The following is a 55073-nucleotide window of genomic DNA, read 5'->3' as shown; positions in this document are numbered from 1 at the left end:
AAGTTTGCTCAAACTCGTGAATCACGTCTGACTTTAACTATATTCTTCAATCCGAAGATTAAAGAACGTAAAGCGAATTGACATGGTCACTTGCTTAAGACTTCAAAGTTTTTGAGAAGTCTCCAGCGAGCGCCCACACAAATTATCTGATTATCTATTTTAAAGAGCGTCTGACTCGTTGTTCGCTTCGTTGTTGTGAAGCGTTGTCCGTGTCATTGGGTGCGTATAATACGCATCAGAATTTTTGACGCAAGCACTTTTTGAATTAATTTAAAAAAAACGCCATTAAAGCGCCTCAACCCGCCAAATTGGTTATTTATCGATCAAAAACAGCACTTTATAGCTCACTTTTCAATCAGGCCTTCCCTATCCATGGCTAACTAATGGCGTAAGTCACCTACTCAACAATTTTTAAGCGACTATTCGCGCCTGCGCGTGGAGCAGAAAATGAGTTGGGTGGGTGACGCAACGCCTCTCTGTCAGCCTAAAAACGAAAAAAGCCCGCTACTGGGATCAGTAGCGGGCTTTTTAAATAGATGCAGTTGTCTGCGAGTCGTTATAGACCGTAAGACATCAAGCGCTGGTAACGGCGCTCAACTAATTCTTCAGTTGAAAGTGCTTCTAGTTTATCTAGCACTTGCAACACATTAGCTTTGTAACGCTGCGCCATATCCACATGGTTAGTGTGTGCGCCACCTAATGGTTCTTCAAGAATGGTGTCAACAAAACCAAGTTCTTGTAGACGATCTGCCGTGATGCCCATCGCTTTAGCAGCATCAGACGCACGATCTGCACTTTTCCAAAGAATCGAAGCACAACCTTCAGGAGAGATAACTGAGTAAGTACCATATTGCAGCATCATCAGCTCATCACATACACCGATAGCCAATGCGCCACCAGAACCACCCTCACCGATAACGGTAGAAATGATTGGTGTTTTAAGACGTGACATAACCGCTAGGTTGTAGGCAATCGCTTCACTTTGACCACGCTCTTCTGCACCAATGCCTGGGTAAGCCCCAGGTGTGTCGATAAGTGTCACAATCGGTAGATTAAAACGTTCTGCGGTTTCCATCAGACGCAAAGCTTTGCGGTAACCTTCTGGGCGTGGCATACCGAAGTTACGCATTACCTTTTCTTTTACTTCGCGACCTTTCTGGTGACCAATTACCATGATTGGACGACCGTCTAAGCGCGCAATACCACCGACAATGGCACGATCATCAGCGTAATGACGATCGCCATGCATCTCTTCAAAATCAGTGAATACATGCTTGATGTAATCTAGTGTGTAAGGGCGTTTAGGGTGACGTGCTAATTGAGACACTTCCCAAGCACCTAAGTTACTAAAGAGATTTTGAGTCAAAGTAACTTTTTTCTCTTCTAGACGGCTGATTTCTTCACTAATGTTTAGATCGTTATCGTTACCAACTAGACGAAGTTCTTCAATTTTTTGTTCAAGCTCAGCGATCGGCTGCTCGAAAGGTAAATAATCTAAATTCATTTTCTACACACTGCTATTAGGTTGTCTGCTATTTTACAGAAAGTTATAACTTTGAACATCCTATCGCGCCGCTCCATTGGCGTTACGCGAGTGAAAGAACGATAAAATGGCACTAAGTATACACTAACTGGACATTTTGTTTACCGTATTGTTTTTGAAGCTCGTGAATTAAATCGTCATCTGGACGAATTTTCCATTGTGGACCGAGACGAACATCCCCCACAGCTTGTTGAGTTTCGAAACCGATTACGACATCACAACCATCTCCACGGTACGGTGCAATAGCGTCCGCGAGCTTTTGTACATTATTCGGTGTGACTTCTTGCTCAAGCCAGTCGATACGTAACGCTTCAACATAACGTATGCGCGCTGCGGCCATATCTAAAACGTTGCGTGCAGCCACTTTCTGACCGCCACGAAACTCATCAATACTGATTTCCCCCTCAATGACGACGACGGAGTCTTTTATCAAGTACTGCTTTACACTTTCAAAGGTATCAGGGAACACCGCCACTTCGATCCGTGCCGAACGGTCATCCAATGTTACAAAAGCAATATTGCCACCGCGCTTACTTTTCGTAATGCGCATTTCGACAATCAAACCGGCAATCACTTGGGTTTCGCGCTTCGGTTGAAGATCGACAATTTTCTGGCGCGCGAAGCGTCGGATTTCTGTTTCATAGTCATCGATCGGGTGACCCGTAACGTATAAGCCTAAGGTATCTTTTTCACCATCTAGGCGCTTACGGCCATGCCACTCTTCTTGAATGCCTATTTCATCGTAAGCATTCTCGGTCGACTCTTCGACCTCAATACCAAATAAGTCTCCCATCCCGGCATCATGGCTCTTAGCACTTTGATCGGCACGCTTAAGCGCCTCCTCAATACTGGCAAACAATGTCGCTCTATTGGGCCCAATGGTATCAAACGCCCCAGAGCGGACCAAAGCTTCCATCACACGACGGTTCACTCGGCGCCCTACGCGCTGACAGAAATCAAAAATATGCTCAAATGGGCCTTCTTTACGGGCCTCAACGATCGCTTCAATTGGCCCTTCACCCACTCCCTTAATCGCGCCAAGACCGTATACAATAGCGCCTTCTCGGTTAACCGCAAATTTATAAACTGATTCGTTTACGTTTGGCAGATCTACCACCAAATTCATCGCACGACACTCTTCGACAAATATGACGATCTTGTCTGTGTTCTGCATATCAGCAGATAATACGGCCGCCATAAATGGCGCTGGATAGTGCTGCTTTAACCATGCCGTTTGATATGAAACCAATGCATAGGCAGCCGAGTGAGATTTGTTAAAGCCGTAACCTGCGAATTTCTCCATCAAATCGAAGATGTTACCCGCAAGGTCTTTATCGATGTTATTTTTCGCCGCACCTTCCATGAAGATTAAGCGCTGCTCTTGCATGACCTCAGCTTTTTTCTTACCCATGGCACGACGTAACAAATCGGCGCCACCTAGGGAGAACTTCGCTAACACCTGAGCAATCTGCATTACCTGCTCTTGGTACAAGATAATGCCGTAGGTAGGCTCTAACACGGGAATAAGGTCTTCGTGTTGATAATCTGGGTGCGGGAAAGCCAGCTCAGAACGACCGTGCTTACGGTTGATAAAGTCATCCACCATGCCTGAGCCCAGTGGACCTGGACGGTACAAGGCTACCAAGGCGATGATGTCTTCAAAGCGGGACGGCAAAAGCTTCTTGATCAGCTCTTTCATACCGCGGGATTCCAGCTGGAATACCGCCGTGGTTTCGGCGCGCTGCAATAAATCGTAGGTGGCTTTGTCTTCTAGATCGATTAGCGCAATATCAAGTGGCGGCTTGCCTTCACGCGCATGGATCTCATTGATACTTTCTAATGCCCAGTCGACAACGGTGAGAGTTTTAAGGCCCAAGAAGTCAAACTTCACTAGACCCGCTTCCTCTACGTCATTCTTATCATATTGCGTTACTAGACCAGTACCGTCTTCTTCACAGTAAAGCGGCGCAAAATCTGTCAATTTTGTCGGTGCAATGACAACACCACCGGCGTGCTTACCAAAGTTACGCACCGTACCTTCAAGCTTGAAGGCCATTTCCATTACTTCGGCAGCTTCTTCGTCACCTTCGATGAACTCTACTAACGCAGGCTCGTCCTCTAATGCCTTTTTCAGAGTCATGCCAATTTCAAAAGGAATTAGCTTTGATAACTTATCCCCTAAACTGTAAGACTTACCTTGCACACGCGCTACGTCGCGTACCACCGCCTTAGCGGCCATCTGACCAAAGGTAATAATCTGAGAGACCGCATTACGACCATATCGCTGTGCCACGTAGTCAATCACGCGATCACGGTTATCCATGCAGAAGTCGATGTCAAAGTCGGGCATGGAGACACGCTCTGGGTTCAAGAAACGTTCGAACAGCAGGTCATATTCCAATGGATCCAGATCGGTAATTTTAAGCGCATAGGCTACTAGCGACCCGGCACCGGAACCACGTCCAGGCCCTACCGGAATATCGTTGTCTTTGGACCATTGAATAAAGTCCATTACGATTAAGAAGTAACCAGGAAACCCCATCTGGTTAATAATATCGAGCTCAAAATTCAGACGATCGATGTACTCCTGCTTACGTGCCAAAACACGTTCGCCGCCTTTTTTGACCAACAGCTCAAAACGCTCTTGCAGACCATGATGTGACAACTCACGGAAATATTCTTCCATAGTCATGCCGTCTGGCACTGGGAAGTCTGGCAAGAAGTACGTGCCCAGCAAAACATCGACGTTACAACGCTTGGCAATTTCAATGGTGTTCTCTAGGGCCTCAGGAAGGTCTGAGAACAATTCTTCCATTTCAGCAGAGGTTTTAAAATACTGCTCTTCGGAATATTTGCGCACACGACGAGGATCATCCAATGTGACGCCATCATAAATACTGACGCGAGCTTCGTGTGCTTCAAAATCTTCGCGCTTAAGAAAGCGTACATCATTGGTGGCTACAACAGGACACCCATATTCAGACGCCAATGGCACAACCTGATGAATATAATCTTCTTCACCTGGGCGTAAGGTACGAACCACCTCAGCGTAAAAGCGCCCTGGGAACGTATCCATCCAACCTTTTAAATAGGTTTGCGCTTCTTCCATACGACCTTTCGACAGTAAGAAGCCAACATCACCAAATACACCACCGGATAAGGCGATCACGTCTTCGCTGTGTTCAGCTACCCATTCACGCTTAATCACGGGGCGACCTTCTACTTGGCCATATTGATAGCCCTTAGAGATCACTTCGATAATGTTTTTGTAGCCTTGATTGCTCATTGCCAACAAGGTCATACGTGTACGCTGCTCAATCTGCTCAGTCGCTTCTAACATGATGTCAGCGCCACAGATCGGTTTAATTCCTTTGCCCAAGGCTCCACTGTAGAAGCGGATAAAGCCACACAGATTATTCTCATCAGACATGGCGACAGCAGGCATCTCATTAGCCTCAGCTTGGTTTAACAAGCCTTTGACTTTGACCAAACCATCGACAAGTGAATACTCAGTGTGAACTCTTAAATGAATAAAGGATGACATAATTTAACCTTCTAGGGCCCGCTTCACTGGCCCAAAACTGGTGCGATGTATGGCACAAACGCCATGCTCTTTTATGGCCGCTAAGTGTACAGCAGTTGGATAGCCTTTGTGCTTTGCAAACCCATACTGTGGGTATTTCTCATCCAGTGCAACAATTTCACGATCTCGTGTGACTTTTGCCAAAATGGACGCCGCAGCAATTGCAGGATGACGTGCATCACCTTTGACCACAGCTTCCGCAGGACAAGGCAGTTGAGATGGAATTCGATTTCCATCAATTAACGCGTGTTCAGCCTGTGTCGATAAACTAGCAATCGCACGATGCATGGCCAACATGCTGGCATGGAGAATATTAATCTGATCAATTTCAGCCACACTGGCTCGCGCAATACTGTAGGCTAAGGCTTTGTCCTGAATTTCAGTAAATAATGCTTCACGCTTTTTTTCGCTGAGTTTTTTAGAGTCATTTAATCCCGTAATTGGGCGCGCCGGATCTAAAATCACCGCCGCGGCAACCACGTCGCCTGCCAAAGGGCCACGTCCTGCTTCATCAGCGCCAGCGATCAAATGACCATCATACAGTAGACTGACAAAGGGTTCTAAATCAGCCATCACCAAGCTCCTTGGCAATGGCCTTAGCCGCGGCATCGCCTGCATTACGCTTAAGCAAGGTGTGCAGATATTGATAGGTCTCGTGCACCTCGGCATTTGTCTCATATTGACGCCACTGATCTACCAATGCATTGGCAAGTTTTACGGGCGTGGCATCATCTTGCAAAAGCTCCGGCACAATCGCTCGTTGCGCTAACAGGTTAGGCAAGGACACATAAGGCACTTTTACCATGCGTCGCATAATAGCGAAGGTCAGTGCAGAAAAACGGTAAGCCACCACCATTGGGCGCTTCACTAGCATGGCTTCTAACGCCGCCGTACCAGAAGCCAGCAAAATCGCATCACTCGCTGCCATTACAGTCCGCGATTGACCGGCTATAATGTGTGCACGCACTCCCGCTTGCTTTAAACAGGCTTCAATTTGTTCACGGCGTGCGTCATTGGCCGCTGGGATAACAAACTCCACACCTTCAACTTGTTGCGCGATCACACGCATAGTTTCGGCGAACAAAGGCATCAAACGACTTACCTCACCACCACGGGAACCTGGCAATATTGCACACAGAGGTTTTTGTGTTGGCAGCGCAAGTGTCGTGCGTGCGACGCTTTTTTCAGACTGAAACGGAATATCATCTGCCAGGGTATGACCCACACAAATCGCTGGGATGTGATGACGCTGGTAGATATCCAACTCAAACGGAAATAGCGTCAGCATAAGGTCAACCGACTGTTTAATCTTGTGAATACGCTTTTGTCGCCATGCCCAAACCGAAGGGCTGACGTAATGGATCGTACGCAAACCTTGCTGTTTAAGTTTACGCGCTAACGGCAAATTAAAGTCCGGTGAATCAATACCGATGAAAGCGTCAGGCTGAACATCCAAACAATGCTCATACACTGCCTTACGAATACCTAGCAATTCACGTAAGCGACCCAATACCTCCACTAACCCCATGACCGACAAACGTTCCATTGGAAACAAACTGCGCAGACCTTGCTGCTCCATCAATGGTCCGCCAATACCTTCGAATAAAGCATCTGGATAACGCTTCTTTAAGTGCTCGATGAGATCGGCCCCCAGAATATCCCCTGAGGCTTCGCCGGCAACGATGACAAATCTTTTTTGCATGTTTAAATTACCTTCATAAAAAAACCCCGAAATGTTCGGGGTTTTCTTCACGCACATCTTAACGGTTAGCGAACTATGCCGCGTTTCGATAAGCGAATCGACAGAATAAAGTCTGCTACTTCTTGAATTGACGCTATCTCGCTGCTTTCTAATTCAGCAAGCGCTTTCTCCAACGGCATTCGCTTTAAATAAATCGTCTTGTACGCATTACGCAGTGCTTTGATGACTTCAGGGGCCGTACCACGACGACGCATGCCTTCAAAGTTCATACCGTGCGCTTTAGCTGGATCACCTGATACCATCACATAGCGAGGGATATCTTTCGTCACCATCGAGCCCATGCCACACATACTGTAAGAGTTTACTTGGCAAAATTGGTGGATCCCTGTGTATCCTCCCAAAATCACCGAATCACCTACATGCACATGTCCCGCTAGCGCTGCGTAATTTGCTAGGATGTTATTATCCCCAACGATACAGTCATGGCCAACATGAGTACTGGCCATCAATAGATTGCCACTACCAATTCTAGTAACGCCCTGATCCTGAATCGTACCACGGTGAATAGTCGAGTTCTCACGGATCACATTACGATCACCAATGATCAACTGGGTCGGCTCACCCTTATATTTCTTATCTTGGTTTACTTCACCTACCGAAGTAAACTGGTAAATCTCATTATGCTGGCCGATTGTCGTGTGACCATTGACCACCACATGAGATTTTAACACCGTGCCGGCTCCAATTCGCACGTCAGGACCGACAACGCAAAACGGGCCGACTTCAACATCACTGTCTAGTTCAGCTTTTGGATCAACTATCGCAGTTGGATGTATCAACACTTATAGTTTCCTGTCAGCACATAAGATTGTAGAAGAACATACCAGTTCACCTTCAACCGTTGCTTTCACTTCAAATTTCCAGATGCCACGACGCTCTGTTAAAATTTTCGCTTCAAGTTGTAGGCGGTCACCAGGTACGACTGGACGCTTAAAACGCGTGTTATCAGCACCAACGAAGTAATAAATAGAACCGTCTTCAGGTGTTTTGTCCATGGTTTTGAAACCAAGGATACCGGCAGCTTGCGCCATTGCTTCGATAATCAAAACTCCAGGCATTACTGGATGGTCTGGGAAGTGACCGTTAAAAAACGGTTCATTTACCGTTACATTTTTGTACGCTACAACTGATTCACCAGGTGTCAATTCAACTACACGATCCACCAACAAGAACGGGTAGCGGTGGGGTAAGTAACGGCGAATTTCATTCACATCCATCATTTATGCATTAACCTTTTGTTAAAAGCGTTTTAACTTGTTTTTCCAGTTTTGAAATTTGGTCAGCCATATGCTCTATGCGACGCAATCTTGCGGCAGATTTGCGCCAATTTGCAGTCGAGTCTAAAGCTGTACCAGAAGAATAAGAGCCTGGCTGTTTGATCGAACGCGTCACTAAACTCATGGCCGTAATATGTACTTGATCACCAATCACTAGGTGACCCGCTAAGCCTGCACCACCAGCAATGGTGCATGACTGACCAATTGTTGTACTGCCCGCAATACCAACACAGCCCGCAATCGCGCTATTATCGCCGATTACGACGTTATGAGCAATTTGTACGAGGTTATCAATTTTAACGCCATTGCCAATCACGGTATTATCGATCGCACCACAATCGATTGTAGTATTTGCGCCAACCTCGACATCGTCACCAATGACCACACTGCCAAGTTGATGTATCTTTTGCCAAGCACCATTATTTGGCGCAAAGCCAAAGCCATCCGCACCGATCACGGCGCCACTGTGAATGATGCAACGCTGGCCAATCTTTACACCTCGATAAAGCGTGACATTAGCCGCTAAACTTGACCCCTGTGCGATTTCAACACCCTCTCCTACAACCGAACCTGATTCGATGCGACAGCCTTCTGCGATGCGCGTGTGCGCGCCGATCACCACATTAGGGCCTAGCACGACATCGTCTGCAAGCTCTGCGGTTTCATGCACCACTGCAGAAGCGTGCACTCGCTCGGCCCAATCAATTTTGGCCGCAACAAATAACTGCGTTACTTGAGCAAATGCATAGTAAGGGTTGCGTACTAAAATGGCATTGCGGACTTTATCTGCGTCATCTTTGTTGCGCAGCAATACTGCCCCCGCCTCTGACGCCGTTAAGGTACCTGCATATTTGGGATTAGATAAGAAACTGAGTTGATTCGAGGTGGCGTGATCAAGTGCCCCTAAAGACGCCACCTCGTAATCTGGATCACCCAGCAATTCGCCGCCTACATAGGCGGCGATTTCAGATAGGGAATAACCCATCAACTAGTTCTCTTCGTTAAGTTTCTCGATAAGCTCTGCGGTAATATCGACAGAATTGTTGGTGTAGATAGCGGCTTGACGATTGATCACAGCATCTAAATTGCGCTCATCAATAATCTCTTTTAGCGCGGCCTCACCCTGTGGTGTCAAACGTTGAATCAATTGCTGCTCCATTTGCTGCGCTTGCTGCTGCATTGCTTGCACCATACCACGCAACTGTTGCTGCTTTTGATTGATCTGACCACGACGCTCTGACACCTGCTCTGAAGACAAGGTCAGCTCGTCACGTTTAAGTGATTCCACCATGTCTTTAAGCGCTTTGTTTTCTTGATCAAGACGAGCCTTCATTTGGTCAACCTGCTGACGTGGCTCTTGAGCAGCGGCTTGGCCAGCGTCACTTTGCAGTAACGCTGCTCGAAAGTCTAATACCGCTATTTCTGATGCCAACGCATTAGCACTAAATAGGGTCGCGATCGCTAAACTAAGAAGTTTGTTCATGGTTAGTCCTCTGACACCTGTTAAAAAGTTGTACCTAGTTGGAATTGGAATACATCCGTCTCATCGCCTTCTTTGTCATTCAACGTTTTAGCAATATTGAAAGAAAGCGGTGCAATCGGTGTAATCCACGTCCAGTTAAAGCCGACACTGTAGCGAATCTCGCCAAAATCGACACCCTCTTGACAGTCTAGGTTGCCTGGGTAGCAATTATCTGTGAATACGTTACCAGCATCTAAGAACAACGATGTACGTACAGAACTGTGATCTTCTACCATTGGCATCGGGAAGATTAGTTCTGCGGTACCCGCCATCAAGATATTACCACCGATAGAGTCCTGCTCTGTATCATCATCATAGGTGTTCTTAGGACCTAATGAGGAAGCACTGTAACCACGTACCGTGTAAACACCACCAGCATAGTAGTTCTCAAAGAACGGCAAGCGATCTGTATCACCGTAGCCTACACCGTAGCCAGCACGACCTTTTAAGTGGAACAACCAAAGTTTGTTGTCACTGATATTCCAGTAACCTTGTGACAGCGCACCAAGCTTGGCATAGGTTTGATCGCCAAGTGGCGTTGCTACGTCCAGCGTAACACGGTGACTGTAACCGTTGGTCGGCAACACACCACCGACGATATCATTATCAGTCCAAGCGATGTTGGCAATGATGTCATCAAATGTATCGCCGTATTCGTCTAGGTAATCTTGCGTCTCATTCGACGGGTTACCCCCTAAGTCGACCGAGGTATTCTTCACCGTTGCACCAAAGCTTAGACGCTGCGTATCAGAGATCGGATAACCAAAGTTCACCGACGCACCAATACGGTCGATGTCGTAATCTTCCACATCATCTTCATCGTGATCACTGACTTGATAGAACAAGCTATAACCACGGCTTACACCGTCGACCGTAAAGTATGGATTATCATAAGACAGGGTGTAATCTTGGGTCTGGTTGGTGCGGCTCATGTTAAAGGCCAGCTTGTTACCAGTACCCAAAAAGTTACGCTTCGACACACCAAAACCAAGTACCGTACCTTCAGATTGAGAGTAACCAATACTGGCTTGAATACTGCCTGATGGCTGCTCTTCAACGATGACGTCTAAATCTACTTGATCAACTGTTCCAGGCACCGAACGTGTTTTAAGCTCGACATTTGAGAAGAAGCCCAAACGCTCAATCGCGCGTTTCGAAGATTGAATTTTAGAATGCGTCGCCAAGGCTCCTTCAAATTGCGTCATTTCTCGGCGCAATACTTCATCCATGGTTTCAGAGTTACCACTGAAGTTAATGCGTCGAACGTAGACGCGAGGTCCTGGGGCAATATGATAGGTTAAATCAACCTTATGGCCTGGCAACTTATTCGGAATAATATTCACATTGGTAAATAAGTAACCATCATCGCCTAGCTCAGCGGAGATATCTTCCATGATCGCAGTCGTTTCGCTACGTGAGAAAACATCGCCTTCTTTTTGATCAATATGTTGCCAAATACGGTCTTCCGTAATTGGTAAAGAGCCACTCAGCGCCACATCATTAATTGAATAAGGTTTGCCTTCTTCAACGTTGACTACCACATAAACTTCACGCTTGTCCGACGACAAGCTGACTTGGTTCGACACCAATTCATAATCTAAGTAACCACGATCTAAGTAGAAGCTTCTTAGGGTTTCCAGATCGCCTTGAATTTTTTGCTTAGAGTACTCATCAGCAGAACTGAATGGGTTGAAGTAGCCAGTCTCTCTAGACTGGAAATTGTCCATCAGCTCTTCATCAGTAAAGTCTTGGTTACCGACAATATTAATGTGAACAATTTTCGCCGTAACCCCTTCCTCGATATCAATATTGATCGCAACACGGTTACGCGGCAACTCTTCTACATTAATATCTACTTGTGCGCTGTAACGACCTAACGCATAGTACTGACGCTGTAGTTCTTGCTGAATTTGATTGAGGGTTTCCGGCTTATAAAGCTCACCTTCCTCTAAGCCTGAAAGGCGCAAGCCACGCTCAAGGTCTTCTGTGGCAATCATGTCATTGCCATCAATTTCAATTTGACCAATGGAAGGTCGTTCTACCACCTCAAAAATAATGACATCATCTTCTTCATACACTTGGATATCACTAAAGAAACCTGTGGCAAATAGCTTACTGACGGCCTCACTGACATTGGAGGAGTCATAGCCCTGTCCCTGATTGAAACCAATCGTTTCGAATGCGCGCGTAGCAGACATTTGCAACAATCCGTCTATCCGAACATCCGCCACCGTCTCTGCATAACTCTGAGCACTGCAAACTGCTAATGCTGTGGCCAATAAGACTCTCACATATACCTCTCTACAAGCGGGCAATATCATTAAATAAAGCAACAGCCATCATCGCAAATAACAATGATGCGCCGAAACGATAAGCATAACCTTGCACTTTTTCTGAAACCGGTTTGCGGCGTACCGCTTCAATTCCAAAAAAGAGCAAGTGTCCTCCATCCAACATCGGGATGGGCAATAAATTCAACACACCTAAACTGACACTTAAGTAGGCCATGAACTTCAAAAAAGACTGAATTCCAGAATCCGCTGACGCGCTAGCCACTTTCGCAATCGTAATCGGGCCAGATAAGTTATCTAACGAAATCAATCCTTGCAACATTTTCCCAATTGAGGAAAGAGTTAAAGAGGTCATTTGCCATGTTTGGCTAAAACCATATTCCATGGCACCGAACAGACCAAATTCACGTATGCGGACATCCGCTTCAGATAACTCAGGGGGCACGACTCCCAATCCTGCGTAGCCAGTCACGATGCCATTTTGCTCACGCCCATCAGGTGTTAACGTGAGTGATACAGTTTGTTCTGCTCGTTTTACTGCAACCTCAAGCGGCGTTTGTGGGGATTTCTGAACCCACTCAACAAATGCCTGCCAGTCAGTAATCGTTTGCCCTTCAATGGCTTGTACAACATCGCCGACCTCAAAGCCAGCCACTGCGGCCGCACCGCCCTCCATTACCTGCGCAATTTCAGGAGGCACATCTGGACGCCAAGGAATCACACCGAATTCACGAATTAAGCTATTGGGTTCACTGCCCACCAGCCAACGATCTAAGCTAAAAGCACTTTCCTGCGCTATGTTACTATCGTTTGGTAAATAGCGAACACTATAGGTCCCGGTCTGTCCAATCAAGTCCGCTAACGCTAAATTTACATCTTCCCAAGAATGTGTACGCACACCATTGATTTGAGTAATCTCATCGCCTGCACTAAGCGTCGTTTGAGCTAATGGTGAATCCGCTGTTACACCGTCTAATTTAGGTGCCACTGCTTGCAAGCCTATACCTGCCACTACAGCATAAATGGCAATTGCTAAAATAAAGTTAAATGCAGGCCCAGCCGCCACAATCGCAATACGCTGCCACACATTCTTGTGGTTAAACGCTTGATCACGCAGTGACTCAGGCACATTATCTTCGCGTCCATCCAGCATGCGCACATAGCCACCCAGAGGAATCATAGCTAAGGTAAATTCGGTACCCGAGCGAGCTACATAACGGTAAAGTGGCTTACCGAACCCCACAGAAAAGCGCAGCACTTTTACGCCACACATACGTGCAACTGAATAGTGACCAAACTCATGGAAGGTGATCAGTACACCTAAAGCGATAATAATGGACAAGATATCTTGAAGCATTTATGTAAACTCCGCCGAGATTAACTTAGTCGCAAGCTCTCGGGCCCGACCATCGGCCTCGAACACTGCGTCCAAGTTATTGACAGTATTTATATCAGAGCGTTCAAGCACTCGTTCATTTAAACGAGCAATATCCAAAAACCCGATCTGCTCACGCAAAAAAGCCGCCACAGCCACCTCATTGGCAGCGTTCAATGTAGCCATCGCCGTGCCACCTGCAAACCACGCCTCTGAAGCCAGTCTAAGGTTAGGAAAACGATCCAAATCGGGCGCTTCGAAGTTCAACTGCGCCAAGTCAAAAAAGTCCAACTGTGCCACACCCGTATCGATACGCTCGGGCCACGTCATGCCGTAAGCAATCGGAATCTTCATATCTGGATTCCCCATTTGGGCAATGACCGAACCGTCTTGATAGGAAACCATGGAATGCACGATACTTTCAGGATGAACAACAACCTGCACTTCATTTGGCGTCACATCAAATAGCCAGCATGCCTCAATCAACTCCAGCCCCTTGTTCATCAAGCTAGCAGAGTCAATGGAAATCTTCTGGCCCATGGACCAATTGGGGTGAGCACATGCTTGAGCAGGTGTTACACAGGTCATCTGCTCAGAGGTAAAGGTACGAAAAGGACCGCCTGAAGCAGTCAAAAGAATACGTGCAATATCACGTTTATGAGCACCGTGCTCAGTTTGAGGCAGACATTGATAAATGGCATTGTGCTCACTATCGATTGGCATCAGCACCACATTGTGACGTTCCACTTCTTCCATAAACAAGCGTCCGGCGGTCACCAAGCTTTCTTTGTTCGCCAGCAAGGTGCGCTTACCTGCGCGAATACCAGCTAATGTAGGTCGCAAGCCAGCAAAACCCATAATGGCTGCCATCACCTGATCACAGTCGTCTGCCGCAATAGACTCCATTGCTGCTTGGCCATATTCAAACTGTATTGGCAAATCACAACATAAAGCAGCCAGGCGATCGCGACTATCTTGATCGCCCATCACCACACGCTGCGGTCGAAAGTTACGGCAGATTTGCGCCATTTTTTCGACATTGGTGTTGGCCGCAGCACTGACTAATTTGAATTGCTCTGGATAGCGTGAGATAACATCCAGTGTGCTTGCTCCAATGGATCCTGTCGCACCTAACAAACAAATTTTTTGCATGCTACATCCAACCCACTAGAGCTAGTAACAACACGTATAGGGGGGCCGCAGACGTTAAACTATCGACGCGGTCCATTACCCCACCATGACCTGGAATTAACTGACTAGAGTCTTTCAGTGCTTCGTGACGCTTAAACAAACTCTCGGTTAAATCACCCAATACAGATGTTAAGACTGTTACGAAAGCAATTAAGGCCAGCGTAATCCATTGCTGCAGCCCAAACCCTTGATAAACACAGAAGCCCACAACAATTAGCTGTGTCAGCAGTAAACCACCATAGACGCCCTCCCAAGATTTACCAGGCGAGACACTCGGGGCTAATTTGCGCTTACCAAATGCCTTACCTGAGAAGTAAGCACCAGAATCCGCGCCCCAGATTAACGCCATTAACAGCAAGATCCACGTTACAAACTGCTCAGACTCGCGCATAAATACCATCGCTGACCAAGTTGTCACTAACACTAACAACCCAAACAAAAGTCGCACTGGGCGAGCCTGCCAGCCTTTTGGCTTAGGATAAGCGACAACCCACATAAGCGCCGCCAGCCACAATACGGGCGTTATCCACAACACAACAAATGGCATTGAAAATAACGCTACGCCATAGCATAAAGTGCCGACCATACCAGCAAACGCCAAACGACTACGCTGAGACACTACTCCAGATAAGCGCGCCCATTCCCAGCCAGCTAACAACACCACCACACCGATGGCGAGCTGAAAGCCTAAAGACTCTAAAAAGAAGACCGCATAAACAAATAACAGCGCCATAATGATGGCGCTTATAACTCTTGGTAAAAGCATAAAATATTACCGACCACCGTACCGGCGCTGACGTTGCTGATAAATATCCAAGGCTTCTTGGAAATGCGTCTTATCGAAGTCAGGCCATAATACAGGCATAAAAATAAATTCTGCATAGGCAAGTTGCCATAGCAGGAAGTTACTTACACGCTCCTCACCTGAGGTGCGAATAATCAAATCGAGTTCGGGTAAATCTGCCAAGCAGATGTGCTCAGCCAAATGCGTTTCAGTAATATCCGCTGCGGCTAATTGCCCAGTTTCTACTTGTTGTGCCACACGCTTGCTCGCTTCGACAATATCCCAGCGTCCGCCGTAATTAGCGGCAATCACCAGCACCATGCCGTCATTGTTAGCGGTTTCTTGCTCAGCGATTTGAATCTGTTCTTGCAAACTCTCACTAAACCCAGACTTATCACCAATGACTTCTAAACGAATCGAGTACTCATTGAGGCGCTTCGCTTCTTTTTTCAGCGAACGCATAAACAGTCCCATCAAGCCATCGATTTCTAACTGGGGACGTTTCCAGTTTTCGCTAGAAAAGGCAAACAAGGTCAGTACTTTCACCCCCTGACGGGCGGCTGCTTCGACGGTTTTACGAACCGCAGCGGCGCCAGCGCGATGACCTGCAATACTTGGAAGGCGTTTTTTCTTAGCCCAACGATTATTGCCATCCATAATAACAGCAACGTGGGCCGGAATGGATTGACTCTCCGGAGTCAATTCTTTGTCAGACATAGAACTACCTAGCTGAAAAAAAGCAGGTGCTATAGAGCACCTGCTTCTTTGAATTTAGATTTCCATCAGATCTTTTTCTTTGGCAGCCAATTGCTCTTCGATTTGAGCAACATACTTGTCTGTCAATTTTTGCACCTGATCCTGACCACGACGCTCGTCGTCTTCAGAAATCTCTTTCTCTTTAACTAGGTCTTTCAAGCTATTGTTGGCATCACGGCGGATATTGCGTACAGCAATACGACCATTTTCCGCTTCCGCTTTTGCTTGCTTGTAGTAGTTACCGCGAGTTTCTTCTGTCAATGCTGGCAGAGGAATGCGAATCAAGCTACCAGTCGTTGAAGGATTCAAACCTAGGTCGGATTTCATGATCGCCTTTTCAATTTCAGGCACCATATTACCTTCCCATGGCGAAATACCCAGTGTACGAGCATCTTCAACGGTAATATTCGCTACTTGGCTAAGCGGCGTTTCACTACCGTAGTAGTTTACTTTGATAGGATCTAAAAGGCTTGGGTGCGCACGACCTGTACGAATTTTTTTAAACGCATTACCTACCGCTACGACGGCTTTACCCATGCGCTCTTCCGCATCTTTTAAAATCTCGTTAATCATTATTTCCTCACTTAATAACGGTACCTTCGTCGCCACCGGTCATGATGTTAATCAGAGCCCCTGGCTTGTTCATGTTAAATACTCGAACTGGCATTTGATGGTCTCGAGTTAGACAGATTGCGGTTAAATCCATGACGCCTAACTGTTTTTCCAAAACCTCATTGAAAGTTAATGTATCATATTTCACTGCGTTTTGGTCTTTCATTGGGTCTGCAGAGTACACACCATCGACTTTTGTCGCTTTCAAAACGACATCGGCATCAATCTCAATGCCACGCAAACATGCAGCAGAGTCCGTTGTAAAGAAAGGATTACCTGTACCTGCAGAGAAAATCACTACATCACCGTCTTTTAAGTGGCGCATAGCACGACGACGATCGTAAGGCTCCACGATGCCAGTCATAGTGATCGCAGACATAACACGTGTAGAAATATTGGCACGCTCCAATGCATCACGCATCGCCAAGGCATTCATAACCGTTGCCAGCATACCCATATGATCGCCCGTCACGCGATCCATGCCCGCTTGACTCAAAGCCTGACCGCGAAACAGGTTACCACCACCAATTACAATGCCGACTTCTACACCGATACCTCGTAATTGACCAATCTCTAGAGCGATACGACTTAACACTTTTGGATCAATACCAAAGGCCTCATCACCCTGTAGCGCCTCGCCACTTAATTTCAACAAAATGCGCTTATATCTTGAATTCGTTTCTTTCGGCATTTGAACCTCCGGCAATGGTGAGAAGTATATATTGAAGCAATTACGTCATACTTCAATATGCTATTCATAAAAAGGGGCAGTCTAGCTGCCCCTTTGTATACTCAAAACTTTCTAGCCATTAGCCTTTAAGTTGAGCAGCAACCTCAGCAGCGAAGTCTGTTTCTTCAACTTCGATACCTTCACCTACTTCTAGGCGAACAAAAGAAGTGATAGTCGCACCAGCGTCTTTCGCTAGCTGACCTACTTTAACTTCTGGGTTTTTAACGAATGGCTGGTCATTCAGGCTGTTTTCAGCCAAGAACTTCTTAATACGGCCGCCAATCATCTTGTCAACGATTTCCGCTGGTTTACCCGCCATATCAGGCTGAGCACGGATGATTTCTTCTTCTTTAGCAAGCACATCAGCAGGCATATCTTCGCCACGCACAACACGTGGAGAAACTGCAGTTGCGTGCATAGCGATGTCTTTCGCTAGCTCATCGCTGCCGCCTTCTAGCTGAACTAGTGCAGCGATTTGACCGTTGCTGTGTAGGTAACCTGAAACCAAACCACCTTCAACCAGTACAGCACGACGAGGTGTGATGTTTTCACCGATTTTCTGAACAAGTGCTTCGCGAGCTTCTAGCATTTCGCCAGAGATCACTTTTTCCATGTCAGTTTCTTTCGATGCAAAGACAGCGTCTGCTACTTTGTTTGCAAACGCTACGAAACCTTCGTCACGTGCAGCAAAGTCAGTTTCAGAGTTAACTTCTACAAGCACGCCGTAAGAGTTATCATCAGCAACTTTCATGATGATAGTACCTTCAGCAGCTGTACGGCCAGCTTTCTTAGCCGCCTTCATACCGCTTGATTTACGTAGCTCTTCGATTGCTACTTCGATGTCACCACCAGCAGCTGTTAGAGCTTTTTTACACTCCATCATGCCAAGACCGGTACGGTCACGTAGTTCTTTTACCATTGCTGCAGATACTGCGGCCATGTTAATTCCCCTTGTACGATAACAAATTTAAAAAAGGGAGAGCGTTGCCTCTCTCCCTTGATCAGTAAGACCAGATAAGATCCGTAAAATTACGCTTCAGCGGCGTCGTTTACTTCAACAAACTCGTCAGCACTACCTGCTGCAGCTGCACGGCCTTCTAGAGACGCATCAGCGAATGCAGAAACGTACAATTGTACAGCACGGATAGCATCGTCGTTTGCAGGGATAACGTAATCAACACCGTCTGGATCGCTGTTAGTATCAACGATACCGATAACAGGGATACCTAGCTTGTTAGCTTCTTTAATAGCGATACGCTCGTGGTCAACGTCTACTACGAATAGTACGTCAGGTAGACCACCCATATCCTTGATACCACCTAGAGAGCGCTCTAGTTTCTCAAGTTCACGTGTACGCATTAGAGCTTCTTTTTTAGTTAGCTTCTCGAACGTACCGTCAGCTTGTTGACCTTCTAGGTCACGTAGACGCTTGATAGATGTACGGATTGTTTTGTAGTTAGTCAGCATACCACCTAACCAACGGTGGTTTACGAACGGCATACCAGCACGAGATGCTTGTTCAGCGATTGATTTCGCTGCCGCGCGCTTAGTACCTACGAACAAAACTTTGTTTTTGTTCTCAGCCATTTTCTTAACAAGCTCAAGTGCTTCGTTAAGTGCTGGAACAGTGTGCTCTAGGTTGATGATATGGATCTTGTTACGCGCACCAAAGATGAATGGCTTCATTTTTGGGTTCCAGTAACGAGTTTGGTGACCGAAGTGTGAACCAACCTGTAGTAGGTCGCGCATTGAAACTGTAGGCATTTTACTATCCTTTAGGTTTTGGGTTAGGTTAACTTGCTAGCCCTAGCCTCTCAGCCTTTTGAAATTTAAAGCAATTTCAGGCACCCCAGAGACGCTATTTTTAATTAGACAGCAAGGTCGTTAAAATTGGTTTAGTTGTGCTGACTTTTACGAAAAGAGTCAAGCCGGCGTTTTATACCACAAAAGCGCCCTCACCAAAAGTAAAGATTCGCTTTTTCATGCGCCATTCTTCACGATTTTTTCTCAACTCAGGGCGAATAACCGCGCTAAGTCATGTAGAATGATTTCATCCTTAAGACTAGTGAAGATTTAAGACAATTTTATTATGAGCAATGAGATTCTGCAGCAAGTAAAAGAGTTAACTAAAGATGGCCGTCTAGAAGTGCCAGAATGGACACCACGCCCAAGCGCGACACGCTTTACCGATGTAAATGACATCGAAGGCATGCGCATCGCGGGCAAGCTAGCCGGCGAAGTACTAACCATGCTAGAAAAGTTCGTCGTCCCTGGCGTCACTACTGATGAGTTAGACATCATCGCCCACAACTATATTGTTGGCGAGCAAGGCGCTATCCCAGCTCCTCTTAATTATCATGGTTTCCCTAAATCTTGCTGCACATCCGTCAATGATGTGATCTGTCATGGCATCCCGAACGACAAACCACTGAAGAAAGGCGATGTCGTTAACATTGATATCACTATCATCAAAGATGGCTACTACGGCGACACCAGTAAAATGTTCTCAGCAGGGCCTGCAGCTCCCCATGCGGAACGCCTATGCAAAATCACCCAAGAGAGCCTATATCTAGCCATCAAAATGGTAAAACCAGGTGTACGCCTAGGGGATATCGGCGCAGCCATTTCCGAATTCGCCCATAAACACCATTATTCAGTGGTTGAAGAGTATTGCGGTCACGGTATCGGCACAACCTTCCATGGTGAGCCACAAGTGGCGCATTACGGCCGCTCTGGCACAGGTGTTGTATTAGAAGAAGGCATGACTTTCACCATCGAACCTATGATCAATGCTGGCAAAAAACAGGTTAAGCACTCTGGTCCAGATGGCTGGATCGCCAAAACCAAAGATGGTCGCCTATCGGCCCAATATGAGCACACACTACTGGTCACCGCCGATGGTGTTGAAGTGCTAACACTGCGCCCAGACGACACACTATAATTCGCGCACCGATTACTTAAGAGGCCATATATGGACTTTCCCGCTTTTCCGGATGCCCCACCGTTGTTTAGCGCTGCTGAAAAGCACGAGCTGGCGTTGATCAGTACGACTGCAAAGCGCTTTCGCGAATTGCTTAATGAGAAAACCAAAGCTTACAACGACTTGTTTCACGACTTGTACCCCATCGAGAAACTCGTAAAAGGCTATGCTGCGCTGTATGACGAAGCCATGCAAGCTGCCTGGAAACGCGCACAACTTGATAGTGAACCTGATATTGCCATGGTCGCCGTAGGTGGCTATGGTCGCAGTGAGCTACACCCTAAATCCGATATCGATTTACTCATATTGATACGCGATGGGATTGAGCCCGCTGCACATAAGATCGAAGCCTTCATCACGTTCCTGTGGGATCTTAAAATCGATATCGGTCATGCGGTTCGCACCATTGCGGACTGCACACACCTTGCGGGTGATGACATTACCGTCATCACCAACCTCATCGAATCACGCGCCCTAGCTGGCGATCCAGCGTTGTTGGTAGAGCTGAAACAAAACATCGATGTTAGCAACATGTGGGATGGCCAAACGTTTTATCGAGCCAAACTGGCCGAGCAAGAGCAACGCCACGCCAAGTACCAAAATACTGCGTACAACTTAGAGCCTAACTTAAAAGAGTGCCCTGGCGGCTTACGCGACATGCAAGTCATTGACTGGGTCGCCAAGCGTCACTTGCACACCAACCGCTTAAGTGCCCTGATTGATAAAAAGTTTTTATCTGAAGACGAATACATCCAACTAAAAGGCGCGGTATCGCACCTTTGGCGGATTCGCTGGGCGCTTCACACGATCGTGGGACGCAAAGAAGACCGACTACTGTTCGATCACCAACGCACACTGGCGAAAGAATTTGGTTTTGATGATGAAGACCTAAAACGCAATGTTGAGCGCTTTATGCAAGGCTACTATCAGAGCGTTGCTTCGATTCAGCAGCTAAATGATCTACTGCTACAGCACTTCGAAGAGTCGTTTTTACAGCTTGATCAAAACCCCGAAATCGAGATCATTAATGAACGCTTTCAGGTTAACAATGGTCAGCTAGCCATACGCCACCCACAAGTCTTTGTCGACACCCCTTCGGCCATGCTGGAAATGTACAAATTAATGGGTGATCGCGAAGACATCAAAGGCATCCGTGCTAATACCATGCGCGCCTTGCGAGATAACTTAGACGTGGTTGATGAGGCTTACCGAAACGCCCCAGAAAACACCAGCTTATTTCTCGATATCATTGCCAGTCGCTTCCGCATGACCAGCTTGCTTCGATCCATGAAGCATATCGGTCTACTGGGGCGCTACCTGCCCGAATTTGGCACCATTATTGGCCAAATGCAGCATGACCTATTCCACATCTATACGGTTGATGCGCACACTCTACAGCTCGTGGAAAACTTACGTCGTTTTCTACAACCCGAAAGCCGTGCCTCTTTCCCAATATCCTCGCAGGCAATTCGACACATTCAAAAAGTCGAGCTTCTTTATATTGCCGGCCTTTACCATGATATCGCCAAAGGCCGAGGCGGCGATCACTCAGAGCTAGGCTGTGTCGATGCCCGTTTATTTTGTGAACGTCACGGACTTAGCAAGCGCGAAACCGAGCTGATCGAATGGCTGGTACGCCACCACCTACTCATGTCGGTGACCGCCCAGCGCAAAGACATCTCGGACCCTGAAGTTATTTGGGAGTTTGCCAGCATAGTCAAAGATCAAGAGCGCCTTGATTACCTATTTCTATTGACCGTCGCAGATATCAACGCCACAAATCCAACCATGTGGAACAGCTGGCGCGCCTCTCTGATGCGCCAACTCTACCTAGAAACCAAGCGCGCTTTGCGCCGCGGCCTAGACTTTCCAATTGATGCGGATATGCAAAGCGACGAACACAAACAGCGCGCACTTGAAATATTGATCGAGCGTAATGCCGATATCATCGAAGCCGAGAATATTTGGGAAAAAATCGAAGAAGAATACTTCATTCGCTCAAGTGGCGAAGAGATTGCTTGGAACACCGAAGCAATTCTTAACCATCGCCCAAGCACCAAGCCACTAGTAGTCATCAGCCCACTCGGTGGTCGTAATTTCTCCGGCGCAAGCAAAGTGTTTATCTATACACCGATTGCGACGCATTTATTTGCGGTGACTGCAGCGCTGTTTGAGCAAATGGAACTGACCATTCTTGATGCCAAAATCAACACTACCAGTGACAATTACAGCCTAGATACCTTTGTTGTACTAGAGAGTAACGATCATTTCGACACCAACTTACATCTTGATGTAAAACGTATCGATATCATCAAAAAGACACTCATCGAGCAACTTGATTCACCGTCACTCTATGAAAGTGTTATTAAGCGCTTTACACCTCGTCACTTAAAGATTTTTAATGCGCCTTCCACGGTCCATTTTGTCAGCCAGCCTGAAGAGGTATGGTCTGCGTTAGAGGTGACTGCTCCCGATCGCCCAGGTTTATTAGCGTTAATTGGCAAGTTCTTTATGGAACACCATATTATGCTACATAAAGCCAAGATCGCCACCTTAGGTGAGCGTGTAGAAGACACCTTCTACATTACTGAAGATGACGGTGAACTGATTACCGATCCAGCGCGCATGGAACATATTTGCGCAGCGCTTAAACACAGTATTGACCGATTTTCCCAAGCTACGGAATAAGACACAGCATGAACCCTTTGATTCATTCATTACATCCCTACCCTTTTCAAAAACTTGCGGATCTATTGGCATCCATCGAGCCTAATCCAGCGCTACCACTGATCAAGCTGACCATTGGTGAGCCGCAGCACGAAGCGCCAAGTATCGTGCTAGACACCCTTAAAGACTCACTGGATGGCGTGTCAAAATACCCTGCGACCAAAGGTGAAGCGAGCCTGCGCAACGCTATTGCTGACTGGGCTAAGCGTCGCTTCAATGTTACCAAGCTTGATCCTGACACTCAGGTCATTCCCGTCACTGGTACTCGTGAAGCTTTATTTGCCATCACTCAGGCCATCGTCGGTGCAAAAGAGCAACCGTTAGTCGTTAGCCCTAATCCGTTTTACCAGATTTATGAAGGGGCAGGTATTCTAGCTGGGGCTGAACTGCACTACTTACCATGCGATGATAGCAATCATTACAAGATCGACTACCAAGCTGTCTCTGATGAAGTATGGCAACGCTGTGAACTGTTATTTGTTTGCTCACCGAATAACCCTGCTGGCACAGTCACTACGCTTGAAGAATATGAATTTTTAATCAACAAAGCCAAACAGTTTAACTTCACTATTATCGCTGACGAATGCTATTCAGAAATTTACTTTGATGAAAAACCACTAGGGCTATTGGACGCTTGTGTCCAGCTAGGTAATGACGACTTTGAAAACTGCTTAATTTTTCAATCCCTGTCCAAGCGCTCTAACCTGCCGGGCCTGCGCTCAGGCTTTGTCGCCGGTGATGCTAATCTTCTGAAACCATTTTTACTGTATCGCACCTACCATGGCTGTGCGATGCCAGTTCATCACCAGCACGCTTCGATCACCGCTTGGAACGATGAAGCTCACGTTGCTAATAACCGCGACATTTATCAGCGTAAATTTGAGCAGGTTTTGGCCCATCTAGCACCAGTAATGGACGTAACAAAACCAGAAGCTGGCTTTTACCTGTGGCCTAAACTGCCGATGAACGATGAAGAGTTTTGCATCAAGCTATACCAAGAAGAATCCGTATTGGTATTGCCTGGCAGCTACCTTGGCCGTGAGGTCGATGGTCACAATCCTGGTCAAAATCATGTCCGCATGGCGCTGGTCGCCGAAGAATCTGAATGTGTTGAGGCCGCTCAACGCATTGCCCGCTTTATGACAAAGCACAACAACCTTTAATTCTGTCTATTTAGGAGCACTTTCTCTAATGAGCGACTCTACTTTTGCAATTGGCCTTGGTATTGGCACACAAAACAAAGAAGGCACATGGCTAGAAGTTTTCTACCCATCACCAAGCGTTTCTCCAGAAAAAAGCATCATCGATGCGGTAATGGAGAGCACCAACTACGAAGGTGGCAATGCAACACTGGTATTGGATGAAAGCGATCTTAACCGCCTTCACCTTGCTCTATTACAAGCCGGACACATTGAACTTGCTGAGCGTGCTTCACGCCTAAAAGCCTCGTCACAGCCAGTTGTACTATGTGTGCTAGCGACAGATGAAGCACCAACTAACCCAGCGGAAGTGTACCTGAAGCTACAACTGATCTCTCACCGCGAAGTAAAACCACACCAAACTAAGCTTGATGGCATGTTTGGTCTATTGGTTAACACCGCTTGGACCAGCGAAGGCCCAATCGATGTACGTGAACTTGCAGATCGTCAGCTAGAAGCCCGCATGGCAGGCCGCACTATTGAAGTATTCAGCGTGGACAAATTCCCTAAAATGGCGAACTTTGTTGTACCAACAGGCATTCGTGTCGGTGATGCAGCGCGTATCCGTCTGGGCGCACACCTTGCTGAAGGCACAACCGTTATGCACGAAGGCTTCGTAAACTTTAACGCTGGTACACTAGGTACAGGCATGGTTGAAGGTCGTATTTCTGCAGGCGTCGTAGTCGGTAACGCTTCTGACCTAGGCGGCGGCTGTTCAACAATGGGCACACTTTCTGGTGGCGGCAACATCGTTATCTCTGTGGGTGAAGAATGTCTAATCGGTGCCAACGCGGGTATTGGCATTGGTCTAGGTGATCGCTGTACAGTTGAATCAGGCCTATACATTACTGCTGGCTCAAAAGTTGCTGTACTAGACGAGAACAACGCCGTTGTATCGGTTGTTAAAGCTCGTGAACTATCAGGTCAGTCAGACCTTCTATTCCGTCGCAACTCAGAAACTGGCGCAATCGAATGTAAAACCAATAAAACAGCTATTGCTCTGAACGAAGCACTACACGCTCACAACTAATAGCTTGTTAAGGCCAGAACTCACTCGAGCTCTGGCCTCTTTACATCGAAAAAAGGTGAATTCTCGTGACCACTATTTACGGCATCAAAAACTGCGATACCATGAAGAAAGCGCTACGCTGGTTGGATGAACATAATGTTCAATACACCTTCCACGATTACCGCAAGGATGGTTTAACGAAAGCGCAATTAGAAACTTGGATAACAAGTTTGGGGTGGGAAGCACTGGTCAATAAGCGCGGTACAACGTGGCGCAAACTAGACCCAGCGGTGCAAGAAGCCATGAACGATCAGGCGGCCATCGCCGTACTATTGGAACAACCAGCCATGATTAAGCGCCCACTGCTTGAGCATCAGGACACTATCACTCTGGGGTTTAAACCAGAGCAATATACAGCGATTTTCGCTAGCGCGTAATCACTGGCACATAATCCGCATTACTCGAGCGTGCACGATCTGATATATGAACCGTTTGGCCACTGCGTGCCGATCGGTCACTTAAGATAATCGGCGTATAGTACGCCTCTTCAACTGTTGCGCTACGATGGCCATTTAGAATGCCACAGCCAGACAGTATAATAGCCAGTAATGCTAATACGCCAAATTTCATGATGCTACCTTTCTTCTTCTGATCAGCTTAGAGGCTAAGGTAACCAAACGCAAAGCAAAGGTAAAGAATGACGCAACTAACGCCCACGCTAGAGCTTGCTCTAGATCTAATTTCTCGCCCCTCTGTAACACCAGAAGACGCTGGCTGCCAAGAGCTAATGATCGAGCGCTTAGAGAAGCTCGGCTTCACCATTGAACGCATGCCCTTCGGTGAAGTGAAAAACTTTTATGCGAAGCGTGGCGATAAAGGCCCTAACCTTTGTTTTGCTGGCCACACAGATGTGGTTCCATCCGGCCCTGAAAGTGAATGGAAAATTGCCCCTTTCCAACCAGAAATCATCGACGGCATCCTTTATGGACGCGGCGCTGCAGACATGAAAGGTAGCTTAGCGGCAATGATCACTGCGGTTGAGAACTTTATCAATGAACACCCAGATCACGATGGCCAGATCTCATTTTTGATCACCAGTGATGAAGAAGGTCCATTTGTCGATGGCACTACACGTGTTGTCGATGCACTGATGGCGCGCAACGAGCAAGTGGATTGGTGTATCGTCGGCGAACCGTCTAGCACTCACACCGTAGGTGACATCATCAAAAATGGCCGCCGTGGCTCATTCAGTGGCGATCTGACCGTGTACGGTAAGCAAGGCCATGTGGCTTACCCACACTTGGCTGTTAACCCTATTCACTTGGCAGCACCTGCGCTTGCCGAGCTGGCAGAAACTCATTGGGATGAAGGCAATGAGTTCTTCCCGCCCACGAGCTTTCAAGTATCTAATATCCAAGCAGGTACAGGCGCGACAAACGTAGTACCAGGTCGCTTAAACGCCCAGTTTAACTTCCGTTTCTCGTCAGAATTGACCTTCGATGACTTGAAAGAAACAGTCCTCGAAATTCTCGATAAACACCAACTAGAGTACGATATTGCGTGGACTTACAACGGTCTGCCGTTTCTGACCAAGCCTGGTGAGCTAGTTGATGCTATGGTAGATGCAATTGAATCAACGGTTAATATCACCCCTGAGCTATCAACCTCTGGCGGAACCTCAGATGGCCGATTTATTGCCAAGATGGGCACTCAAGTTGTAGAGTTGGGGCCGATAAATGCCACTATACATCAAATTAATGAATGCGTTGATGCAGAAAGTCTTAACCAACTTTCAACAATTTATCAGCGCATTTTGAGCAACTTGATGGCAAAATAGGCACACCATGAGTAAGCCGCTCGTTTTTATCCACCGTTTAGCGCTTAAGCTTGGCAAAAACCCACGCTTAGCCCTGATGAAGTTGATCCAAGGTGGGCTGCTATTCGCCTTTGGCGTGCTCATGATTTTTGTAGCAAATAATCTAGTAGTAGACTCCCTGCAACGAGAAATCATTGCACTCGCAGGCTTAGTACTTGCGGGAGCTGGCGTCATTTGGTCGCTAGTCGGATATTTATCTATGAGCGTATTGCGTATCTACCATATGTTAAACAAGAAGGATTAGAGCGTGCAGCCAGACATCGAAATTTATCTTTTATCATGTCCGACCGAGCGCATAATCAATTGGCTGGAGCAAGACTTCTCCATACTAGATATGCGCAAAGCAGGTGATATGGCCACCAAGCTTGTTCTAGAACATGAGCATCACGAGATCCCCGTGACCATCCTAGAACAAGCCGCAGGCAAACGCTTTACCTCGGTATGGTTTGATTCTGAACTTACCCCTTGGCAAAGTGATATGGAATGCGCTAAACGCGCATTTGAGTTCCTACAATGCGAAATACGCTGTAACTACCAAGGTTGGCAAGAGGACCTAGAAGACGATCCTGACCTTTGGTGGCGCATTAATGCAAACGGCGAAGGCACCTATATTTGGCGCTAATCAAGCTGTTCGCGGTAACATTGAGAGTAAGAGAAATACTATGCAAATCACAATGATGAAAGGCAAACTTCACATGGGCGCCGTGACACAAGCCGAGCTTTGGTACGACGGTTCTTGTGCCATCGATAGTGACCTTGTGGCACTAGCAGGGCTTCGTGAGTTTGAAAAGATCGACATTTATAATGTCGACAATGGCGAACGCTTTCATACGTACGTCATTCTAGCGGAAGCTGGCTCTGGCACCATCTCTATGAACGGCGCTGCCGCTCGTAAAGTTCAGGTCGGTGACCGTGTCATCATCGCCGCATACGGCCAAATGGACGAAGCGGAAGCCAGCACCTTTCAACCTAAGCTGGTTTACCTTAACAAAGACAATAGTGTCGAGCGCACAGCCAACACTATTCCGGTACAAGTCGCCTAAGCAGCTAGTACCAACAAAAAAGGGTCGCAGAAGCGACCCTTTTTTATGCACTTTAAAGCACTTAATTCAATGCAGCTAAAGCCGCTTCATAATCTGGCTCATCAGCGGTTTCAGCCACTTGCTGAGTATAGATCACTTCGCCTTGCTCATTAATAACCACTACCGAGCGAGACAATAGTCCTGTCAAAGGGCCTGTTTTAAATGTCACACCGTAGTCAGCACCAAAAGTTGAACGGAACGCTGAACCACTCTCAACATTTTCAATCCCTTCCGCACCACAAAAACGAGCTAACGCAAATGGTAGATCGGCTGATACACAAAGAACCGCAGTGTTATCAAGCTTCGTTGCTTCTTCGTTGAATTTGCGCACCGATGCTGCACAAGTGCCTGTATCAACAGATGGGAAAATATTTAATACTAACTTCTTGCCTGCAAAATCAGACAATGACACAGATGAAAGGTCAGTTTTAACAAGCTCAAACGCTGGTGCTTGGGTACCTACTGCTGGTAGCTCACCAACAGTTTCCATTGAATTACCTTGTAAAGTAACGGTTGCCATAATGTCCTCTCAAGTTTTATTGATTTACCAGATTACAGTAACAGCATTTTGCTATTTCACAATGGAAACATTTTCAGCTTGCTTACCTTTTTCACCTTCAGTGACATTAAAACGCACTTTTTGACCTTCAATTAAAAAGCGTCGCCCACGGCCACGGATAGCACGGTAATGAACAAATACATCGTCACCACTTTCCATGGTTAGAAAACCAAAACCTTTTGACGAATTGAACCATTTCACGGTTCCTAATTCACGATCATCATCTGCATCGTCTTCAGTGCTGGTGTCATGGCTAGATGATGGAGCGCTTGAGGAAGCAGACTTATTAGCAGAGCTTACTGCAGATTCTGAGGTAGTTGACGTTTGCGCTAACACTGTACCCAGATATACCGATACCAATGTTACGACAAAGTAGACTAAATAATGGTCAGCAATACCAACACCAACAAGAGGAGCAATCACTAGTGGTGTCACTAGCGCTAAAATCAAACTCACTAAAAATGCACGTACTGAAAAAAACATTGTAGTTCCTTGAAAATGTTATTAAAGATTGTTGTTATAAATTCCAAACACAGCCAATAGCAACGCTCTTATCAATATGAACTTAGGTATAAACCCAAAACAACATCATGCGCTTGATAAAACGCTACACAACACGATTACACGTGACAGGCCTAATAAAAATTTTAGCAAAAACTACGCCATCTAATTAAGTCAGACGGCGCTTGTGCTAGCATACATACATAAAATCACCTGCTTAGCACATTAGAAGACTACCATATAGCGACCTAATATGAATACCTCCGACTTACAAGCCCGAATTGACGAACTCGAAATCCGCGCCCAGTTCCAAGATGACACAATCGATGCTCTAAACGACGCACTCACCCATCAACAACAAGATATTTTGCTACTGCAAGAACAGGTAAAATTACTCGCAAAACGCCTAGAATCCCAACGTCAAAACTTTGGTATTAATGATAGCGCCGAAAAACCACCCCATTATTAGATCTAGATCAATAGAGCTAGTTAATGTCGCCCACTTGATCTAATGAGCGCTTAACATACACATCAAAACGCCCTGACTTACCATCTAAGCGATAAGTAGGCTCTTGACCGTTTAGGTATGGCGCTCCCTTCGGGCGCTTTACCACTACCCGGTAGCGTGCCAGCTGCAGCGCCTGTGGCAGCAAGGCGTCTGCATCCTCATCAAACCCAACCAGATCTCGGAAAAAAGCCATTTCCTTTTTTACCGCTGCCGACGACTTGTCGTTGTGTGGAAACATAGGATCTAAGTACACTACATCGGTCAACTCGTGCTCTGTGCTGTAATCAAATAGTGTTCCTGCAGCCAAGTGCATACGTTTCACAATATCGCTCACCTCAACGACCAGCTCGGCTCGAGATAAGCCATTTTGCAGCAATGCTCGAACAAACCCCACACGCTCATGCAGCACAACTCGACAGCCTAAAGATGCCAAAACAAATGCATCCCTACCTAAGCCTGCGGTGGCATCAAACACCTCAATATCGGTGCGCTTATTCAGCCCAACGGCTTTGGCGATATCTTGTCCTTTACCACCACCAAACTTGCGTCGATGCTCGACCGCACCGCTAGCAAGCTCAACTGAGACAGGTTTAGGCGCCCCTTTGCCAGTTTTGGCGATCGCCAATACTTGATCACGCTCGAGCAGGAGATAATCGTAATCTTGAACAAACTTAAGATCACTAGTAAGACGCAAAAGGGGGAGTTGAAGTTGGTGCGCAAGTGCATTGGCAGCAGATTCAGAAGCTGTATAAGCCACAGCAAGCGTATTAGGCGTAGACATCAATACCGACTAATTGATTACGAGGATTAGAAGCAGAAAGGGATTCAGTGTGCAGGTAGGCAGAGAGTGCTTGCTGTGCCTGCATACTAAGCCCTTCAGTTTTAAAAAAACGACTGGATTCGCTAGAAGCTGTTTGCGCAAACGCTTCAATCGAGCTGGGTGCGCGCGACGCTTGAGCACTAGCGCTGTTAATAGGAGCAGGTAACGTGTTGGGCGTGCGAGCACTGGCTCCAGACTGAGGAACCGCTGGAAAATTATTACCAACCTTCACCTTAACCTCCTACATTCACAACCCATAGCAACAGAGCTCCTAATACTAAGCGATAGATCATAAATGGCAAAAAGCCAATGCGATTTAGCCATTTTAAAAAGATGGTGATACAAAGATAGGCACTGATCGCCGAAAGCACAACGCCCCAAGCCATGGCCCACCAATCTACCGATTGGCTATCGTCGATCATCAGCTCACAGGTTTTAAAGCCAGCCGCGGCAACAATAATTGGCACAGATAGCAAAAACGAGAAGCGTGCGGCACACTCTCGCCCAAACCCTAGATAACGCGCCGCCGTCATTGTGATGCCTGAGCGTGAAGTCCCAGGAATCAGAGCCAATGCTTGCGCAAAGCCGATAAATAACACTTTACCTAATGTCAAATCGTTAAGCTGTAGATGTTTACCAGCAAAGCGGTCTGATAACCAAAGCAAAACACCAAAGCCAATTGTGGTGTAGGCAATGATCTCCATAGAGCGTAAATTGGCTTGTATATAGTTATCTAAAATAAGCCCCAACACCAATGCAGGTAACGTAGCGATAATCACCCACCAGCCTAACCGACTATTGTCAGTCCGTTCACGTCTTTTGATTACACGCCGCAGCCAGTCATGGGCGATGTTTTTTAGATCGTGACGAAAAAACCATACGACTGCGATCAGGGTTCCAAAATGGACCGCGACATCGAAGGCCAAGCCTTGATCTTGCCAGTGCAATAACTTGGCTGGCAAGATCAAATGCGCTGAACTTGAAATCGGTAAAAATTCCGTTAGCCCCTGTACTAACGCTAAAATCAGTACATGGTACCAAAGCATAACTTATCGCTTCCCTATCTTGGCTGGCTGTTTTTCCCAAGTGATTTCATCACGCAAATAGACAGGTAACGCTTGCTCAGCTGTCACTACCTTTGCCTGTGAAAAAGGCCACTGAGCCAATTGCGCAATGCATGCAGCTCGGGGCGCTATCTCTTCTAAGATCGTTGTTGCTGGCTGCTCAAGTTTAGCATTGAGCGTGTCTTGATAGAGCCAACCAGACCCCACCCCTTGATAAGGCCCGTCAATCGGATCAAGGTTATCCGGCACGATGACGCGTTCTGATAGCAACTCGTTGGCTACTACAAAACCATCTTGTTCAGTAATTTGGTAACCGCCGATGTACACTTCACCCATGCGCGCATCTAACGCCGATAGCCAAGTGTCATGATAGGTTTTCTGTTGCGCCTCGAGCGCCATCGCCGCCAGCGTTGAGACAGGCACAACCGGTAAGTCGGCACCGTAAGCAAGCCCTTGCACCACTCCCGCACTGATACGTAATCCAGTAAACGAGCCTGGACCACGACCGAACGCTATTGCGTCGAGCTGCGTCAATGATAGTTGCGCTTGAGCCAGGATTTGTTCCACCATGGGCAAAATCAAATCATTATGCTGACGCGGTGCCAGACGAAAGTCCTCCAGCACCACACCATCTTGAATCAACGCCACCGAACAGGCAGGCGTTGATGTATCTAATGCAAGAATCGCCGTCATCGTCAATTATGCCTTAAGAGCTGACAATAGACCTTGCTTGATTTCATTTAGATCGCCTACACCGTTTACTTTAACGAATTTAGGCGCTGTGCTCGCATCTTCTGCCTGCCATGCTTGGTAGTAGCCAATCAAAGGTGCAGTTTGGTCATGGTAGATCGATAGACGTTTGCGTACTGTTTCTTCCGTGTCATCAGCACGTTGAATCAAGTCTTCACCTGTTTCGTCGTCTTTGCCTTCCACTTTTGGTGGATTGTAGATGACGTGATAAGTACGACCAGAAGGCTCGTGCACACGACGACCGCTCATACGTTTAACGATTTCTTCATCCGCTACATCGATCTCGACCACGTAATCAATGGCAACGCCCGCTTCTTTCAAAGCATCTGCTTGTGGAATGGTACGAGGGAAGCCATCAAACAAAGCACCGTTTTCGCAATCAGCTTCTTGCAAACGCTCTTTCACCAAACCAATGATGATGTCGTCTGATACTAGCTGTCCGGCATCCATCACCGCTTTGGCTTTTAATCCTAGTTCAGTGCCGGCTTTTACTGCTGCACGAAGCATATCGCCAGTTGAAATTTGTGGAATACCAAATTCTTCAGTAATGAATTGAGCCTGTGTGCCCTTACCTGCGCCTGGCGCTCCTAACAAAATAACTCGCATAAATTTTCTCCAATAGTCTGCGTAAAATCGGCATTGCGAGCCAAACCTTGGATCTTCATCGCATGGATTGCCGCAATAAAAACGCGCCCTAAATCCACCGTTTGCTCGCTGATTATAATTTTGAGGCGGCTAGCATACCCAAGCCGATGCAAACTATGCAAACGAACTTGTCGGTTTTTAAATTTTAGGGCGCGCTATGTTACGTATTTCTGACAATATTGCTAGGCTAGCCTGTATTTTGCATACCGCTGGCAATACCCGCCATGGTAATCATCAAGGCTTTATTAGCCGCGGTATTGTTCTCATCTTTACGACTGCGGTGCAGTAACTCAGCCTGTAGATAATGCAATGGATCGATGTATGGGTTGCGCACATCAATCGACTGACGAATCGTCTTGTTGTCTTCAATCAGGCGTTCTTGCTGCTTAATTTCTTTAACCAGTTCACGTACCTGATCTAGCTTACGGCGCAGCAAATGACCTAGACCTTGCAACTCGGCAGGTACTAAGCGTTTTTCGTAGTACTCAGCGATTTCAGGCTCAGCTTTTGCCAACACCATATCAAGCATATCTAAGTAGGCGCTAAAGAACGGCCAGTTTTTATGCATATCGCGAATCTTTTCTAGATTCCCTGAATCGATGCTTTGCTGCAGCGCACTCTCTGCGCCCAGCCATGCTGGCAACATCATACGAATCTGCATCCAGGCAAAGATCCATGGGATCGCACGTAAACTTTCAACACCACCATCCGAGCGACGACGCGCTGGTCGTGACCCTAACGGCAGCTTGGCAAGCTCTTGCTCTGGTGTGATGGTACGGAAGTAAGGCACAAAGTCTTCATGACCACGTACGATTGCGCGATACTGATTCATGCCTTCTTCGGCCATTTCGTCCATCAGCGCTCGCCATTCGGCTTTTGGCGCTTCAGCTGGGATCATCGATGCTTCCATGACCGCCGAGCAGTAGAGCTCTAGCGAGCGCACAGCGATGTCAGGAATACCGAATTTAAAGCGAATCATCTCGCCCTGCTCGGTAACTCGGATCGAGTTCTGTACTGAGCCTGGTGGTTGAGACAAGATCGCTACATGCGCAGGGCCGCCGCCACGACCGACGGTACCACCACGACCATGGAACAAAGTCAGATGCACATCATGTTTTTTACACAGCTGCGTTAAGGCTTCTTGAGCACGGTATTGCCCCCACGTCGCCGCGATCTGTCCAGCATCTTTGGCCGAATCAGAGTAGCCGATCATCACTTCTTGATGGCCGTTAATGTAGGCCTTGTACCAAGGCAAGCTAAATAACTGCTCGATGATTGGCTCTGCGTTATCAAGATCGGCTAATGTCTCAAACAGTGGCGCAATGCGCATATTGAAGGTCACACCAGATTCTTTCAGTAGCAAAGCCACCGCAAGAACATCAGACGGTGCACTCGCCATAGAGATCACGTACGAACCAAACGAGTTCTGGTAACCGCTAGCGATGGTTTTAAAGGTGTCTAGCACCTCTTTTACCATAGGCTCTGGCTCCCAAGTGGTCGGCAATAGAGGACGCTTTGAGTTCAACTCAGCCAACAAGAACGCTTGACGAGAGGCTTCATCCCACTCGGCGTAATCACCTAAACCATAATGACGGGTGATCGCAGAAAGCGCTTCGATATGCTTTGACGCATCTTGGCGCACATCTAAACGCACCAGCGTCATACCAAACGTCGCGGCACGGCGGATTAAGTCCATTACAGCGCCGTTGGCTACTACTTTCATGCCACAATCGAGTAACGACTGGTAGCACAAGGTCAGATCAGCCATCAGTTCAGAATTGTCCAGCATAACGCCTTCATCACTGACGCTTTCGCCTTGCAAACGGGCATAGGCCCATTTCTTGGTATGCTCAACCTTGCGCTCAAGACGACGAACCAGCTCACGGTATGGCTGAGCACTGTCACCCACACGCTCACGCAACTCGTCATTGCAGTCCGTCATCGACAGTTCAGAGCGCAGGTGAGTTAGATCTTTAAGGTATAAATCAGCTGCCATCCAGCGCGCTAAGATAACCACTTCCTCCGTCACCGTATGGGTGACGTTTGGATTACCATCACGGTCTCCGCCCATCCATGTGGCAAAGCGGATCGGCGCTAAGTCTAGTGGTAAATGCTCTTCGTCGGTGTACTGACGAAACTGCTCATCTAGCTGACGGAAGAAACGTGGTACAGCTTCCCAAAGTGATTGTTCAATCACCGCAAAGCCCCACTTAGCCTCATCGACAGGCGTTGGGCGCTCTTCACGGATTTCATCTGTGTGCCAAGCTTGCGTGATAATTTCATTCAGGCGGCGAACATGCTTTTCTTCTTCAAGCGGCAGAATGTTGTCTTTGTCGAGTGCTTCTAGCTCACTGGAGATATTGTCATATTTGCGGATCAGCGAGCGACGTACAACTTCGGTTGGGTGCGCAGTCAGAACGAGGTCAATGGCCTGCTCACGCAAGGCGCCAACCATCTGCTCAGCGCTGAAGTTTTGCTCATGTAAACGCGTTAACAAGTCACCAATCGGGTTTTTATAGATACCCAAGCTTTCATTAGTACGACGACGGTGTACACGATGATATTGCTCAGCGATATTTGACAGGTTTAAGAATTGGTTAAAAGCTCGTGCAACGGGCACGATGTCTTTGTCATCCAAGGCCTCGAGCGCTTCAATTAAGGCACTAGAGTCACCACTCTGGCGACCATCTTTAGATAAGCGACGAATATTTTCAACCGTATCTAAGAAGCGTTCTCCCAAATGATTGCTCATGGTCTCCCCTAAGCAATCCCCTAACAAACGCACGTTTTCTCGTAACGAGGCCTGACGGTCAGTCACAATTCGTCTCCTTATTGATAAAACACTCGTGTACACGAGCCAGTAAGTTTAGAGCCCTTGAGCTTTAGCTTGCTCCCACAATTGATCCAACTCACCTAAAGAACAATCCGTTACGGGCTTATTTTGTTTACTGAGTGCCGTTTCTATATAACCAAAACGACGCCTAAATTTCACATTGGTACGCATCAGCGCCTGCTCCGGTGAGAGGCGAAAGTGTCGTGCCAAATTGGCTACGGCAAATAAAACATCACCAAGCTCCGCTTCCACCTCGTCTTGGGATAATGTTTTAACCGCCTGCTCCAGTTCGTCCAATTCTTCACGAATCTTATCGAACACGGGCGCCACATCGTCCCAATCGAACCCGACAGTACTGGCCTTTTTCTGTAACTTCACCGCCTGTGTTAGTACCGGCAAGGTTTCTGGCACTGTGTCTAACAAGCTGTCTACTTGAGCGGATTCACCCTTTTGAGCCTTTTCTTGGGCTTTAATCAGCTGCCACTGCTGGGCTATTTCGGCTTCTGACCAAGTTACCCCTGACGCATAACTATCAAAACTGCCATCAGGAAAGACATGTGGATGACGGCGCAACATTTTCGCGACAATACCATGCACTACATCCTGAAAATTAAACGCGTTTTCTTCACTTGCCATCTGCGCGTGAAACACCACCTGAAATAGCAAATCTCCTAACTCTTCTTTTAAGTCTTGGCGATCACCACGCACGATGGCGTCTAGCACTTCGTACGCTTCTTCAATGGTGTAAGGAGCAATCGTTGAAAAGTCTTGCCGAATATCCCAAGGACAACCGTATTGGCGGTCGCGCAACATGGTCATTAAGGCAAGTAAGTCATCCGTGTCGTACTTCACTGATCACGCTCCCGAAATACATCTAACACGTTGGGTAGCTGATTAATCCGATGTAGTAGCTTTGATAATGAGCTGATTTCACCCACTTCAATCGTAAAACGAATAGAAGCGGTGTGATCGGCCTTGGCAGACAAGGTATTCATGGACAACAGGTTGACCTTTTCATTGGCTAACAAGGCAGTAATATCATTGAGCAAGCCAGTGCGATCGTAGGCCTGAACTTGGATATTGACTGGGTAGAGATTATCAACCTCCTCACCCCAGTTTACCTCGACGATACGTTCTGGCTCTTCTAATTGCAGCTGGGCGACATTAATACAGTCTTGGCGGTGCACTGATACACCGCGCCCCTGCGTGATATAACCGATGATATCATCGCCCGGAATGGGGGAGCAGCACTTTGCCATTTGCGTCAACAACTTGCCAACTCCACGAATATGTACATCATTATCGGAGTTTTTATGGCGACTTTTCTTAAGACGAATCGGACGTGGCTCAGAGCTACCATCTAGACCGTATAGCTCATCGATGATGCGCAACACACGTGACAGTTGAATATCGCCTGCGCCCAGTGAGACATAAACCTCATCACCGTTGGCAAAATTGAAGCGTTCGGCGATGGTGGTAAAGTCTAGCTTACTCTCTTCAATGCCTAAGCGCTTGAGCTGCTTATCCAATACTGATTTGCCCGCCTCAAGATTTTTCTCGCGGTCTTCTTTTCTAAACCAGCTCTGAATTTTGGCTCGGGCGCGGTTGGTGTTCACATACCCTAAAGTTGGATGCAGCCAATCGCGACTAGGACCGCCTTCTTTAGTGGTGAGAATTTCGACTTTATCCCCCGTCTGTAACGGCGTCACCAGAGAGATAATTTTACCGTTGGCTTTCGCGCCACGACAGCGATGACCAATCTCAGTATGCACACGATAAGCAAAGTCAACGGGGGTTGAGTTGGTTGGTAAGTCCACTACGTGACCATCAGGGGTAAACACATAGATGCGGTCTTGCTCGATGTCATTCATGACTTGTTCGCTAAGCGATTCAAGGTCCCCTTGCACTTCATGGAAGTCCAAAATGGTTCTTAACCACTGTAGTTTTTCTTCATAGCTTGAGCTGTTGGAGCTTAGGTCTGTGCCTTTATATTTCCAGTGTGCACAGACCCCTAACTCAGCATCTTCATGCATTTTATGAGTACGGATTTGAATCTCTAAAACACGGCCTTGAGGACCCGCCACCGCGGTATGTAAGGACTGATAACCATTGGATTTAGGGTTACTAATGTAATCGTCAAACTCTTGCGGGATGGGTTTCCAGAGGTTATGAACGATACCCAGTACGCCATAACATTGCATCGGCTCGTCGACTAATATGCGTACTGCTCGCACATCATAGACTTCATCAAAGCCGATGTTCTTGCGGCGCATCTTACGCCAAATACTATAAATGTGTTTTGCCCGCCCCATGATGTCAGCATGAATATCAATGGCTTCCATACGCTCACGCAACACACTAATAACATCATCAATAAATTGCTGACGATCGAGGCGCTTTTCGTCGATTAATTTGGCAATGCGCTTGTATTCATTTGGGTAAAGATAGCGGAATGAAAGATCTTCTAATTCCCACTTAATGTGACCGATACCCAGTCGATGGGCCAAAGGAGCATAAACACTCTGCACTTCTAAGGCGACCGACTCTTGACGGTCTGAATCTTGGTGTTTGGCTTCTTTGATGGCGCAAGCACGCTCTGCCAGCTTAATTAATACAACACGCACATCATCAATGATCGACACGAGCATTTTGCGTAGAGATTCAAGCTGATTGTCATGACTGCCTAAGACTTCTGCACTGGTGTCTTTGGATAAGTTCTTCGACACCTCGCCCATGCGAATCACCCCTTCAATCAACGACGCCACCTTACGGCCAAACATGTCACTGACTTTGGTTAATTCAAGCTGGTCTTCACGTACCGCACGATATAAAGCCGCAGCCACCAGAGAGTCTTGATCGGCACGGAATTCAGATAAGATCTCCACCATTTCAAGCCCGGCTCGGAAGGTACTTGCTTGCGGCCCCCAGAACGATGACTTGCCAGAGACAGCTTCCGCCTGGCGTGCCAACTCACAAGCCATGCGTAACGGTACTCGGCTACCTTCGTCCACTTTATCCGCAAACTGAATCATCCACGTATCAATATCCACGGAGCCGTCTGCTAAGACCGGGTGATCCTTTCTTACCGTAACCATATAATTACCCTTCTGATAACAACTTAATTCTGCAGCAACATCATGGTCTCAACATGAGACGTCTGCGGAAACATATCCATCATGCATACCTTGCTTACACGATACCCTTGCTCGATCAAGTAGGCGGCATCCCGTGCCAGCGTTGCAGCATTACAAGAGACATACAAAATTTGCTTTGGTTTCAAGCGCACTAATGTCGGCAGAAACTCAAACGCTCCGGCACGCGGCGGATCCAGCAACGCTTTGCTGATTTTAGCTTTTTTCAAACGATTTGGCGGCGCTTGGGTTAAATCCGCCGCCATAAATTCTAGGTTATCAAGCTCTGCACGGGCCGCGTTTTCACGCCCCATCGCCACCATACTCTCCAAGGCCTCGACCGCTAGCACTCGCCCAGCACGTTGTGCCAGAGGTAAAGAGAAGTTTCCTGCACCACAGAACAAGTCCAATATCGTATCTTCTCTCGACACATCCAACCAAGCCATGGCCTGCTGCACCATTTTTTGATTAATGTCGGCGTTTACTTGGATGAAGTCTTGTGCATGGAATTGAATCGTTTGTTCATCGACTACATAATGGCTTGGCTCTGCTTGCTCAATACGATCTTGTTCTGGCGCCTGCCAGAACAAATTCACCTTAGCCTCAGCGGCCCATTGCTCAATTGGCATGCGATCAGCGCTATCAACAGCACGTGTCAAACGAAGAATCACGGTTACGCCAGCCGCGTCTTCCAGTAACTCAATATGACCAATCTTGCCAGCAATAGTGCTGCCTTTAACTGCCTCACGTAAGGATTGATACGCCTCTTGCAGCGGGAAAGTCAACACCACACAATTGTGGACATCGATAATCTCATTGCTCGCTTGCGCACGAAAGCCGATGTTGACTTCGCCACCTTTAGCGAAAGTGGCTATGCGTGCCCGACGACGATACCCTAACGGCTCACCCTCTAAACGGGTTAGCGTTTCTGGCAATGATAATTTGCGAAATTGATTGCTTAACCAGTTCGCCTTTACGTTACGCTGCTCTGAGATATCAATATGCTGAAGCTGACAGCCGCCACATTGAGCAAAATATTGACAAGGCGATGAGACGCGGTGCGGGCTAACTTCTAACCACTTAATTGGCCCTGCTTGATCAAACTGGCGTCCGGTTTTGACAACTTTCGCTTCAACGGTTTCACCTGTAATCGCCCCCGCCACAAAGGTCACCTTACCATTTTGACGTGCGACGCCGTTGCCTTCATGAGTGGTATCTTCAATCACAAAGGTGGCAACAGCTGGCGGTGACGATTTAGATCGAGAACGGTTAGACGAATGACGTTTCAAGGTGAGATCTCTAGCAGTAAATGAATGGACGCATGATACCGTATCCAGAGAGCTCGACCTAGGGGTTATGCCTCATTTTAACTAGCCGTTAAACACACCCGTTGATAAGTAACGATCACCCCGGTCACAAATAATGACCACGATAGTGGCATTCTCCACTTGCTCAGATAAGCGTAGGGCTGCACTCACCGCACCACCTGAAGAAACACCGCAAAAGATACCCTCTTCTTGAGCAAGGCGACGCATGATCACCTCTGCTTCCTGTTGCTCAATGTCCATGACCTGATCGACGCGTGATTCATCAAAGATGGTTGGCAAATACTCTTTCGGCCAACGTCGAATTCCAGGAATACTACTGCCTTCAGAAGGCTGCAAGCCGACGATTTGAATCTCAGGGTTTTGCTCTTTTAAGTACTTTGAAATGCCCATAATAGTACCTGTCGTACCCATCGAACTAACAAAGTGCGTCACCGTACCCTGTGTTTGCTGCCAAATCTCAGGGCCTGTCGACGTGTAGTGAGCACTTGGATTGTCGTCATTACCGAATTGGTTTAAAACTTTGCCCTTACCTTCGGCCTGCATCTCAAGCGCTAAATCACGGGCGCGCTCCATACCTTCTTCTTTAGAAACCAAGTGCAATACTGCACCATAAGCACTCATAGCAGACTTACGCTCCTGACTCATATTGTCCGGCATAATCAAGTGCATCGTATATCCTTTGATCGCAGCCGCCATCGCCAACGCAATACCGGTATTACCACTGGTCGCTTCAATAAGACTGTCACCAGGCTGAATTTCACCACGCAGTTCAGCTTGAGCGATCATATTCAATGCCGGGCGGTCTTTTACCGATCCGGCCGGATTCTGACCTTCAAGCTTTAGCAAAATAGTATTGCTAGAGCGCGTATTCAGACGCTGCAATTTAACAACCGGCGTATTGCCGATGATAGACTCAATTGTTGGATATTCGATCATAAAATAGTGATTACTTAAAAAGTGGATTAAATGGCGGACTTTACGCTTTTTTACCAGAAGCTATTAGAAAGCACTTTGAAACCATAATAAAATAAATAGTGGTTATAAATTTAGGTCTATATCATTGCATTGGGGGAACCAATTATGCGCAATTATCTGCTTCTAGGTACAGTGCTTGGGGCACTAACATTATCTGGATGTGATATGTTCGCTGGCCCATCAGCGGATATTCCAGATGCTGAACTACGTCAAAAGTGGCGTGAATGTAAAACCATTAGCAACCCTTCTCGTACCAAGGTACTGGCATGTGAAAACTATGAGCGAGAGTGTGCACGACGTAAAAACAAAGGTAACATAGCATGCTATTGAAGTTTTAGTAGAGAAATAGGAAATGTCTGACACCTCTCCTTCGGCTGTAAAACAGAAACTATGGAAAGCCATTTCCTTACCTATTATAGCGTTTATTATCGTCTCCAGCGGCTTAATGGCTTGGTTTGAAGCTTGGGGAGAGAAGCTACATTTTGAGCAGATCAATCAACACCTAACGCAACAGTCTGCTAACGCCAGCGAATACGCACTACTACTAAACGACAGCGCCCTAGTCGCAACTAACACCCAAGATCTGCTGCAACAGCAAGACGTCATTGGTGTCACCTATTACGACTCTAACAAAGACGTATTAAATCAAGCGGGTCACAATATTGCGCATGAGACACTAACAAGCGATCTAAAAAGTGCTTACCTTGGTGATCATGCTTACGTTGTCGTTGCGCCAATCTTTTACCAAGCAAACAGTAGCCTCGCCGCCAGCTCACTTTCCTCCACAGGCAATGCTGCCGCACTGATGCTGGCAGACGCAATCGGCATGCAAAGCGGTCAGAACAAAGACTTACTAGGCTGGATAGAGCTCACCATCTCCACTAAAGGCTTAACACTAGACATCATTCAACTCTGTGTATTTTTTCTGTTTTACGGGCTTTTAGCAGCCCTTATTTGTTTACTTATCTGTCGCTATATCGTCAATAAAACGGCACCACCTTACGATCGCCTCACTCAGGCGCTGGCGCATATTGCCAATGGTGAGTATCAAAAAGCTCATGCACTGACCTTTCCGCCATACATGGCATCATTAAACGACGACTTAACCTACATTGCCGATAAACTCGCCAATTATCGTCATGAGCTAGAAACAGAGATTGAGCAAATCACTCAAGAAACGCGCCAGAACGCAATTCAATTGGAAGAACAAAGCGCACAATTGTATATCGCCAACAAAGAAGCGACGGAATCCAACCGACTCAAAACCCAATTTCTGGCTAACATTTCCCATGAAGTACGCACACCGCTTAATGCAATTTTAGGCTACACCAAGCTGCTGCAAAAAGATCAACTTGAAAACCAGCAAAAAACCTACGTCGACACCATCGAAAAATCGACTCACAACCTACTCGCCACCATCGGTGACATTCTCGACTTTTCCAAAATTGAGTCTGGAAAACTAGTGCTTGAGCCAAGCGATTTTAACCTACGCGAATTGATTGAAGAGGTATTTCACACACTCTCTTCCACCTTGCTGACCGACGAAAAAGACCTTAACTTAATCCCAAAATTCTCTTCTGAACTGCCCGAATGGCTGAAAGGTGACGCCATTCGCATTCGACAAATTCTGACCAACCTAGTTGGCAACGCCATCAAGTTTACCCAAACAGGCTCAGTAGAGGTAATCGCCTCCATGTTGAGCCATGAAGGCGAGCAAATTGAAGTCCAAATTCAAGTAAAAGACACGGGCATCGGAATCCCTGCCAGTAATCTTAATCAATTATTCAAACCGTTTTCGCAAGTGGATCCAAGCAGCTCCCGCAATTACGCCGGAACAGGCCTTGGTCTAGTCATTACCCGCAAACTCATCGAACAAATGAACGGTAAGATTGATGTAGAAAGCGAACCCAACCGCGGCTCAAACTTTCACTTCACCATCCAGCTAAAACCTTCAAGCAAAGCCGACTCAGCTTATGAGTCGCTAAACCAACACCTGCTTATCCTTGAGCCCAACAAACAGTATCGTGATCATATCGGCTCTTTTGTCCAACAATTAGGCGTAACATATGAGATCAGCAGCTCCATAGAGCAATTGATGCAGACTCTTCATTTGAGCCAAACGGGCTATGATGCAGCATTGCTGCATGTGGATCACACTGAACGTTCGATCAGTGAAACCGCTGAATTAGTGCAATACCTACAAACTCGCTTTGGCATTCACTGCACCTTAATGACCAAACCTAGTAGTTATATCGAACCACAATCCACACTCTATCAACTGGTAGATAGCGTACTACTTAAACCTGTCAGCCCAAGTAAGCTGCATCAAACCCTGCTTGAGCAACGTTTGAGCGATACCCAGACCAGCGTAACGTCCGTCACATCAGATCCAACACCCGTCGTCGAGCAAGCCGAATCAGACAGTCCTTTTGCCGCTCTGCATATTTTGGCGGTCGATGACACCCCGGTTAATTTACAGTTACTGGGTCACTGGCTAAAGCCTCATAACATCCAGCTAACACTGGCTAATTCAGGCATTCAGGCACTTGAGCTGGCGCAACAGGAAGTGTTTGATCTGGTCCTCATGGACATCCAAATGCCACAAATGGACGGTATGGAAGCGACGCGACAACTGCGCCAACGCGATGACTATAAGGACGTACCAATCATCGCTTTGACGGCTCATGCGCTGGAGGAAGAAAAACGCTCCATGCTTGCCAGCGGCATGAATGCTTATCTCACCAAACCCGTTAATGAAGAAATTCTCCTCAACACTATCAACGAGTGGTGCACTAAAAACCAGAGTCTAAGCACTTTGGTGGACGATGAAATCCGTCAAATCTTTGACGTCGATAAAGCCGTCGCCATGACCAGCCAAAACATCAGCGCGGCAAAAGAGATCTTTGATATGTTCATGGATACATTAAAGCAGGATAAGCGCCTGCTGCCGCATCAGTTTGCCAATCAGGAGCTCGACAAACTCATTGCTACGGTGCACCGTATTCACGGAGCTAGTAAATACACAGGCTGCATTGAAGTAATAAAGCACGCTAACTTCTTGGAAACGCACCTAAAAGAGTTAGGTTTTGATGAGGTAGATGAGGTCTATCAAGATTTCATGGAAGCGATCGAACAGTTAGAAAGTATTGCTGCGGTTATCCCTTGGTCTCAAGCGTCACAAACGCCACAGCAAACGTCTGCTCATCTGACAAGCTAAGCTGCCAGCTTAGCTCACCTTCAAGATGTTGACACACCTCTGCTGCCACCTCTAGCACCGGCTTGCCTGAGGCCAAGTTACGCACCGTAAAGTGCTGAAAACTGACACCATTTCCGATCCCAGTTCCCAACGCCTTGACTGCAGCTTCTTTCGCTGCAAATCGTTTCGCCAAAAACGCCACCGCTCGCTCTGGCGATAAATGTTCAAATTGCTGCAACTCAACTGGGGTTAAAATGCGCTTAGCAAACCGCATCCCCAAACGCTCGTAAGAGGTGCGAATACGTGTAATTTCTACGATATCCGTGCCAATTCCAATAATCATACCGACTCCAATTATTACTCTCGTGCCATTTTAAACAGTGGCACTTGCCACAGACGCGCTCCCTCATAAGAGCTGACCGGTAACAACGAACGAGACTTAAGCACACGCCCACCCAAGGCTTGATCCAACCAAGCGCGATGCAGCTCTTTGGCCAACGCTAGCACCGTCTTATCCCCCCAACGCCCCTCACTGTAAGCTTGGGCCGCGGCACCATCTAAAAACACTAAGGGCTTAATCTTGGGCTGCTCACCAAAATACGGCCGCAAGCCAATCTTACTATGAAACTGATACAGCTGAGCGCTATGTACTACCTCACCACGCGCGGTAGACTGCAAGTTAATAGCCATACCTAGCTCATCAAACAGCCCTACTTCAAAACGCCGCAGTAAGGGCGCGGCAGGCACATCTTGAGCCAAGTGTGAAATCAGCCATTGATACAAGGTAAATAAATCCACCAGCGGCAAATTCAACGGCGCCAAACGCTCGAGCAACTCATGCACATAAAAGGCACAGTAAAGGGCACGCCCCTGCAAAGCCATCCCCGCCTCAAGTGGCTCTGCTGAGCGGATGTTTTTTAGTTCGGATTTGCCGCTTAACTCAAACTCATGTAACAAAAAAGACCCGGGGGACACCCGAGTCTCTTTTTGTTTTTTGCGCCATACACCGCGAACCAACCCCGCCTCAAGGGTAAAAAGGTCTAGCAGAACTTTATCGTCCTGAAACGGGCGGGTATGAATTACATAACCTTTCGCTTGCACGGCTTAATCATCTTGATAGCCTAAGCTCGCCAGAGCGCGTTCATCGTCTGACCAACCTGAGCGCACTTTGATCCACAGGTTAAGCATGACCTTTTGCTGGAACAAATTCTCCATATCAATGCGCGCTTCTTTACCGATCAGCTTAATCTTTGAGCCCTTTTCACCGATAATAATACGCTTTTGACCATCTCGCTCTACCAGAATCAAGGCACTGATATGAATGGTTGACCCTTCGAAGACAAACTCTTCGATTTGCACCGCCACCTCATAAGGTACTTCTTGACCCAGCTGGCGAGTAATCTTCTCACGCACGATCTCAGACGCCAAAAAGCGCGAACTGCGGTTAGTAATTTGATCTTCAGGGTAGTATTGCTGACCTTCTGGAATATAGCTCTCTACTAGATTTTCGAGACGATCCAAGTTCTTGTTGCGCAAAGCTGAGATAGGAACAATTTGCGCGAATTCCATTTTTTCAGACAGCTGCGCCAAACGCGGCAAAAGCTCGTCTTTTTCTTCCAACTTATCTACTTTGTTGACAACCAACACCACCGGACACTCAGCGTAGCGGACCCGTGACAACACCACATCGTCCTCTTCTGTCCAGCGCTCAGCATCGATCACAAAAAGCACGAGATCGACATCTTTTAACGCCGACGAGGCGGTGCGGTTCATATAGCGGTTAATCGCTTTATCTTGACCTTTATGAAGCCCAGGCGTGTCGACATAGACAGTTTGAATATGGCCGCGAGTTTGCACACCTAGAATCTGATCACGCGTTGTTTGCGGTTTACGCGATGTAATCGATAGTTTCTGCCCCAAAATGTGATTCATCAGTGTTGATTTGCCGACATTTGGGCGACCAACAATGGCGACGAATCCACAGTGGGTAATCTCTTGAAACGTTTCTTCGTTATGCATCTAGTTCTTTTCCAACTCTTTTAGGGCTTTTTCAGCAGCGTTCTGCTCAGCAATACGACGGCTGTTGCCTTGGCCTTCTATCGGCACTTCGAACAACTCAATTTGGCAGTGGACAAAGAAAGTTTGCGCATGCGGCTCACCAACAATATCGACTACTTCATACTGAGGCAGCGCATGCTTACGAGCTTGCAAAAACTCTTGCAAACGTGTTTTCGCATCTTTGGTCACAACCTTTAAAGACGTTGCATTAAGACGCTCTTTGTACCACTCCAAAATGTGCTGACGGCAAACATCCATACCAGCATCCAAGTAGATGGCACCGATAATTCCCTCAACCGCATCCGCTAGGATGGAATCACGACGAAAGCCACCACTTTTTAATTCGCCAGCGCCGAGTTTCAAAAAATCACCTAATTTGAATTCGCGTGCCAACTCCGCCAAGGTATCGCCTTTTACTAGCGAAGCACGCAGTCGGCTTAACTCCCCTTCCTTTGCTTTAGGAAAGCGATGGAACAGGTCCTCAGCGATGACATAATTCAAAATCGAGTCTCCTAGAAACTCAAGGCGCTCATTGTTTTTACCACCGAAACTACGGTGTGTTAACGCCAATTCTAGCAGTCCAAGGTCGGCAAAAAAGTAACCAATGCGCCGACACAGTTTGTCATAAAGAGAGCTCAAAATTTCTCCAAAAAGTACTAATCAATTAAACCATTATTCTTAAAGCTTGGGAGACTGAAAAACTCATCCCAATGCAACCAAACATAAAACGCTCGGCCTTTTAAATTTTGTTCTGGTACAAAGCCCCAAACACGGCTGTCCGCACTGTTATCACGGTTGTCACCCATGACAAAGTAATGCCCTTCAGGCACCACCCAATCCCCTTCCAAAGGATTGCTACGGTAGCTCTTATAAATGTCATGTGACACGCCAGCGAGGTCTTCACGATACACCGCGGCAGGTTCACGACTTGGATTCAAAGAAGTCTGTAATTCAGCTAGTAAGTCTTCCTCAACTAGCTTACCGTTCACCATTAAACGCTTGTTGTGATAGCTAATCACATCACCCGGCAAACCGATCATGCGTTTAATATAGTTCAAACTCGGGTTTTGCGGGTATTTAAACACCACCACATCACCGCGCTCAGGCTCCGTAGTCGGAATCAGCGTGGTATTCAAAACCGGTAGACGTAAACCATAGTCGATCTTATTAACTAAGATGAAGTCACCAATTTCCAGAGTTGGCAACATAGAACCTGAAGGTATCTGAAACGGTTCTACCACAAATGAACGCAAACCAAAAATCACCGCAATGATGACAAAATAGGACTTCACTTCTGTCAGCCACTTAGGTGTATCAGCCAACTTTTGCTTTGCATTCTTATCCAATGCGGCACTCGCTTGTGGCGCCATTTCAGCCAGCACTGCCTTACGCTTTGGGGCATATACAATACGATCGTAGATCCAAGCAGCAAAGGTCACGATGAAAGCAAGCGCCAGGATTAACTCAAAATCAAAATCCATGCTATTTCTCCAAGAAAAAGAGCCGCAGGTTTGCGGCTCTGATAGATCCTACTAGCTGTCTACTTGTAAGGCGGCTAAGAACGCAGCTTGAGGAACTTCAACGTTACCTACTTGCTTCATACGTTTCTTACCCTCTTTCTGCTTCTGCAACAGCTTCTTCTTACGACTTACATCACCACCGTAACACTTGGCAGTAACGTTTTTACGCATCGCTTTTACCGTCGTACGCGCAATCACTTTCGCCCCTACAGCGCCTTGAATCGCGACATCAAACATTTGACGTGGAATCAACTCTTTCATTTTTTCACACAACGCACGACCTTTGGTTTGAACGTTGTCACGGTGCATGATCAAAGCAAGCGCATCCACTCGGTCACCATTGATCAAAATATCCAAACGACATAATGGCGCCGCTTCAAAATGATGGAATGAGTAATCCAGTGACGCAAAACCACGGCTACAAGATTTAAGGCGATCAAAGAAATCCAACACCACTTCGTTCATCGGCAAGTGGTAGCGCAACTGCACTTGGCTACCGATGTACTGCATATCTTTTTGAATACCACGCTTTTCAACACACAAGTTGATTACGTTACCCAAATAATCTTGCGGTACTAGAATGTTGGCCTCAACAATCGGCTCGCTCATTTCTTTGATCGTACCTGGATCGGGCATTTTAGAAGGGCTATCAACGTCGATAATATCGCCGTTATTAAGCTCAACCTTGTACACTACTGTCGGTGCCGTAGTGATCAAATCCAAATCGTATTCACGCTCTAAACGCTCTTGGATGATTTCCATGTGCAGCATACCTAAGAAGCCACAACGGAAACCGAAGCCTAGCGCGTCAGAGGATTCTGGTTCGTAGAACAATGAAGCATCGTTTAGGGTCAGCTTGCCCAATGCCTCACGGAAATCTTCGTAGTCGTCTGCACTGACTGGGAAAAGTCCAGCGTAGACCTGCGGCTTCACTTTTTGGAAACCTGAGACCATAGGCACATCTTGCGTATGCGTATGAGTAATAGTGTCACCCACTGGCGCACCTAAGATATCTTTGATACCGGCCACTACATAGCCTACTTCACCTGCACGCAACACGCCGGTCTCAGTACGCTTAGGCGTAAAGATACCCACCATATCTACTGGATGCGTTTGCTTAGTCGACTTGATGAAGATCTTGTCTTTTTTGCGCAGCGTACCTTGCTTGATACGCACCAAAGACACCACGCCTAGATAGTTGTCAAACCATGAATCGATGATCAAAGCTTGCAAAGGTGCTTCGGTATCACCCTCTGGTGGTGGAACAGTTTTGATCAAGCGCTCTAGGACATCTTCCACGCCCATGCCAGTTTTGGCCGAACAAGTCACCGCATCGGTAGCATCGATACCGATGATCTCTTCGATCTCCTCTGCCACACGCACTGGGTCGGCTTGTGGCAAGTCGATTTTGTTAAGCACCGGCATGACCTCAAGGCCTTGTTCGATTGCCGTATAACAGTTAGCGACGGACTGTGCTTCCACGCCTTGTGCCGCATCGACCACCAACAAAGCGCCTTCACAGGCCGCTAATGAGCGCGACACTTCGTAAGAAAAGTCCACGTGTCCTGGGGTATCGATAAAGTTAAGTTGGTAGGTGTTACCGTCGGCTGAATCGTAGTCCAACGTCACACTTTGTGCCTTGATGGTAATGCCGCGCTCACGTTCAATGTCCATCGAGTCCAAGACTTGGTTGGCCATTTCACGCTCGCTCAAACCTTCACAGCTCTGGATAAAACGATCGGCTAAGGTCGATTTACCATGGTCAATGTGCGCTATGATAGAAAAATTTCGGATGTGCTTTAGATTGTTTGACACGTTACACTCACACTTTAAAAGCGATTTCTATAAGAGTACCTGTTGATAAGCCAACTATCTTGATGTCATCAAACAGCGAGTAAAAGACTTATAAACAGGTTCTCAGGGTAAAATATGGCGCGCATTCTATCGAAAATCCGTGCTAGACACCATTTATTTCAACGGTTGCGCGCCTAAGTTACGCATTCACTAGGGCAAAACGATGCCGCGCTGCTTTAACACACGCTCCACCGTATCAACCGTCGCTTGCGTATGCGCATCAATCTCTAGATTGACCTTATCACCCTCTTTAAGCAGGCCAAATGTGGTTAAGCGTAAAGTTTCAGGAATTAAAGATACTTCGATCCAGTCATCGCCAATATCACTGATGGTCAAACTGGCGCCATTTAAGCCCACATAACCTTTATCAAATAAATAACGGCGCGCGTCCACTTCTGGATTATCCACCGCAAAGCGTAAGTGGTAGCTCTCCTTCACCTGCTCTACCTGACGCACAGTAACGGTCGTCATAATATGGCCAGACATTACGTGCCCACCGATTTCATCACCCATTTTGGCGGCACGCTCAAAGTTAACTTGTGTGCCAGGTGTTAACGTACCGATGTTAGTGAGATTAAGAGTGGTATCAATCACATCAAAGGTCAGGATATCGGCTTCCATCTTCGCGACGGTTAAACACACACCATTGATCGCAACACTTGCACCGAGCTGCTGATTAAGCATGATGCCTTGAGGAAAACGGATTTGTAAGCGCATATTGCGTCCATCTGCTTGACAGGACTCAACTTGCGCCATACCTTGAACAATACCAGTAAACATATAAAGATCCTCAATCAAACTTTGGCATGGCTTCTCAACGGTCATATAGAGGCTTTGTATCGCCACTGGAGAATAAATATACTAACCTGTCTCAACGCCCACAATTAAAGGCTTTGAGCAAGTTATCACATAGTCTCTACAGGGGTTATCCACAAGCAGCGGGGATAAGCCACTGTGTTTTATTGCCCGCACTATGACCTTATGCATGCCCTAAAAAATTTCATCAAGTCTAGCGCTTTCATTTGCTTAGTACTAGTGTACTCAGGCCTTAGCCACGCCCAGAACTTGCCTTTTATGTGGCAGGTACAACATCAAGGGGCACTGGTTTACTTAGTGGGCTCAATCCACGCTCTGACACAAGACTACTATCCTCTACCGTCAGTGTATCAGGAGGCTTTTGCCCAAGCTGATCGCTTAGCCGTCGAACTCAACCCACAAACGTTGGATGCCAATACCTCGGCACGCTTAGTACAAAGCAAAATGTGGTTGCCAGCAGGACATACTTTAGAAGCCTATCTTAGTGACCATGAACTTGATCAGCTTAAACATTACGCTGAGACAAGTGGTAGCGACTATCAACGCGCTCTTCACCTACGCCCTTGGATGCTGGTCGAACAATTAACCCAGCACCAACTCAAACAAGCCAACTATGACGCCAACTACGGCATTGACCTGCATTTTTTGACGCGCGCACAAGAACGCCAGCTCCCTATCCTTGAGCTAGAAACCTTAACACAGCAAATCAATGCCATAGCCAACGCGCCTTTTCGAGCACAACTCGCCATGCTCAAAAGCAGTTTGACGCAAATGGATGATAGCGATTATATGGCACAAATGACTGAGTATTGGCGTGAAGGTGATGCCGACGGGCTGTATAACTTTGTCTATCAAGACGTGCTGGATAATCCTGACTTAAAACCGATGATGACGTTCTTACTCGATCGTCGCAATCGCCATATGGCGGATGTCATTAGTATTTATTTGAATCAATCACCAACGCGGCGGGTCACAACATTTGTTGTGGTGGGGGCATTACATTTGACTGGACCTAACAGTATACAGAAAGAACTCGAGCGCAAAGGTTATCGTGTGCAACGTGTCGTGCCCCAAAGCATAGAGCAGCCAGTCTCAAACTAGCTGCTCTGGGGACTCCCTATGTCACAGGCTCCAGCTTGTCGACCATGGCTTGTGTCACCAACACAATGCCATCTTCATTCCGGTAAAAGCGCTCAGCATCTGCAACAGGGTCTTCGCCAATAATGGTATGCGGCGGAATATGCGTATCCGAATCCACCACCACATTGGTTAATTGACAATAACGACCGATATCACAGCGTGGTAACACCACGGACTTCTTAACATGTGAATAAGAGTTCACGCGCACATTATTAAACAGAATCGATTGCTCAACGGTTGAGCCTGATACGATGCATCCCGCAGACACCACAGAATTTAATGCCGTACCGATACGCTCCTCGTAGTTGTAGTTAAACTTAGCGGCAGGTCGCTGGTAATGGGTGGTGCGAATCGGCCAAGACTCGTCATAAAGATCAAGCTCCGGCACCAGTTTTGTGAGATCCATATTGGATTCCCAATAAGCGGTCAAGGTACCTACGTCGCGCCAATAAGGTTTATCTGGGTAACTATCGTTTTGAATACAGCTTTTAGAAAAGTGATGGGCTTTAATTTTTGAGCGACCGACAAACAATGGAATTAAGTCTTTACCAAAGTCATGACTAGACTCACAGTCTTGGGCATCATTCATCAAGTTATCGCGCAAAAACTGCGTGCTGAAGATATAAATCCCCATGCTGGCCAAAGATACGTCAGGTTTACCTGGCATGGTAGGCGGGTTAGTGGGCTTTTCTTCAAAGGCGATAATATTGTCGTCTTCATCTACATGCATAATGCCAAACTGGTCAGCTTCTTTGATCGGCACCTCGATACACGCTACCGTCACATCAGCATTGTTCTCTATATGCTCTTGCAACATCAGACTGTAATCTTGGCGATACACATGATCCCCCGCCAAGATAAGAATGTATTCACTATCAAGTGAATCAATCATCTTGAAGTTCTGATACACCGCATCGGCGGTACCACGGTACCACTCTTCACCGGTTTGTTGCTGGGCAGGCCAAAGCTCGATGAACTCATTGAAATCCGAACGCAAAAAGTTCCAACCACGCTGTACATGCTGATTTAGGGTGTGCGAGCGATACTGTGTCAGCACTGCAATTTTTCTCATCCCAGAGTTAATGCAGTTGGACAGCGGAAAATCTATGATTTTATACTTACCGGCGATTGGCACCGCTGGCTTGGACCTGTGATCGGTTAATTGCTTCAGTCTTGATCCTCGACCTCCCGCTAGAATCAACGAAAGTGTTTTCATACGCGCGGCATTTAAATCCATATTTCACCTTTACAATTTATCCAAGCCTAACACCACACTAGGCATTTATTTAGATATACTCTGGTCATATTACTAAATCAATACGAAAACGGAATTATGAAAATACTCTTCGCATCATCTGAAATACATCCTCTTATTAAAACCGGCGGTCTTGCAGATGTTGCCGGAGCATTACCCGTCGCCTTACGCCAAAAAGGACTCGATATTCAAGTTATCATGCCCGCCTACTCAGGCATGCTTGAAAAGGTCAGCGCCATTCACCAAAGCGTCAATCTTGGCAATCCATTTGGTGTGGGTGACCTACACTTGCTGCAGGCAACCCTGCCGGATAGCGAGTTGCCAATTTATCTTGTGCAGTGCCAAAGCCTCTTCGAACGCGAAGGAGGCCCCTATCTGGACCCGCAAGGTCAAGACTTTCAAGACAACCATTTACGCTTTGCAGCCTTCTCTTGGGCCTGCGCTTTTGTCGCGCAACATGGCCACTTATTAGGTTGGCAGCCCGACATTTTACACCTCAACGATTGGCAAACCGGTTTTGCCGCAGCCTATCTTAAAAGCTGGAAGCTCAACCATATCCCAATCGTGACTACTGTGCATAACTTGCGCTACAACGGCAGTTTTGACCTAGCAAGCTACCCTGAGACGCGCCTGTCCAATGAACTCCTTTCCTTGCATGGCATGGAGTTTTACGGCCGCTATTCTGCCCTTAAAGCGGGGCTGGTTTACGCCGACGCCATCACCACAGTGAGCCCGACTTACGCCGCTGAAATCCTTACACCTGCTTTTGGCGATGGTTTAGATGGTACGCTTGCTGCCCTGCGACACAAACTAAGCGGTATTCTAAATGGTGTAGATTACAACGAATGGTCACCGGAGCGAGATGGTCATATCGCGCAGCAATACACTGCTAACAACCTTGATGGCAAGCTGAAAAACAAACTGGCACTGCAGCGTGAGAATAATCTGCCTGAGCGCGCTGATGCTGTGGTTTTTGGCGTGGTGAGCCGCCTCACCGAGCAGAAAGGTCTCGACCTAATTCCTGAAGCTATTATTCCAGCACTAGAACAAGGCGCCATGCTAGTGTTACTAGGCTCTGGAGATAAAGCGCTAGAGTTACAATACCTGAATCTACAGGCACGCTTCCCAGAGCAAGTGAGTATTCGTATCGGCTATGACGAAGCTTACTCACACCGCCTACAAGCAGGCGTTGACGTGCTATTAATCCCATCGCGCTTTGAACCGTGTGGTCTGACGCAACTGTACGCTTTGAAATACGGCACCTTACCGCTAGTACGTCATACCGGCGGCTTAGCCGATACGGTTTTTGAAGACGGTCCAGAGGCCAATGGCTTTGTGTTCTACGATGCCAGCACAACAGCATTAGGCGAGACGATCCAACGGGCTCTGCATACCTTTGCCGACACCGAACGCTGGCGCACCTTACAGACCACCGCCATGAATCAAGATCACAGCTGGGATAAAGCTTGTGATCAGTGGCTCGCACTGTATCGACGCCTGCGTCCTGATGCCTAAAAAAAGGCCGAGAGCGCAAACTCTCGGCCTTTTTAATTTAGTGCGATCATTACTGACGCGACCAATTGGTAAAAGATTCCAACAACACGGCCTTAGGCACGCCCTCCTGAACCAGATCTCTTAGGGCATCATTGATCTGTTGCTTCAATATCTGATTATTACAAGGCGACTTCTTTGATAACGCTAAAAATAAACCTTCACTACTGATAGCAGGGTCCACTGCGACGACTTTATCGTTTAGCCCTAAATGATCAACGTAGGCAATACCAGGGCTGCGCTCATAGAGCACATAATCTGCACGGCCAG

The 55073-nt window shown here is 47.1% G+C and carries 53 protein-coding genes (1 of these 53 cut by a window edge); 14 read left to right on the top strand and 39 right to left on the bottom strand.

The genetic code is table 11. The annotated features are described in order from the left end of the window. Positions 1-556 precede the first annotated feature (556 nt). From accA to rpsB, 17 genes are all read right to left on the bottom strand, one after another. Complete coding sequence (accA, locus tag JQX58_RS11390) at positions 557-1504, bottom strand: acetyl-CoA carboxylase carboxyl transferase subunit alpha (protein WP_204146978.1); 948 nt, start codon at positions 1502-1504, stop codon at positions 557-559. A 112-nt stretch (positions 1505-1616) separates the two neighbouring features. Further along, a complete protein-coding gene (gene dnaE / locus JQX58_RS11385; protein WP_204146977.1) occupies positions 1617-5087 on the bottom strand; it encodes a DNA polymerase III subunit alpha in 3471 nt (1156 codons plus the stop codon). Between the two features lie 3 nt (positions 5088-5090). After that, the gene (gene rnhB / locus JQX58_RS11380) at positions 5091-5699 is read right to left on the bottom strand and encodes a ribonuclease HII (protein WP_204146976.1); all 609 of its coding nucleotides are present in this window, start codon (positions 5697-5699) and stop codon (positions 5091-5093) included. After that, complete coding sequence (gene lpxB / locus JQX58_RS11375; protein WP_204146975.1) at positions 5692-6828, bottom strand: lipid-A-disaccharide synthase; 1137 nt, start codon at positions 6826-6828, stop codon at positions 5692-5694. Before lpxB ends, rnhB begins: the two co-directional genes overlap by 8 nt. 65 nt (positions 6829-6893) lie before the next feature. After that, positions 6894-7670, bottom strand: a complete 777-nt coding sequence (lpxA, locus tag JQX58_RS11370; RefSeq protein WP_204146974.1) for an acyl-ACP--UDP-N-acetylglucosamine O-acyltransferase — start codon at positions 7668-7670, stop codon at positions 6894-6896. Beyond that, positions 7671-8108: a 3-hydroxyacyl-ACP dehydratase FabZ gene (fabZ, locus tag JQX58_RS11365; protein ID WP_204146973.1), complete on the bottom strand. Its 438-nt coding sequence runs from the start codon at positions 8106-8108 to the stop codon at positions 7671-7673. Between the two features lie 7 nt (positions 8109-8115). Further along, entirely contained in the window at positions 8116-9150 is a 1035-nt protein-coding gene (gene lpxD, locus JQX58_RS11360; RefSeq protein WP_204146972.1) for a UDP-3-O-(3-hydroxymyristoyl)glucosamine N-acyltransferase, read from the bottom strand. 3 nt (positions 9151-9153) lie between these two features. Continuing rightward, positions 9154-9648, bottom strand: a complete 495-nt coding sequence (locus tag JQX58_RS11355; protein WP_204146971.1) for an OmpH/Skp family outer membrane protein — start codon at positions 9646-9648, stop codon at positions 9154-9156. A 20-nt stretch (positions 9649-9668) separates the two neighbouring features. Beyond that, entirely contained in the window at positions 9669-12008 is a 2340-nt protein-coding gene (gene bamA, locus JQX58_RS11350; protein WP_204146989.1) for an outer membrane protein assembly factor BamA, read from the bottom strand. Continuing rightward, positions 11989-13335, bottom strand: a complete 1347-nt coding sequence (gene rseP, locus JQX58_RS11345) for an RIP metalloprotease RseP (protein WP_204146970.1) — start codon at positions 13333-13335, stop codon at positions 11989-11991. Before rseP ends, bamA begins: the two co-directional genes overlap by 20 nt. Next, complete coding sequence (gene ispC, locus JQX58_RS11340; RefSeq protein WP_204146969.1) at positions 13336-14505, bottom strand: 1-deoxy-D-xylulose-5-phosphate reductoisomerase; 1170 nt, start codon at positions 14503-14505, stop codon at positions 13336-13338. Position 14506: 1 nt separating this feature from the next. Next, on the bottom strand, positions 14507-15277 hold the full coding sequence (locus JQX58_RS11335; RefSeq protein ID WP_239090303.1) for a phosphatidate cytidylyltransferase: 771 nt from the start codon (positions 15275-15277) through the stop codon (positions 14507-14509). Positions 15278-15316: 39 nt separating this feature from the next. Beyond that, complete coding sequence (locus JQX58_RS11330; RefSeq protein ID WP_204146967.1) at positions 15317-16045, bottom strand: isoprenyl transferase; 729 nt, start codon at positions 16043-16045, stop codon at positions 15317-15319. Between the two features lie 54 nt (positions 16046-16099). Next, positions 16100-16657: a ribosome recycling factor gene (frr, locus tag JQX58_RS11325; RefSeq protein ID WP_204146966.1), complete on the bottom strand. Its 558-nt coding sequence runs from the start codon at positions 16655-16657 to the stop codon at positions 16100-16102. A 7-nt stretch (positions 16658-16664) separates the two neighbouring features. Next, positions 16665-17387 (bottom strand): UMP kinase, encoded by a 723-nt coding sequence (pyrH, locus tag JQX58_RS11320; protein ID WP_204146965.1) that lies wholly within the window; start codon positions 17385-17387, stop codon positions 16665-16667. Between the two features lie 118 nt (positions 17388-17505). Further along, positions 17506-18366, bottom strand: coding sequence for a translation elongation factor Ts (gene tsf, locus JQX58_RS11315; protein ID WP_204146964.1), 861 nt, complete (start codon positions 18364-18366; stop codon positions 17506-17508). 89 nt (positions 18367-18455) lie between these two features. Continuing rightward, positions 18456-19190: a 30S ribosomal protein S2 gene (rpsB, locus tag JQX58_RS11310; RefSeq protein WP_204146963.1), complete on the bottom strand. Its 735-nt coding sequence runs from the start codon at positions 19188-19190 to the stop codon at positions 18456-18458. 325 nt (positions 19191-19515) lie between these two features. Here rpsB and map point away from each other — a divergent pair, with 325 nt between their 5' ends. From map to JQX58_RS11285, 5 genes are all read left to right on the top strand, one after another. Then, on the top strand, positions 19516-20367 hold the full coding sequence (map, locus tag JQX58_RS11305; RefSeq protein ID WP_204146962.1) for a type I methionyl aminopeptidase: 852 nt from the start codon (positions 19516-19518) through the stop codon (positions 20365-20367). A gap of 30 nt (positions 20368-20397) precedes the next feature. Further along, the gene (gene glnD / locus JQX58_RS11300; RefSeq protein ID WP_204146961.1) at positions 20398-23094 is read left to right on the top strand and encodes a [protein-PII] uridylyltransferase; all 2697 of its coding nucleotides are present in this window, start codon (positions 20398-20400) and stop codon (positions 23092-23094) included. Positions 23095-23102: 8 nt separating this feature from the next. Further along, positions 23103-24296, top strand: a complete 1194-nt coding sequence (dapC, locus tag JQX58_RS11295; protein WP_204146960.1) for a succinyldiaminopimelate transaminase — start codon at positions 23103-23105, stop codon at positions 24294-24296. 28 nt (positions 24297-24324) lie between these two features. Next, positions 24325-25362 carry a 2,3,4,5-tetrahydropyridine-2,6-dicarboxylate N-succinyltransferase gene (gene dapD, locus JQX58_RS11290; RefSeq protein ID WP_204146959.1) on the top strand — a complete coding sequence of 346 codons (1038 nt, stop codon included), beginning with the start codon at positions 24325-24327 and terminating at the stop codon, positions 25360-25362. A 65-nt stretch (positions 25363-25427) separates the two neighbouring features. Continuing rightward, positions 25428-25778, top strand: a complete 351-nt coding sequence (locus JQX58_RS11285; RefSeq protein ID WP_204146958.1) for an ArsC family reductase — start codon at positions 25428-25430, stop codon at positions 25776-25778. On the opposite strand, the gene JQX58_RS11280 is transcribed toward JQX58_RS11285, so the two are convergent. Beyond that, the gene (locus JQX58_RS11280; RefSeq protein ID WP_204146957.1) at positions 25768-25971 is read right to left on the bottom strand and encodes a hypothetical protein; all 204 of its coding nucleotides are present in this window, start codon (positions 25969-25971) and stop codon (positions 25768-25770) included. The two genes, JQX58_RS11285 and JQX58_RS11280, sit on opposite strands and share 11 nt — an antisense overlap. A 67-nt stretch (positions 25972-26038) precedes the next feature. Between JQX58_RS11280 and dapE the strand changes: the two genes are divergently transcribed. Genes dapE through panD form a run of 4 tightly spaced genes read left to right on the top strand, consistent with a single transcriptional unit; the run spans position 26039 to position 28260 of the window. Continuing rightward, positions 26039-27178 (top strand): succinyl-diaminopimelate desuccinylase, encoded by a 1140-nt coding sequence (gene dapE / locus JQX58_RS11275; RefSeq protein ID WP_204146956.1) that lies wholly within the window; start codon positions 26039-26041, stop codon positions 27176-27178. Positions 27179-27185: 7 nt separating this feature from the next. After that, positions 27186-27461 (top strand): hypothetical protein, encoded by a 276-nt coding sequence (locus tag JQX58_RS11270; RefSeq protein WP_204146955.1) that lies wholly within the window; start codon positions 27186-27188, stop codon positions 27459-27461. A gap of 3 nt (positions 27462-27464) precedes the next feature. Further along, complete coding sequence (locus tag JQX58_RS11265; protein ID WP_204146954.1) at positions 27465-27839, top strand: hypothetical protein; 375 nt, start codon at positions 27465-27467, stop codon at positions 27837-27839. A gap of 40 nt (positions 27840-27879) precedes the next feature. Next, positions 27880-28260, top strand: a complete 381-nt coding sequence (panD, locus tag JQX58_RS11260; RefSeq protein WP_204146953.1) for an aspartate 1-decarboxylase — start codon at positions 27880-27882, stop codon at positions 28258-28260. A gap of 61 nt (positions 28261-28321) precedes the next feature. Here panD and tpx read toward each other — a convergent pair whose 3' ends face one another. Together tpx and JQX58_RS15465 are read right to left on the bottom strand one after the other, a co-directional pair. Beyond that, on the bottom strand, positions 28322-28819 hold the full coding sequence (tpx, locus tag JQX58_RS11255) for a thiol peroxidase (RefSeq protein WP_204146952.1): 498 nt from the start codon (positions 28817-28819) through the stop codon (positions 28322-28324). A 51-nt stretch (positions 28820-28870) separates the two neighbouring features. Beyond that, positions 28871-29341, bottom strand: a complete 471-nt coding sequence (locus JQX58_RS15465; RefSeq protein WP_204146951.1) for a cold-shock protein — start codon at positions 29339-29341, stop codon at positions 28871-28873. A 271-nt stretch (positions 29342-29612) separates the two neighbouring features. Here JQX58_RS15465 and JQX58_RS11245 point away from each other — a divergent pair, with 271 nt between their 5' ends. Then, positions 29613-29828, top strand: a complete 216-nt coding sequence (locus JQX58_RS11245; protein ID WP_204146950.1) for a SlyX family protein — start codon at positions 29613-29615, stop codon at positions 29826-29828. 16 nt (positions 29829-29844) lie between these two features. Here JQX58_RS11245 and JQX58_RS11240 read toward each other — a convergent pair whose 3' ends face one another. The 10 genes from JQX58_RS11240 to cysM all read right to left on the bottom strand — a co-directional run bounded on the left by JQX58_RS11240 (position 29845) and on the right by cysM (position 41374). Beyond that, positions 29845-30648 (bottom strand): class I SAM-dependent methyltransferase, encoded by an 804-nt coding sequence (locus JQX58_RS11240; protein ID WP_204146949.1) that lies wholly within the window; start codon positions 30646-30648, stop codon positions 29845-29847. Beyond that, positions 30635-30919, bottom strand: coding sequence for a hypothetical protein (locus tag JQX58_RS11235; RefSeq protein WP_204146948.1), 285 nt, complete (start codon positions 30917-30919; stop codon positions 30635-30637). The genes JQX58_RS11240 and JQX58_RS11235 overlap by 14 nt, the downstream gene beginning before the upstream one ends. 1 nt (position 30920) lies before the next feature. Continuing rightward, a complete protein-coding gene (locus JQX58_RS11230; RefSeq protein WP_204146947.1) occupies positions 30921-31733 on the bottom strand; it encodes an undecaprenyl-diphosphate phosphatase in 813 nt (270 codons plus the stop codon). 3 nt (positions 31734-31736) lie between these two features. Further along, complete coding sequence (tsaB, locus tag JQX58_RS11225; protein WP_204146946.1) at positions 31737-32444, bottom strand: tRNA (adenosine(37)-N6)-threonylcarbamoyltransferase complex dimerization subunit type 1 TsaB; 708 nt, start codon at positions 32442-32444, stop codon at positions 31737-31739. A 6-nt stretch (positions 32445-32450) separates the two neighbouring features. Beyond that, positions 32451-33107, bottom strand: a complete 657-nt coding sequence (gene adk, locus JQX58_RS11220; RefSeq protein WP_204146945.1) for an adenylate kinase — start codon at positions 33105-33107, stop codon at positions 32451-32453. A 226-nt stretch (positions 33108-33333) separates the two neighbouring features. Beyond that, positions 33334-35964: a phosphoenolpyruvate carboxylase gene (gene ppc / locus JQX58_RS11215; RefSeq protein ID WP_204146944.1), complete on the bottom strand. Its 2631-nt coding sequence runs from the start codon at positions 35962-35964 to the stop codon at positions 33334-33336. A gap of 48 nt (positions 35965-36012) precedes the next feature. Further along, the gene (gene mazG / locus JQX58_RS11210) at positions 36013-36831 is read right to left on the bottom strand and encodes a nucleoside triphosphate pyrophosphohydrolase (RefSeq protein WP_204146943.1); all 819 of its coding nucleotides are present in this window, start codon (positions 36829-36831) and stop codon (positions 36013-36015) included. Continuing rightward, positions 36828-39074, bottom strand: coding sequence for a GTP diphosphokinase (gene relA, locus JQX58_RS11205; protein ID WP_204146942.1), 2247 nt, complete (start codon positions 39072-39074; stop codon positions 36828-36830). Before relA ends, mazG begins: the two co-directional genes overlap by 4 nt. Positions 39075-39097: 23 nt before the next feature. Beyond that, positions 39098-40399: a 23S rRNA (uracil(1939)-C(5))-methyltransferase RlmD gene (gene rlmD / locus JQX58_RS11200; RefSeq protein WP_204146941.1), complete on the bottom strand. Its 1302-nt coding sequence runs from the start codon at positions 40397-40399 to the stop codon at positions 39098-39100. An 81-nt stretch (positions 40400-40480) separates the two neighbouring features. Continuing rightward, positions 40481-41374 (bottom strand): cysteine synthase CysM, encoded by an 894-nt coding sequence (cysM, locus tag JQX58_RS11195; protein WP_204146940.1) that lies wholly within the window; start codon positions 41372-41374, stop codon positions 40481-40483. Positions 41375-41518: 144 nt separating this feature from the next. Between cysM and JQX58_RS11190 the strand changes: the two genes are divergently transcribed. Both JQX58_RS11190 and JQX58_RS11185 read left to right on the top strand, forming a co-directional pair. After that, positions 41519-41743 (top strand): hypothetical protein, encoded by a 225-nt coding sequence (locus tag JQX58_RS11190; RefSeq protein ID WP_204146939.1) that lies wholly within the window; start codon positions 41519-41521, stop codon positions 41741-41743. Positions 41744-41765: 22 nt separating this feature from the next. Next, the gene (locus tag JQX58_RS11185) at positions 41766-44630 is read left to right on the top strand and encodes an ATP-binding protein (RefSeq protein ID WP_204146938.1); all 2865 of its coding nucleotides are present in this window, start codon (positions 41766-41768) and stop codon (positions 44628-44630) included. Here JQX58_RS11185 and acpS read toward each other — a convergent pair. The 7 genes from acpS to JQX58_RS11150 form a co-directional block, all read right to left on the bottom strand. After that, positions 44569-44952, bottom strand: coding sequence for a holo-ACP synthase (gene acpS, locus JQX58_RS11180; protein WP_204146937.1), 384 nt, complete (start codon positions 44950-44952; stop codon positions 44569-44571). The genes JQX58_RS11185 and acpS overlap by 62 nt on opposite strands. Before the next feature lie 14 nt (positions 44953-44966). Continuing rightward, the gene (recO, locus tag JQX58_RS11175; RefSeq protein ID WP_204146936.1) at positions 44967-45710 is read right to left on the bottom strand and encodes a DNA repair protein RecO; all 744 of its coding nucleotides are present in this window, start codon (positions 45708-45710) and stop codon (positions 44967-44969) included. A 3-nt stretch (positions 45711-45713) separates the two neighbouring features. Then, the gene (gene era, locus JQX58_RS11170) at positions 45714-46628 is read right to left on the bottom strand and encodes a GTPase Era (protein ID WP_204146935.1); all 915 of its coding nucleotides are present in this window, start codon (positions 46626-46628) and stop codon (positions 45714-45716) included. Beyond that, a complete protein-coding gene (gene rnc / locus JQX58_RS11165; protein WP_204146934.1) occupies positions 46629-47306 on the bottom strand; it encodes a ribonuclease III in 678 nt (225 codons plus the stop codon). A gap of 17 nt (positions 47307-47323) precedes the next feature. Then, the gene (gene lepB, locus JQX58_RS11160; RefSeq protein WP_204146933.1) at positions 47324-48148 is read right to left on the bottom strand and encodes a signal peptidase I; all 825 of its coding nucleotides are present in this window, start codon (positions 48146-48148) and stop codon (positions 47324-47326) included. Between the two features lie 51 nt (positions 48149-48199). Continuing rightward, entirely contained in the window at positions 48200-50002 is a 1803-nt protein-coding gene (gene lepA, locus JQX58_RS11155; RefSeq protein WP_204146932.1) for a translation elongation factor 4, read from the bottom strand. A 189-nt stretch (positions 50003-50191) separates the two neighbouring features. After that, positions 50192-50821, bottom strand: coding sequence for a riboflavin synthase subunit alpha (locus tag JQX58_RS11150; RefSeq protein ID WP_204146931.1), 630 nt, complete (start codon positions 50819-50821; stop codon positions 50192-50194). Positions 50822-51115: 294 nt separating this feature from the next. Here JQX58_RS11150 and JQX58_RS11145 point away from each other — a divergent pair, with 294 nt between their 5' ends. Next, on the top strand, positions 51116-51958 hold the full coding sequence (locus tag JQX58_RS11145; RefSeq protein WP_204146930.1) for a TraB/GumN family protein: 843 nt from the start codon (positions 51116-51118) through the stop codon (positions 51956-51958). Between the two features lie 16 nt (positions 51959-51974). Here the strand turns inward: JQX58_RS11145 and glgC are convergent, their stop codons facing one another. Beyond that, positions 51975-53234 carry a glucose-1-phosphate adenylyltransferase gene (glgC, locus tag JQX58_RS11140; RefSeq protein WP_204146929.1) on the bottom strand — a complete coding sequence of 420 codons (1260 nt, stop codon included), beginning with the start codon at positions 53232-53234 and terminating at the stop codon, positions 51975-51977. A 96-nt stretch (positions 53235-53330) separates the two neighbouring features. On the opposite strand from glgC, the gene glgA reads away from it, so the two are divergent. Continuing rightward, positions 53331-54767: a glycogen synthase GlgA gene (glgA, locus tag JQX58_RS11135; protein ID WP_204146928.1), complete on the top strand. Its 1437-nt coding sequence runs from the start codon at positions 53331-53333 to the stop codon at positions 54765-54767. Between the two features lie 49 nt (positions 54768-54816). Here glgA and JQX58_RS11130 read toward each other — a convergent pair whose 3' ends face one another. Beyond that, positions 54817-55073, bottom strand: partial view of a substrate-binding periplasmic protein gene (locus JQX58_RS11130; RefSeq protein ID WP_204146927.1) — the 3' end only. 571 nt of this gene lie beyond the right edge of the window; the window shows 257 of its 828 coding nt (coding positions 572-828); the start codon falls outside the window, past its right edge — the gene reads right to left on this strand; the stop codon is at positions 54817-54819.

This window comes from Marinomonas ostreistagni (genome assembly GCF_016888445.1).
GTDB classification, from domain to species: domain Bacteria; phylum Pseudomonadota; class Gammaproteobacteria; order Pseudomonadales; family Marinomonadaceae; genus Marinomonas; species Marinomonas ostreistagni.
Note: the sequence above shows the minus strand (reverse complement) of the source record. Positions and strands in the feature narration are given on the sequence as shown.

Coding starts and splice junctions, on each gene's coding strand:
- ispC (WP_204146969.1), bottom strand. CDS start 14,505: ATGCAAAAAATTTGTTTGTTAGGTGCGACAGGATCCATTGGAGCAAGC.
- JQX58_RS11245 (WP_204146950.1), top strand. CDS start 29,613: ATGAATACCTCCGACTTACAAGCCCGAATTGACGAACTCGAAATCCGC.
- rpsB (WP_204146963.1), bottom strand. CDS start 19,190: ATGCCTACAGTTTCAATGCGCGACCTACTACAGGTTGGTTCACACTTC.
- JQX58_RS11355 (WP_204146971.1), bottom strand. CDS start 9,648: ATGAACAAACTTCTTAGTTTAGCGATCGCGACCCTATTTAGTGCTAAT.
- map (WP_204146962.1), top strand. CDS start 19,516: ATGAGCAATGAGATTCTGCAGCAAGTAAAAGAGTTAACTAAAGATGGC.
- cysM (WP_204146940.1), bottom strand. CDS start 41,374: ATGATCGAATATCCAACAATTGAGTCTATCATCGGCAATACGCCGGTT.
- tsaB (WP_204146946.1), bottom strand. CDS start 32,444: ATGACGGCGATTCTTGCATTAGATACATCAACGCCTGCCTGTTCGGTG.
- dapE (WP_204146956.1), top strand. CDS start 26,039: ATGACGCAACTAACGCCCACGCTAGAGCTTGCTCTAGATCTAATTTCT.
- JQX58_RS11335 (WP_239090303.1), bottom strand. CDS start 15,277: ATGGCGCTGTTATTTGTTTATGCGGTCTTCTTTTTAGAGTCTTTAGGC.
- frr (WP_204146966.1), bottom strand. CDS start 16,657: ATGATTAACGAGATTTTAAAAGATGCGGAAGAGCGCATGGGTAAAGCC.
- lepB (WP_204146933.1), bottom strand. CDS start 48,148: ATGGATTTTGATTTTGAGTTAATCCTGGCGCTTGCTTTCATCGTGACC.
- dapD (WP_204146959.1), top strand. CDS start 24,325: ATGAGCGACTCTACTTTTGCAATTGGCCTTGGTATTGGCACACAAAAC.
- dnaE (WP_204146977.1), bottom strand. CDS start 5,087: ATGTCATCCTTTATTCATTTAAGAGTTCACACTGAGTATTCACTTGTC.
- dapC (WP_204146960.1), top strand. CDS start 23,103: ATGAACCCTTTGATTCATTCATTACATCCCTACCCTTTTCAAAAACTT.
- JQX58_RS11150 (WP_204146931.1), bottom strand. CDS start 50,821: ATGTTTACTGGTATTGTTCAAGGTATGGCGCAAGTTGAGTCCTGTCAA.
- relA (WP_204146942.1), bottom strand. CDS start 39,074: ATGGTTACGGTAAGAAAGGATCACCCGGTCTTAGCAGACGGCTCCGTG.
- JQX58_RS11240 (WP_204146949.1), bottom strand. CDS start 30,648: ATGTCTACGCCTAATACGCTTGCTGTGGCTTATACAGCTTCTGAATCT.
- rseP (WP_204146970.1), bottom strand. CDS start 13,335: ATGCTTCAAGATATCTTGTCCATTATTATCGCTTTAGGTGTACTGATC.
- fabZ (WP_204146973.1), bottom strand. CDS start 8,108: ATGATGGATGTGAATGAAATTCGCCGTTACTTACCCCACCGCTACCCG.
- panD (WP_204146953.1), top strand. CDS start 27,880: ATGCAAATCACAATGATGAAAGGCAAACTTCACATGGGCGCCGTGACA.
- lpxD (WP_204146972.1), bottom strand. CDS start 9,150: ATGGGTTATTCCCTATCTGAAATCGCCGCCTATGTAGGCGGCGAATTG.
- pyrH (WP_204146965.1), bottom strand. CDS start 17,387: ATGCCGAAAGAAACGAATTCAAGATATAAGCGCATTTTGTTGAAATTA.
- tpx (WP_204146952.1), bottom strand. CDS start 28,819: ATGGCAACCGTTACTTTACAAGGTAATTCAATGGAAACTGTTGGTGAG.
- JQX58_RS11145 (WP_204146930.1), top strand. CDS start 51,116: ATGTGGCAGGTACAACATCAAGGGGCACTGGTTTACTTAGTGGGCTCA.
- glgA (WP_204146928.1), top strand. CDS start 53,331: ATGAAAATACTCTTCGCATCATCTGAAATACATCCTCTTATTAAAACC.
- acpS (WP_204146937.1), bottom strand. CDS start 44,952: ATGATTATTGGAATTGGCACGGATATCGTAGAAATTACACGTATTCGC.
- adk (WP_204146945.1), bottom strand. CDS start 33,107: ATGCGAGTTATTTTGTTAGGAGCGCCAGGCGCAGGTAAGGGCACACAG.
- JQX58_RS11330 (WP_204146967.1), bottom strand. CDS start 16,045: ATGTCTGACAAAGAATTGACTCCGGAGAGTCAATCCATTCCGGCCCAC.
- era (WP_204146935.1), bottom strand. CDS start 46,628: ATGCATAACGAAGAAACGTTTCAAGAGATTACCCACTGTGGATTCGTC.
- tsf (WP_204146964.1), bottom strand. CDS start 18,366: ATGGCCGCAGTATCTGCAGCAATGGTAAAAGAACTACGTGACCGTACC.
- bamA (WP_204146989.1), bottom strand. CDS start 12,008: ATGATATTGCCCGCTTGTAGAGAGGTATATGTGAGAGTCTTATTGGCC.
- JQX58_RS11230 (WP_204146947.1), bottom strand. CDS start 31,733: ATGCTTTGGTACCATGTACTGATTTTAGCGTTAGTACAGGGGCTAACG.
- JQX58_RS15465 (WP_204146951.1), bottom strand. CDS start 29,341: ATGTTTTTTTCAGTACGTGCATTTTTAGTGAGTTTGATTTTAGCGCTA.
- lpxB (WP_204146975.1), bottom strand. CDS start 6,828: ATGCAAAAAAGATTTGTCATCGTTGCCGGCGAAGCCTCAGGGGATATT.
- JQX58_RS11280 (WP_204146957.1), bottom strand. CDS start 25,971: ATGAAATTTGGCGTATTAGCATTACTGGCTATTATACTGTCTGGCTGT.
- JQX58_RS11185 (WP_204146938.1), top strand. CDS start 41,766: ATGTCTGACACCTCTCCTTCGGCTGTAAAACAGAAACTATGGAAAGCC.
- glnD (WP_204146961.1), top strand. CDS start 20,398: ATGGACTTTCCCGCTTTTCCGGATGCCCCACCGTTGTTTAGCGCTGCT.
- glgC (WP_204146929.1), bottom strand. CDS start 53,234: ATGGATTTAAATGCCGCGCGTATGAAAACACTTTCGTTGATTCTAGCG.
- accA (WP_204146978.1), bottom strand. CDS start 1,504: ATGAATTTAGATTATTTACCTTTCGAGCAGCCGATCGCTGAGCTTGAA.
- rnhB (WP_204146976.1), bottom strand. CDS start 5,699: ATGGCTGATTTAGAACCCTTTGTCAGTCTACTGTATGATGGTCATTTG.
- JQX58_RS11270 (WP_204146955.1), top strand. CDS start 27,186: ATGAGTAAGCCGCTCGTTTTTATCCACCGTTTAGCGCTTAAGCTTGGC.
- JQX58_RS11190 (WP_204146939.1), top strand. CDS start 41,519: ATGCGCAATTATCTGCTTCTAGGTACAGTGCTTGGGGCACTAACATTA.